The sequence below is a fragment of the Bacillus sp. AG4(2022) genome (assembly GCF_031844465.1).
Taxonomy (GTDB): domain Bacteria; phylum Bacillota; class Bacilli; order Bacillales; family Cytobacillaceae; genus Bacillus_AB; species Bacillus_AB infantis.
Map to the genome: position 1 here is coordinate 57672 of NZ_JAUZVH010000004.1, position 55851 is coordinate 113522.

Below are 55851 nucleotides of genomic sequence, written 5' to 3' on the forward strand. Positions count from 1 at the left end.
CACCTCTCAGCAGCAGCTTGCCAATGACGTAACCCTTGAGGGTAACCGGGTTTACAATATTCAAGCCCCGAGTGAAGAAAGTACTGCGGTCGCTGTGAAAAGAGAAACGGCAAATGTCTTTGTACGGGGGAATAGAATTGAGGCACCTGAGGGAGGTGCTGCCAATGTGAAGAGAGGCATCGCGACAAGCCCGGAAGTAAGAGGCCGGGTAGAAATCGCGGAAAATGCCGTTAAAGGGGCCACTGATGCCGGAATGAGGCTCGGAAGCCCGGCAGAACAAGTGGTGACAAGGAACGAGATTCTAGAAAACAGAATTGGCATCTTCGTCGAGGCTACTGCAGTGACACCGCCAGTGATTCAGCTTAACACATTCAGCGGCAATGAAGAGTGGGGGTTATTCAACGCCTCTGCTGTAACTGTCAATTCGGAAAACAATTACTGGGGACCTGCCGGGCCGAACACACCTGGCGGGGATGACATCGGAGGGCCGGGCCCGGTTGAGTTCATTCCTTTCCTGCGGGTGCCGCCTGGAGTGCCGTTCGTTACTACCGGGCCGATTGCCAACTTGCCCTCAGCAGACCGGCCGATTAGCCAGCTGTATGTTGTAATTGAGAACGTCAGTGACACGGAAGAAACGGTCAGGATCGAGGGCTATTTTCTGACTGACACCCAGAATCTCTATGTGCTGGAGCTAAACCCGCTTGCGCCGGAAAGCTCACCGGGCTCCACCATCACAAGAACCTATTATGCCAACTTTGATTTATTTGAACTCAGGTTCTTCCCTTCCAGTGACAGAGTCCTGATTTCTGTCTGGGGACTGGACCCCGATGGCCAGCTGGCCGGAAAGCTGAACCTGGTAAATAATGAATTGACCAGGTTCAGCTAAGGAAAAATTGAGCCGGGGGGACAGGTCCTCTGGCCCGTTTGGGCCAAGGGACCTGTCCCCCCGGCCTGTCACCATTTTGTGTTACCTTTTCCTCGCTCCTTCGTTTAATAAGTGAACGAATAAAAGCGAGGTGGCAGTCTATGTTAAATTACTTATGGCTGGATCACTGTTCCCCAATTCTCGGACAGCTCCCGGCACCGTTCAGGTCCTGTGCGATCCTGCTTCATCCCTTTGTCAGGATGCCTGCCGGCTGGACAGCGGCACAGCCTGATTCAGAGGACGTTTTTTTAAGTGGAGAAGAGGCCCTGGAAAAAGGCCAGCCTGTATCATGGCAAAAGGTGATGAAGGACAGCGGGCTGAATTCACTTGATGAACTGGCACTCGCCCTGCAGACGGCGATTGTGGGATTGAGGAAAGAGTATGCACGGAAGGATTTAGCCGAAGCTCTGGATAATTATATGGATCCGGACCTTTATTTGCCGCCAGAGGACCAGACATCTGTATTTCTGTTGGGGAGTCTGTTGAATGTTCTTGGTTCAAAGCAGGCGGAAAGCATTTATTATTCCAGCCCCATCCCGTTGACAGAAGGTTCCATGCCGTTAAAGGAAGCTGCTCCTTTAGGGATTCTCGGGCTTTCAAATGCGGAGCTGATCATCACCGATCAGCAGATGGATTACGCTTTTATGAGTGTAATAGATTCTTTCATCACACTGTTTCTGGCCAAAGAGACTGATATAGAGCACATCATCCGGTCCAGCAAATGGGAAGCTATCATCTGCGGCAATAATACCTGCTTGAATTGGTACCTCCAGGAAAATCATACCTGACATAGTGCCCAGGACGAAGGATTGACAGATTATTTATATAGTTGTAGACTATTAGAGAAAATTAAATAAGACCTCACTTTACCAGTGAGGTAGAGGCGCGGTGTTTAACAGTCTTTAGCGGAGCTTGAGAAGCGATGATGCTAGGGAGAAGGAAATATCGCCGAAGCGGGCACATATATCTCAGTATTGCCTGCTGGGTCTGCAGTTAAGAGCTGCAGGACTGTCTCAATGGGCTTCCCGGCTTATTGAGTTGTGCTATCTCATTTAGGGAAAAAAAGAGGACTTATGGGCATATGTATATAACGACCTAAGTTAATCTTAGGTCGTTTTTATTTTGTTCTCATCATACAAATATAGGGGGAGAAAACATGAAAAAAGCTTCATTATTTTTAGTTAGTATGCTTTCGGCAGTCCTTTTGCTGGCCGGCTGCGGATCAAGCACCAGTTCAGGTTCAGATTCAGGTTCATCAGAAAGTGATACGTTCAAAGTCGGCCTGGAGGCAGGCTATGCTCCGTTCAACTGGACGCAGAAAGATGATTCCAATGGCGGTGTGAAAATTAAAGGCTCTGCAGAATATGCGGGGGGGTATGATGTTGAAATTGCCAAGAAAATCGCTGACGGGCTTGGCAAGGAATTAGAAATCGTGAAGACAGAATGGGACGGTCTTGTGCCGGCGCTGACTTCAGGCAAGATCGATGCCATCATTGCGGGTATGTCGCCAACGGCAGAACGCAAAGAGACGATTGACTTCTCAGACAATTACTATAACTCCCAGCTGGTTATGGTTGTGAAAAAAGGCGGAAAATACGAAAACGCCACGAGCCTCAATGACTTTAACGGAGCCAAAGTCACAGCTCAATTGAATACATTCCACTATTCCGTGATCGACCAGATTGACGGTGTATCCAAAGAAACAGCGATGGACAATTTCCCTGCGATGAGGGTTGCATTGGAATCCGGAATCATTGATGGATACGTGTCTGAGCGTCCTGAAGCAGTCAGTGCTTCTGCTGCCAATGACAATTTTGCGATGGTTGATTTTGAGGAAGGATTCGAAACTTCCGAAGATGATACAGCAATCGCTGTCGGGCTTGAAAAGGGCAGTAAACTGACAGAGAAAATCAACGAGATCTTAAAAGGCATTTCAGAAGAAGATCGCACCAATATCATGGATGAAGCCATCCAGAACCAACCAGCAGCACAATAAGACAGACATAGAACCGGCTGTACGCTTACAGTCGGTTTTATGATGAATACAGAGGGGGAGAAAGATGAGCTTCGATTGGATCGTTAGAATCATCTCGGAAAACTGGCCGATGTTCCTTAGGGGAGCTGGGATCACACTGCTCATTTCTTTGATCGGAACTATCATCGGCGCCGGCATCGGCTTATTGGCAGGAGTGGTCCGGACCATCCCTGCACCAGAGCGCGGACCAAAAAAAATCATGCTGAAGGTGATCAATTTCATCCTTTCGGTATATATTGAATTTTTCCGCGGCACACCGATGATTGTCCAGGCGATGGTCATTTATTATGGTTCCGCTTTGGCATTTGGCGTTGATATCAATGTACTTGCAGCGGCCATCATTGTTGTATCCATCAATACAGGGGCCTATATGGCTGAAATCGTCCGAGGAGGAATTGTTTCCGTTGATAAAGGGCAGTTTGAAGCAGCCCAGGCCATCGGGATGAATCATTATCAGACGATGTGGAATGTCGTGCTCCCGCAGGTCATCCGCAATATCTTGCCGGCAACAGGCAACCACTTTGTCATCAATATCAAAGACACATCTGTCCTTAATGTTATATCAGTATCGGAACTATACTTTATGACCAAATCAGTAGCAGGGAATAATTTTAGATACTTTGAGTCATTCTTTGTGGCATGCGTGATTTATTTTGTCATGACATTCATTGTTACAAGAATCCTGCGTTATTTTGAACGGAAATTAGACGGTCCTGACAATTTCGATTTGCTGGGCAAAGGTGAAAATAATCTGTAAGGGAAGGGGGAGCGGCTATGGAAAAAGTCATTGAAGTTCAGCACTTAAGCAAATCCTTCGGCACAAATCTGGTATTGAAGGACATTGATTTTTCAGTCAGAAAAGGAGAGGTGGTCACGATTATCGGCTCCTCGGGATCCGGGAAATCGACCCTCCTTCGCTGCATTAACCTGCTGGAGAAGCCAAGCGGCGGCCAGATTATCTATAATGGCGAGAACATCCTCGACGATAAGCATGATATTTTTGCTTACCGCCAGAACTTAGGGATGGTGTTCCAGCAATTCAACCTCTTCAATAATCATAATGTCCTGAATAATTGTGTGGTTGGCCAGGTCAAGGTGCTGAAACGCTCTAAGGAAGAAGCGGAAAAAGTCGCCATGAAATATTTGAAAGTGGTGGGCATGGATCAATATGTCAATGCCAAGCCAAGGCAGCTGTCAGGCGGGCAAAAGCAGCGTGTCGCCATTGCGCGGGCACTGTCCATGGAGCCTGATGTGATGCTGTTCGATGAGCCGACATCGGCCCTTGACCCGGAGATGGTGGGAGAAGTCCTGAAAGTCATGAAGGAACTGGCCGGTTCCGGTCAAACGATGCTGATCGTCACCCATGAAATGGAATTCGCTAAAGAAGTATCCGACCGCGTCGTCTTTATGGACAAAGGAGTCATTGCGGAAGAAGGAAGTCCTGAACAGATCTTCAATAACCCTGATCAGGAGCGGACCAGGGAATTTTTGAAGCGGACATTGAAAGTGTAAAAGAGCCGGGGGGACAGGTCCCTTGGCCCGTTTGGGCCAAGGGACCTGTCCCCCTGGCTTCATTTCACCAGATTCTTTATCATTTCTTCGTCCATCGGCCCGATGATTTTTTTGCTGACAACCCCATTGGTGTCAATGATATAGCTGGTAGGGATTGAGAATACCTGGTACTGCACGCCGAGCTGTCCATCCTGGTCAAGGGGAATGGGGAAGGTGAGCCCATATTCCTGGACAAAGCTTTCAATGGCCTTTGTGCCGTTATCCGCATTGGTCAAATTGACGGCAAGGATTTCAACGTCCTTGTCTTTGTTTTCTTCGTAGAATTTCTGCATATGCGGCATTTCGGCTTTGCATGGCGGGCACCAGGTTGCCCAGAAATTCAATATGACCTTTTGGCCTTTATAATCGGAAAGCCGGACGGTCTCTCCTGCAAGCGTCGTCAGTTCAAAGTCAGGCGGAACCGCCCCTTCTTCAGGGGCCGATGATGCTGGCGGGCTTTCTTCTTCTTCTGTGCTGGTTTGGACCGGCTCTTCAGGCGGGCTGGACTTCCATACGTTCACAAGCACAATGGCAATCGCTATGGCCATGATGCTGGCAGCTATTATATTTTTCTTCAATTGCGGCAAACCTCCCTCTTATATGAAAAAAGAATAAAAAGTGCGATCCCTGCAAAGCTGTACAGGTCCACAGAAATGATGGTGCCGAAAATGCTGATGATCAGGACCTGCATCATTTGAAACAGGAGAAATACCTGTTTGGACTCTTTGTATCCTTCTGGTTTCCGGAGCTGCAGATAGATGATGAAGCTTAAGGTAAACAAAATCTGGGCTAATAAATGGACAGGGTCGCCCTCCAAATAGCTCATGAATGCTTCATATATAAAAAAGAACAGACTGAATAAGATTGGCAAATCAGGAAACAGGCTGTTCTTTTTGAGCTGTAAAAAAAGATAGATAATCACTGTAATGATGCCTAAAGTATGTCCTTTGATTCCTCCGCTAAAGAATAGGACAGAAAGGGGATTCTGGAGGAACAGTCCAAAATGGAAGAAGATATAGCTTCCTTTCCAGACAACGATATAAGCAAAAAAAGCGTTCCAATGCCAATCCCCGGTTTTCTTTTTCCTGATCAGCCGAAAAAGCAATGATGCTGTGATAAGCGCCACAGCAACAGAAAGCCATTCCACCTGCATGCTGAAGCTGCCGATATTAACGTAAGACAAATCTCTCACCCGATTCTATAGCGTGAGTCATGTTCTCCGGCAGGAAAGGCAATCCAGAAGGTATGATGGGTGCCGTCTGTCTCCAATCCAATCTCCCCTCCATGCGCCTCTGCAATTTTCCGGCTGATAGACAGCCCAAGCCCTGCCCCTTCGGCTTTCTTCGTGCGCGAGGACTCCAGTCTGTAGAATCTTTGAAAAATCAGCTCTTTTTCGCCGGGATCAATGAACTCGCCTTGATGGATAAACCGAATCATACAGCGGTTTTGCACCCTTTCTGATTCAATCGCAAGCAAGTGGCCTGTATCATAGTCAACAATATTCTGAAGCATATTGGTAAACACTTGCTTCAGCCCGTCCCTGTGGCCATCCATTGCAAAAGGGGTCAGATGTATGTGGACTTCATGGAACCGGTCATCCAATTTCAGCTTGAAGGCGGAAATGGTTTCTGACAGAATCTCATCAAGCCTGACTGGTTCAAAAGATTTTTCCAGGAAGACATTGCCCCGTTCCCACCTATCCAGTTCGGTGATCAGTTCGACTATCCGGGTAATGCGGAGCGATTCTTCCAGAAGGGAGCCGAATAATTCCGGATTCCCTTCGATAACCCGGCCCTGCAGTGCTTCCAGGTATCCGTTGATATTTGTCAGGGGGGTCCGGAGTTCATGGGAAATGTCCCTGAGCATGGTATCACGCTGCTGCTGGGCAGATTTCAGGGATTCTGCCATCATGTTGAAATTGCTCACAAGCTGGCCGACTTCTCCTGATGGAAGGGGGGTAATTTTATCAGGAAACTGCCCGGCATTAATCTCGACAGCAGCCTCTGAAATAGATTGGATGGGCCGGAGGATCCTTCTGACAGACAGATAGTGGACAAAGCCTGCAAGTAGGAAAGCGATGATGCTGGCAGCAATGAGAAACCTCCCCAATGTCCGGACGAATTCCTGGCCTTCCATTTCCTTCTCATTGACCAGATAGCAGGCATAATTGTTCACGGACAGGCCGGCGATCAGGATGACGATGACGATGACAAGGCTGTTGACGGCAATCAGCTTGGACATCAGGAGCTGGGCGTATTTTTTAATATGCTTCAAATTTGTATCCCATCCCCCTGACTGTGTGGATATATTCGTTCGGTGTCTTCTCTTTGATTTTTTCGCGCAGATGCTTGATGTGGACATCGATTGTCCTTTCGGTTACCGCTTTTTCCTGATGTTCATAGATGAAGTTCAGGATTTGCTCACGGGAAAGGATTTGTTCAGGATGCTTCATGAACATATGAAGCAATTTGAATTCAAAATTGGTCAGTTCAAGCGGTACGCCGTTAAAGCGGGCTTCTCCTTTTACAGGCTTGATGGTCAGGCCGGCGAAGCTAAGCTTTCCGCACCGGCTTGCTGTCCGGCGCAGCACCGCCTCAATCCTGACCATCAGCTCTGCCGGGCTGAACGGTTTTACCACATAGTCATCCGCCCCAAGCTTGAAACCTGCTATCCGCTGTTTCTCGGATGCTTTTGCCGTCAGCATGATGATCGGGACCATGCTTTTCTGGTCGGCCCTTACCCATCTGCAAAGCTCTTCCCCGCTCACCAGGGGCAGCATGAGGTCGAGAATCAGTAGACAGGGGTCATATTGCAGAATCTTGTCCTTCGCCTCTGCCCCGGTTTCTGCTTCCAGTACTTCATAGCCTTCTTTGGCCAGATAGATTTTCACCAGATTCCGGATTTTCGGATCATCTTCTACAACCAGTACGGTTTTGCCGATTAAATAGCTGTTATCCATGTGCTACCCCATTTCTAGAATTCAAATAAACTGTAGGCGGAAAGCCAGGCACTGATTTTTTGCATCTGCCCTGTTAAAATGAACAGCCCGAGAGCGATCATGATGACGCCATTAATGACGGCCAGCTTTGATAAATGCTTGTTGATCTTTCTGATGCTTTTCAGTGAATAAGAAACGAGGATGGAAATGAGCAGGAAAGGTACTGCCATTCCTATAGAGTACGCGGTCAGCAGGTAGACCCCCTGGATGAGCGTATCATGGGAACTTGCCAGAAGCAGGATCGATGATAGGGCGAGTCCGACACAAGGGGACCATCCGCTGGCAAAGGCCATTCCCAATAAGATAGAACTGAAGAGCCCTTTTGGCTTTCGGTCCGACTGCACTTTCTTCTCCTTCATCAGCAGCTTGAGGTTTATTATTCCCGCCATCTGCAATCCAAAAATGATGATCAGAAGGCCGGCCGCCTGCATGACATAAATCCGGTAATCAGCCAGCACCTGTCCCAGCAGGCTGGCAGACGCCCCCAATGTAATAAATATCAGGCTGAAGCCAATAATAAATCCGGAAGATCGGACGAAAAGCTTGCTGCGCTCGACCTGCAGTTTCGCATTCTCAATTGTCCCGCCAGTCAAATGTGTGACATAAGCGGGCAGAAGCGGAAACACACAGGGAGAAAAAAACGATAATATCCCCGCAGTCAAAGCGAACCATATACCAATATCAGCCATACTCTTTCACTCCTTTCTTACAGTATCCATGCTCTCTGTTAAGTTTTCGTTAAAAGGGTCCTTTTGTCCCGGAAAAAAATAAGAAGTTTACTGCCGGGCCGAATAAGGGCATAGTTTAATACCCCTACTAGTATTCTAGCATAGGCAAATACAAGCCAATCTAAAGTTTTATTAAAAGAAAGGAATGAAGTCCGATGAATTTTCATTACACCGTCACCACCCGCAAATCCATACAGGAAGCGTTCACTGCATTGGAGAACAATCTGAAAGAGGAGAAATTTGGAGTTCTATGGACATTTGATATCAAGGAAAAGCTCGAGGAAAAAGGATGCCATCTGGATGAAGAGTTCATCGTCCTTGAGGTTTGCAATCCGAAAGAAGCAGAGCGGGTACTGAAGGAAACTAAACTTGCAGGATACTTCCTGCCCTGCAAAATTGTTGTGTATAAAGAAGAAGGCCAAACGAAAATCGGCCTGCCCCGGCCGACATCCCTCATCAGCATGCTGGACCAAAAGCCGCTGCAGGAAATGGCGGAAGACATTGAACAGCGCCTGATCGGCTGCCTGGACAAAAGCGTATAAGAACGAGTAAGGGCATGAAGAATTTTTGCCTGAAAGGAGATCTGCATATGTCTGTAAAAACAATTTCAGTAAAAAAACTTGCAGAAAAAGTGATCAGTGGAGAAGAACTTTTCATCGTGGATGCCAGGAGTACAGATGCTTTTGATGACTGGAAGATCGAGGGGAAGAATATAGAAGTATTGAATGCCCCTTATAAGAAGGTGACAGAAGAGGGGATCGAACCTATTCTGGACAAGCTTCCAAAAAATAAGGAAATCTATGTTGTTTGTGCAAAAGGAAATTCCTCTAAAAAGGAGGCCGAGGAATTCGTTAAAGCGGGATTCACGGATGTTTATTCCATTGAGGGCGGTATGAAAGCATGGAGTGAGCATTTAGAACCGATCAAGATCGCTGATCTGAAAAGCGGAGGTTCGATCTATCAGTTTGTCCGGATTGGCAAAGGCTGTCTTTCATATTTGGTTGTTTCGAATGGAGAAGGGGCGATTGTAGATGCCAACCGTATGATTGAACAATACCAGGATTTTATCCGGGAACATGAAAGCAGTGTCATGCTTAAGTCTCTTATTGATACCCATCTTCATGCGGACCATATTTCAGGGGGAAGAAGGCTTGCCGAGGAGGCAGGCGCGGACTATTATCTCCCGCCGAAGGATGCGGAGGAGGTGGAGTTTTCCTATAAGGAACTTCAGGATGGGGATGATATTTCAATCGGCAATGTTTCAATCAAGGCAGTGTATTCACCAGGCCACACGATCGGCAGCACATCCCTGCTTGTCGATGGAGACTATCTTTTAACAGGCGATATTCTGTTCATTGATTCGATCGGCCGTCCGGATCTGGCTGGAAAAGCAGGGGGATGGGCCGATGATTTGAGAGAGACCCTGTACTCCCGCTACAAGGAGATCCATGATGATGCAGTTGTGCTCCCTGCCCACTATATGTCGATTGAAGAAATGCACGAAGACGGCAGCGTGTCAGCAAAATTAGGGGATTTATATAGCCGGAATCATGGCCTCAACATCGAAAGTAAAGAAAGCTTCCGGAAAGCAGTAACAGAGAATCTTCCTCCGCAGCCAAACTCTTATGAAAAAATCAGGAAAACCAATATGGGAAAAATGCGGCCGGAAGTGGATGAGCAGGGCGAAATGGAAACAGGGCCGAACCGGTGTGCTGTAAGGTAAGGAGATTTACAAGTTTATGGATTGGTGATTACCTAATTGAAAGGGCTGTAATGGCCCTTTTTTTGTTGGGAAAACTTCTTTTATTCTATCCGGGATTTTGGATTTACCACGCTTGACTTTATACCCGTAGGGGTATATTATTGAACCATAACATAAATATAGGGTGGTGCGTATGCTTATTTCAGTCATGATGGTAATATTCGTCGGTTTAGCAGCGAGCCTTTATAAGCGCTATGTCCCTGTTCCCCATGTCCCTTGCACCGAATCCGGCAATGATCCTGGCCTGACCGCAGTCGATATCAGGGATTATAATAACAAAGCTGTAGATATGAACTGTGATTCACTGAGGAGGAAGCCTTGATGGAATATCTAAACTATCTGCTGATCGGGCTATTAGTATTCTTACTGCTGCAGCGGATGCTGCCGGCAAAGGGAATAAGGCAGATTACAACCGCTGAACTAAAGGGCGAGTTAAAGGATAAAAAGAAACAATTTATCGATGTCCGCACCAACAGGGAATTTCAAACCAATCATATCAAGGAATTTAAAAACATCCCTCTGCATGAGCTTCATGGCAAATCAAACATGCTGGACAAAGATAAAGAAGTGGTCGTGATCTGCCAGAGCGGGATGAGAAGCAATAAAGCAGGCAAACTGCTGAAAAAGGCAGGCTTTAAACATATTACGAATGTAAAAGGCGGCATGAGCGCCTGGAGCTGAATATATGCGCAGATGCGCCCTCTAAAGACAACTAGGTAGCATACCGCCCGGCTGTCTTTTTTTGTATAGCAGGATTTCCAGCATATCGCGGTGAATATACAGAAGATGCCGGCCAGAGGAGTGCAAAGGGATGGAATACGAAATCATCAAAGCAGGAGCGGAGCATGAGGAAGCGCTCCAGAATTTATTGCAGTTTTATATTTATGACTTTTCCGAGTTTATCGATGCATATGTCGAAGAGAATGGAAGATTCAGCGAGTATCCGCTGAGCGGCTATTGGACGGAAGAGGGCCATTTCCCCTATATAATTAAGCTGGATGAGCGCTATGCCGGTTTTGTGCTGGTGACAGAAGACAGCCAGGCTCTTTCCATCAACGAGTTTTTTATTTTAAAAAAATACCGCCGGGAAGGCCTTGGGAAGCAGGTGGCGAAGGATATCTTTGGGCTGCATAAAGGCAGGTGGGAGATTTTCCAGATCGAGAAAAACAAGCCCGCCCAAGGGTTTTGGCGGTGTGTGATAGATGAATATACAAACGGGGATTTTACGGAGCGGGAGGATGAGCATAAGCGGGTCATACAAGAGTTTGTCAGCGGAACAAAGCAAAATACATAAATGCAGGGAGATATGATGATTTTTTTAAAAGAAGTAGACAGACATAATTTTTTTGATGTGATTGATTTAAAGGTAGCTGAAGAGCAAAAGTCATTTGTCGCAACGAATCTGTTCTCGCTGGCACAGGCGAAGGCATTTCCAGAGTGCAACTGCCTGGCAATCTACCATGAGGAAAAGCTGGTAGGATTTACGATGTACTGCATGGATTTTGACGATAAGGAATATTGGATCTACCGATTGATGATTGACGCCAAATATCAGTCCAAAGGCTATGGGAAAGCGGCGATGGAGAAGCTGATTGAGCTGATTAAGGAGGACAAGGACCACCAAGTGATCTATTTAAGCTTTGAGCCGGAGAACGACCGGGCGAAGGAAATGTATGAAAAGCTTGGATTTGAGGCTGACGGCCGGGTGATTGATGGGGAGATTGTTTATAGGCTGGGTTATTAAGACGGAGTTGGGCCGGGGGGACAGGTCCCTTGGCCCATTTTGGGCCAGAGGACCTGTCCCCATGGCCTTTGAAAGGTGGAGAATCAAGCATGGACAGGCGTAAGGGAATACTTCTTGTTATGACGGGCGCGATGTTTTGGGGAATTGGCGGTACAGCGGCCAAGAAGCTTTTTCAGGATTTTCAGATTGATGTGGATTGGCTGGTGACCGTCCGGCTGCTCATTGCAGGGGTTTTGCTTTTAGCCGTCCAATACTTTGCAAAAGATCGTGCCCAGATCCTTGGTGTGTGGAAAAAGAAGAGTTCGGCTCTTCGTTTGATTATTTTTGGTCTGCTCGGAATGCTTGCTGTCCAATACACCTATATGGCATCGATTGAGCATGGAAATGCTGCGGTGGCAACGCTTCTGCAGTATTTGGCCCCTGTGATGATCATCTTATACCTGGTCCTCCGCAAACAAACGGTGCTGACGCGGGGAGATTTGCTGACCATCGCTTTGGCTTTGTTCGGAAGCTTCTTCTTGCTGACGAACGGCTCCATCTCGCATTTATCTGTGCCGGTGCCAGCGGTCGTATGGGGAGTTTTGTCCGGGGCGGCTTTGGCCTTTTATACGCTGTATGCTGTGCCGCTGCTTAAGGAATACGATTCCCTTGTCATTGTCGGATGGGCAATGGTGATTGGCGGGCTCGCGCTGAGCTTTGTCCATCCTCCCTGGCGAATGGACAGTCAGAGCTTAACGGGTGAAGCTTATGTGTATTTAGCCTTTGTGGTCCTTTTTGGGACGATGATTGCATTTTGGTTTTATATAGAAAGCCTGCAAATCCTGCATCCGAAGGAAACCAGCCTTTTGGGCAGCGTCGAGCCGCTTGCGGCTGTTCTGACAACCGTATTTTGGCTGAAGGAGCCTTTTGGTGTCTTTCAGTGGGCGGGTACGGCCTGTATTATTGGGATGATTTTATTTATTGCGCTGAAAAAAGAGCCTGCTGAGGGGAAGATGCTGCCGGGTGGCAGAGAAGAGCCGCTCAGAGTAAGCTAGGGGTTCTATCTGACCCTCCAAAAGGGAGAGTCGCAAATATATAAAAAAACTCGCAAATATATCCAAAAACTCGCAAAGATAGGCTGAGGGTAGGCCGGGGGAAAAGATCATCTGGCCACCCTGATGCAAGGGACCCGACCCTCCGCTTCAAAAAACCTATAAAAACTGGTTTAACTGTTATAATATCCGGGTATAAGTAAATGTTTTTTATTCATATAGCACATAGTAGGGGGATGTAGTAATGAGTATCAAACGAATCTTGAAGGATGAGTTAGTGCAATTTATTAACAACCACGGGGAAGAGTTTGAAAACAAATTGCTGTCTGAAGCAGTGAATGTTTCTGGGAAGATCAATGAGATTTTAAATAAGGGGAATATTGACCTTCTAAAAAATGCGAGGAAGTTAATTTACTTTATTGTTGACCACAATGAAAGCGACCTTATCGCATTTGCTCAGGAAGAAGGGGTTGCCTGGGCAGGGCATTCTTTAACTCTTTCTTTGAAACTGGAATGGGTCCAGGCCATAAGAAGAACAACTTGGCACATTATCGGCAGCCTTAATGAGGAAAGAGATGAGAAGATTCCAGCTTCAGATTTTTTTGAGTTGGAAAAAGCGGTGAATGACCAGATTGACCAGTTTCTTAACAATTTCTTCTTAAGCTACTCAAAATATAAAGATACAATGCTTCTTAAACAGAGGGAAACGGTTGAACATTTATCTGTACCTATTATACCGGTCAGTGAAACGGTTTCTGTCCTGCCTCTGATTGGATCGATGGATACGTACAGAGTTGAAATAATAGAAGAGAAGGTTCTAAATGAAATTGCAGCTACAAGGATCCAGACACTTGTTATTGATCTGTCAGGCATTGCCATGATGGAAAAAGATGTGATGGATGATTTTGAAAAGGTCCTGGCAGGAGTGGGCATGATGGGTTCAAAGGCCATTCTTACCGGGCTGAGGCCGGATCTTGTCAAAAAGATGGTCCGTGCCGGTATCCGCTTTGAGAAGGGTGCTGAAACAAAGGGGACGCTTCAAGAGACGTTAAAGGCATACCTGAAATAATCGACAAAGCAAGGCCGTTGAATCGGTCTTGCTTTATTTTTTTATCAAAAATTTCACCCCTCCGCTATGATGACTTTCTAAAAAAAGGACATAATATTTGCGAGGTGATTGGATATGAATAAGGAAAATTTCAAACTGACATCTTCTGAGATCGGTTCCTTGTGGGGAGAGTACATAAACGGAACAGCGGTTGATATAGTGAATAGATATATGTATTCCATTATTGAGGATGAAGAGATTAAGAGCATTTTTAATGAAGCGATCATGATATTCGAGCGGCAAAAAGCAAAATTAAAGGCGTTTATTGAGAACGAAGGTTTTCCTGTTCCTATTGGGTTTAACCAAACCGACCTGTACCCAGGTAAGCAGAGGTTGTTTACAGACACATGCTGCCTGAATTATTTAAATATCATGACTACACATGGACTGCTGGGGCACACCACATCATTAGGCATTTCGGTAAGGAAAGACTTAAGGTTATTTTACGGCGAATGTGATGAAGATGGGAAACAAATGTATCATCAAACTGTTGATTTATTGCTTGAGAAAGGACTTTTCCAAAGGGACCCGTTATTTTATCCAGAAGGACAGCCTAAGTATGTCACAAACAAGGATTTTAAGGATGGTTTTTTCGGCAATGGCAGAACGCTTTCGGCACCGGAGGTCATCAGTATTTCTTTGAACATCAAAAAGAGCATTATGGCCAAAACTCTTTCGATTGCTTTCAGTCAAATTGCCCAGTCAGAAGAGGTAAGAAAGTTCTTAACCAGTTCTGAGAAGACTGCCGATGGCCAGATCAAATCTCTTTCTAAGATCATGCAGGCGGATAATCTGCCGGTGCCAAAGTCCTGGGAAACAGAAGTTACTGTATCAACGGAATCGCCTTTTTCCGATAAATTAATCATGTATCATATGGGATTCTTATTTCAAGCCGCCCAAAATTACCATGGTGCTGGCCTGGCTTCTGCAATGAGAACCGACCTGGTCACTACGTACGAAGCAACCATTCTGCAAAACCTGGTGGTTACAAAAAACTGGTTTGATATTATGGTGAAAAACAAGTGGCTCGAACAGCCTCCGCTGGCACCGAATAGAGCAGAAATGGCGAAGCGGAAATAGCTTAGAATGCCCTACGATCAGATAGGGCATTTTGCTGTTGAAGGCATCTTATAAAGCCTGAATGAGGGGAGGTAAGAAGTGAGCTGACGATAGCTGAGGTGAGATTCAGCGGGTTTGCCCTTTGCAATCTGCGCGGAGTATACACTGTATTTGGTGCCTGGTCCCGACTTTTTCTAAAGCTTGAAGCATTGGGGCCATACATCATTTTACTTAAATTTTAGTGATATCTAATATGATTTTGCTGACATATCACATATGGAGACACCGAGCTGGCCGGCAGCTCCAAGTATAAGCCCAATAATAGATTCTTTCGGAGAACCAGCAATTAAAATCACTGTAAAAAAATCAGATGATTGCTGAACTTATCTGTAATACCACATTAAAACCTCCTCTTTCCGGATTTTACCCTTCCGCAATTAGAAGTAAAGGCCATCATGTTTTTCTATTTGAAAAGCGCCAAGGATCAATATCTGAAGCCAATCTATTTCTATACCGCCCAATAATTTGGTAAACTTTCCGGTATGTGATAAGTGAAAAATATGCCAATTGGAGAAGGTGATTGAGATTCAACCAGAATTTACTTTAATGAGCATAGTTATTGTGATTGTACTCGGTATGTTTTCGCAGTGGCTGGCGTGGCGGATTCAGTGGCCATCCATCGTAATCATGACGGTTGCCGGGCTTTTAATTGGCCCGATATTCGGCCTTGTCAATCCGCAGGAAGGGCTGGGGGAGCTGTACAGCCCGATTATCTCTCTTGCTGTTGCACTGATCTTATTTGAGGGCAGTACGAGCCTTGATATCCGCGAGCTGAAAGGCATTTCCAAGTCTGTTTTTCGCATTGTAACACTTGGAGCACTCATTGCCTGGATCGGCGGTTCTTTAGCAGCCCACTATATTGCCGGGCTGGATCTTGAAATTTCCTTTATCATCGGCGGATTATTTGTAGTGACCGGGCCTACAGTCATCATCCCATTGCTCAGGCAGGCAAAATTGTCTGCCCGCGTCTCTTCGGTTCTGAAGTGGGAAGGAATCATTGTAGATCCAATTGGTCCTTTACTGGCCTTATTTGCTTATGAAATTATCAAAATTACCTTGGATGGACCTTTTCAGTTTAAAGATTTCATTCCGTTTTTTATCGAGGCCCTCCTGGCGACTTTAATCGGTCTTGTAATAGGGCTGCTTGTCAGCTTCCTGGTGAGCAGAGGATTGTTCCCTGAATACTTGAAATCACCGCTGATCTTTTGCTTTGTCCTGATTTGCTTCACGCTTGGCGAAGGGATCATGCATGAGACTGGGATGCTGGCTGTAACAGTCATGGGACTGACGCTTGCCCGGACGAAGAAGCATGTCCATTCAATCGGAAGCATCGGCCATTTTATGGAGAACATTTCGGTTATGCTGACGTCCACTGTCTTTATATTATTGACGGCCTCTTTGACAAGAGAGACGATTATGGACGTTTTCACGTGGCCGATCATTTTATTTGTCATCACTATGCTGTTTCTTATCAGGCCGGTGTCTATCTGGCTTTCCACAATCGGAACAGAGCTGACACTGCAGGAAAAAACACTCGTGAGCTGGATTGCGCCAAGGGGAATCGTTGCCTTGACGGTTTCAGGGTATTTTGCCGCTTTATTAATAGAAGATGGCTATTCAAATGCAACGATACTAACGCCGCTCACCTTGGCCCTTGTTTTTATTACGGTGTGCGCCCATGGCTTTTCCATCGGTCCGATTGCCCGGAAGCTGAAATTGGCAAATCCGGAGTCTTCAGGCGTCCTGATGGTGGGGGCGAGCAGTTTCGCGATTGCCTTCGCTAAGCATTTGAAGGAGATAAACGTTTCCGCCCTGATCACAGACACGTCCGCTGACCGCCTCTTCCTTGCAAAAAAGCTGGAGATTCCGACCTATCAGGGGGAGATCCTTTCCGAGCACAGCGATTTCGAAATCGACAAAAGCCCTTATAATTTCCTCCTGGCTATGAAAGGGAATGCAGCCTATAACGCGCTTGTTTGCCAAACCTATCTTCCTGAATTCGGATATAACCATACCTTCTCGCTGCCGACAGCAGAAAGGAAAACCGAGCATAAGGAAATCTCCACCGCGTTCAAAGCACATCTGCTGTTTGGAGAAGAAGCGACCTTTACTGAGCTGAACAGAATGGTCAATATCGGCTATAAACTGAAGACAATTGAAATTGACAGCAAGCAGACAGGGGAAAAAGAAGAAACGGAAACGGACAGAATTCCGCTATGCGTAAAAAGAAAGAACGGCAGCCTTGTTTTTTTCACCTTCAGCGAAAAGCCTGTACTAAATGAGGGAGATTTGCTAGTGGTGTTAGAGCAGGGGGAGAAAGAATAAATATAGGTGCCTGACCCATTCTGAGCTGTAAAGCAGCGTGGGCCAGGCACCTTTCCTATTTTTTCAGCAGCAATCAGACCAGGGTTTCAGCACATTCTCTTTTGTTCAAAGTAATCTTCCCCTTTGATAGCTTGATCGTAATGTCAGATTTCTCAGCAATATTCTGGTCATGGGTTACAACAATCACACATTTCCCTTCGTTATGAGCCAAGTCCTTCAGCAGGTTCACAATTTCGTTTGCTGTGTTTTCATCCAAATTTCCTGTCGGTTCATCGGCCACAATCAGATCAGCTTCGCAGCAGAGTGCCCGGGCAATCGAGACACGCTGCTGCTGGCCGCCGCTTAGTGTCAGCACTTTCTGCTGTGCCTGCCTGCTGGAGATGCCGACACGCTCCAGCATATTCAATGCGAATTCTTTTTTATTCTTATGGCTTGCCCCTGTGATTTCCATTGCCGTCATCACGTTTTGAAGCCCTGTCATATAGGGAAGCAGATTGTAAGATTGAAAAACAATGGATACATACTTATTGCGGAATTTCGTTAGCCCGATTTTCTTTATATCCTTCCCCTCATATACTACCGCTCCCTCTTTGGGAACATCCAGGGCGCTGGCGAGCGCAAGGAACGTCGTTTTTCCTGAACCGGATGGGCCGATGATTGTGTAAAAAGCCCCCCTCTCAAAGCTGACATTGATATTGTTAAGGATCATATGCTTTTTATTCTCTTGTTTGTACCAATAACTAATATTTTCAAATTTGAGTAAAGTCATTTTGTCTCCTCCATCCTTTAATCCTGTCTGCTCAATATCGTTTTAGGCTGAAGACGCAAAACCGTTAAGGATGGCAGCAGGGCAGACAGGGCTGCAATCAGAATGCCAATCATTGCAAGCATGGCAAGATCTTCTGCTGTGACGCTTACGTCCAATTCCTGAATGGTTTCAGCCTGCTCTGATTGAGCTTCAGGCATACCCGGCATTCCGCCGCCAAAGCGCATCCCCCCGCCGCGGAAGGATTCAGGTTCTGAGGTTACCGCAGCTGACTGCAATTCCTGATTCAATAGCTGGTCGCTCACTTCTTTGGCCACGATATTGCCGCTGAGAGTAGCAATTCCGAGGGAAAGCGCCGCAACGAGAAGAATCTCAGCGATGAACTGGCCGGCCATTTTCCAGCGCCGTTCACCAATTGCCAAAAGGACGCCCATCTCATATTTGCGTTCACGAATCGACATCATCACAATCAGCCCCAAAATGATGGCACCTGCAATAGAGACAAGATAAACAATATTATTTGAAAAGCTTGCTACGTTCTCGATTGGCCCGACCATCTGCTGGTACAGCTGATCATTTGCATCAAGTTTAAAGGTTTCAAAATCAATGCTGCTCTCCTTTTTAGCCTGTGCGACAAAGCTTTCCATATCAGCAGGATCATCAATATAGTAAGTGGCACTGTCAATGGTCCCCTCATAGCCGCTGCCTTTAAGTGCAGCAGCATTGGTATAAGGCACATAAAGCTTGTTATATGGAATCATGGCAGTAAAGTCCATGCCCTGGTCAGAGCCTGTGGAAGCTGTTTGATAGATACCTTTGATTTGGAGCTCGAGTGTGGCCGAATCATCTCTTGGATTGGCCACTGTAATGGAGTCGCCCACCTTCAGTCCGTTTTCCTCTGCAAGAGTCTGTTCAATGAGAACAACGTTTTTTCCCAGGTCGTCTTCCGTAATATGTTCACCCTCGATGATTGAAGCAGTGCCGTCCATGAATTCCGCAGTGGAATCAGTAAAGCTTACTCCCTGAAGGCTGACGTCTCCCTGGGCCATCCCGCCGCCCATCCTGCCGCCCGGAGCAGCTGATTCTGTGGTGCCTTCTTCTGTTGTTCCTGACTCATTATTTGTGATTGGTTCAAAGCTTGAAGCAAGGGCAGTAGTAGAAGAATAGAAATTATAGCCTTTGATTTGTTCATATGAGGTCAGTTCTTCTGCTGCTTCTGCAGGAATCGGGGCAGACTGGAATCGCATGCGTTCTCCGTTCGTCTGCTGGGACTGCATCTGCTCGCGCATCTTTTCCATATCGACCTGCAGGGTGACGTTGGCGCCAAGCTTCTGCCGGGCAAGATCGCCTGATTTTTTGGCGGCAGTCTGAATGGATAGGCCGGCCAGAACCAGGACGCAAATGACCGTGAAAACAAAAATTTGCAGCAGGCTTTTACCTTTCCTGGCTTTCACGCTTAAAAAAGACCTTTTTAAAAAGTTCATACATTTCTCTCCTTTAGCCAAATTGGGTACAAGGCTAATCTTAAGAGGAATTTATGGCAAAAATGTGAACGAATTATTGCCTAAAAAGGAATAAAAACAGGTGCCTGGCCCCGTATTGCATATCAGCGGGGAAGGCACCTGTTCTATTTCCGTTTCTTAAGGTAAAAAGCAATAGCGATGGCAGCTGCCAGCAATAGAAGGGTGAGGAGGACATAAGGAACCAGATCCATCCAATGAGAAGGAGCCTCATGGGCAAAGGCTGCTTTTCGCCATTCATTGTCCGCAATTTCAACAGCTATGCCCTCGTCAGTTGGCAGATCCTTTATCTCAAAATAATTTGTACCAATCTGATATTCATTGGAAGCATTCCCGTAGTATTCTCCCGTCATGTCATCAGGGCGGGTTTCTACTTCGCCAATATTCTCTCCGATTAGGCTTTCCGGCACGTTTTCATCTGTCACTTCATAAACATTTCCATCCCAGACGACGAAAGGGTAGGCCCAGCTTAATGCCTGGGCGGAAGCTGCGAAAATTATCAAAACGAATGGGAAAAGCAGCAGAGTTCTTTTCATCATCACATCTGCGGAGCTTCCATCCCCATCATGGCCCATTCCTCTTTGGCTGGGCCATAAACACCGGGAACCGTTAACCCGGCCTGGCGCATAAGGATGGTCATTTGCCCGCGATGGTGAATTTGGTGCTGGATGATGAAGAATAACAGCTGGCCGTTTGACATTCTTTGGCCGAAGAAGTCTTTTTCTTCGCTGAGAGTTTTATCTGTCCACTGCTCCTTGACTGCATGAGCGAGAGCGCTGCTCGCTTTTTGGTAGATTTCAGAAATGAATTTGGCTGATTGGGGGACCGGATAGTCTTTGGCGGGTGCCTCAAAAGCCAGGCCGGTTTGAGAGGCCATTACACCGATTGCTGTTGCCGTATGCCAGGCAATCCTTCCCAGTGCCCAGTTCTGGGCTGTGACCTCCTGGGACAGGGATTCATCTGTCAGCTGGTCGAGGACCTTCTGTGTTGTATGTACTTCATAGTTCCATAGCTTTAAAAAACCATCCAATGTCTGAAACATCTTCATTCCTCCTTGCTTCAATTCTTCACCAATATATTCCCTGTCTGAAGAGAATTACCTGTTTTTTCAAGGAAATACTTTTGGTGTAATTGAAATGCTGCTGATGATGGACTTTTTTACAGAGTTGTAAAACGGTTTGCCTGCCCTGTAAAGATAATTAGGATGATAGGTGCGAAAAGCCTGGGGATGCAAAGATCCTCCCTTTAACCTTGCTAGTTTTCCAGCAGGTTCATGAGCGAGTGGATGATAGGTCAAATTCGGCCACTCGGCTTTCAGGTATTGGTCATATCGCGGTCCTGTGAAAAATAGAACCACGTCAGGCTTCAGGATCTCCAATTCTTCCCTGATCACAGGGAATGCTTCCTTTTGAATAGCTACCAGACTCTTCTTGGGAGCGCCTTTGCTGTTTTCCTTTCCTAGCTTGATAAGATTATTCCAGACTATCTCAACACGCTTGTCCGGGTAAGCTTCTTTTATATCCCCGGTATAATCTTTTACCGTGTTCCAAAAAGGCCCTCCATAGCGGAAGCACTTCCCCTCGCCAAAAAACCTGGAGTAGGTCCCCAGCAGCTCCTCTATGGATTTAGAGCCCAGGCTGCCTTCCCATGTATTCGTTTCCTGGCCCAAGAACATTACTTTTAAGTCGGCTTTTTGATATTGTTCCTCATCGTTTATTTTCAGAAGAAGAGGGTTGCTGAGATTGTTTCCTTCAAGAGAAGAGAGCATGCCTGGATAATATTTTTCGTATAAGTTATAAAGCTGTTTGTTTATCATCATATTCCCTTTCTTTTTTATCATATATGGATGACTTTACCACAAATTAGGGGCAGATGAAGGGTTGGTTAATTATCCTGCTTGCAAGGAGCATATTCTAAAAGGAGTTATGAGGAAATCATTAGGCACTGCTCACTTCAGCTCGGGACTTGAGCAGAATATCCTAATAAAATCTTACTTTTAACAAAGGATAAAACATGCCATATGTCCTGTTTCCTGCAATTTACAATCACTTAACAGAATATCACAAGAAAATTAATACATCCTCATTATGCTGATAATTAGAAACTATCAATTAAAGGGGGATTTGAAATGAAGAATCATTTGAGGAATAAGGTTGCCGGGATTTCTGTGGCTGCGGCTGTTGCGTTTTCTTCTCTGGGATTTGCTGTAAACAATCACCTGGCTGAGGCAAAGGACAACAAGAAGAAAGAGCCTGCCAATGTCATTATGATGGTCATGGACGGGACAAGCGCAGGGGCGACTAACCTGGCGAGATGGTACAAAGGCGGGAATCTGGCGATGGATGAGATCCTCATCGGGGGGGTGCGCACCCATTCCGCAGAATCGGCAATCACGGATTCTGCACCTGCTGCAACGGCTTTAGCAACAGGCAATAAAAGCAATGACAAGGTAATCGGGCTTCTGCCTGCACTGGTGAATACACCGGGTGTCTCTCCAGTCAGCGAGAAGGATGCCCACAGACCGGTGGCCAATGTGCTCGAGGGGGCAAAGCTGGCTGGAAAGTCGACAGGAATCATTTCCACATCTGAAATTCAGCATGCAACGCCTGCAGGATTTTCATCACATGCGGCGCACCGCAGCAATTATCAGGACATTGCCGAGCAGCAGGTATACCAGGGCATTGATGTAGTCCTTGGCGGAGGCAAAGAATCTCTGGCACCAGGAACAACCAAGAATGCCCGCGTTGATGGCGAGAATCTATTGAATGTGATCAGCCAAAACGGCTACCAGTTTGTCGAGACAAAGGAAGCCCTCCTAAAATCGAAATCAAATAAAATCTGGGGCTCATTTGCGCCTTCCGCAATGGCCTATGACTTTGACCGAAAGGCTGCAAAGAGCAGCCAGCCTTCTCTGGCTGATATGACGAAAAAAGCGATCACAACGCTGGACAAGAACAAAGAAGGCTTCTTCCTGTTTGTTGAAGGAAGCAAGGTGGACTGGGCAGCGCATGCCAATGACACCGTCGGAATTCTTAGTGATGTACTGGCATTTGATGATGCAGTGAAAGAAGCACTCGATTTTGCGAAAAAAGACGGCAACACAATGGTCATCGCAGTCAGTGACCACGGAAACAGCGGAATCACAATGGGGAACGTCAACACAAACAGCAATTACCCGGAAATTCCTGTATCAGCTTATATCGACCCGCTGAAAAAAGCGTCCATGACACTTGAAGGGGCTTTAAGCCAACTGAAAGCAGACCGCTCAAACATGGAAAAAGTGGCCGGCTTGTACGGATTGGATAATCTGACAAAAGAAGAACTCGATAAATTGAAGGCGTCCGCAAACCTGCAGTCTGATATGGCCAAAATGCTCGCAAACCGCGCGAATATCGGCTTCTCGACTGGCGGGCATACCGGCGAGGATGTATTCTTGTACGCATATGGACCATCAAGGCCTTTCGGATTGATCGATAACACTGATATTGCTAAAGCAATGGCAAAGCATATGGGCTTCAGCCTGAAATCCGTTACAGACAAGCTGTTCGTCAATGCGAAAGAGTCGTTTGAGAAAAAAGGCTACAAGACCCGCATTGATGTAACAGATGCGAACAACCCGGTCTTTATCGCAGAAAAAAGCAAGACAAAGATCGAACTGCCTGTGAACAAAAATATCGCTCATATCGTACAGAACAACAGGATTGTCACGAAAAAACTCGATGGCGTCACGGTCTTTAACGGAAAAGATTTCTATGTTTCCGAAAAGGCTTTGAATCTGTCTAAATAATGGTACAAGAGGTGCTTCCCCGGGGAGGCGCCTTTTTCTTTTTGTTAGAGAAGGAAAACGGAACGGTTGACAAACGACCCGTTCGCTACTATTATATAAAAAATATTGCTGTATAATTTCATACCAAGCTATGAATGCCATGGGTCGTGCTGTGGCAGGAGCAGCTTCTGGAGAGACCGCGGGTTTCCGCGGCGCCGAAGGGTTCACCATCTCAGGCAAAAGGACAGAAGAGTATTGGATATACATTTGGCATGCTTTATGACTTGCCTTTATATTCGTTATTCTGATGATCAGGAGATTGGGGATTCCCCAGTCTCTTTTTTTATTGCAGTAAAACTTTGTGTTCAATAGTTCACATCTAAGGGGTCAGACCCCATTTTAAGAGGAGGAATCAGGAATGGCACAGCAGGAGTTAAAAAGAGATTTAGCCAATCGGCATGTACAGTTGATCGCGATTGGCGGCACGATTGGGACAGGGTTGTTCCTTGGGTCCGGAAAAGCGATCCAGCAGGCCGGCCCGTCCATCATCCTTGCATATCTGCTCGTCGGAACCGCCTTGTTTTTTGTCATGAGGGCACTTGGGGAGCTGCTCTTATCAAAAGCGGGCTATCAATCTTTCACAGATATCGCCGAAGATTATCTTGGGCCGCGGGCAGCTTTTGTGACAGGCTGGACCTATTGGTTCTGCTGGATCATGACCGCGATGGCCGATGTAATCGCAGTCGGCGTCTATGTTCAATACTGGTTCGACATCCCGCAATGGGTGCCGGCCATCATCTCCTTGATTATCCTGCTCGGATTCAACCTGCTGACGGTCAAGCTGTTCGGGGAGCTGGAGTTCTGGTTTGCCCTAATAAAAGTAATTACGATCCTTGGGCTGATCGCAGTCGGCATCTTCCTGCTGATCACCGGATTTAAGACCGATGCGGGAACCGTTTCGCTGAGCAATCTCTGGGAACATGGCGGAGCATTCCCGAACGGGGCGGCAGGATTCTTATTTTCCTTCCAGATGGTAGTCTTTGCTTTCGTTGGCGTGGAACTCGTTGGCGTTTCGGCAGCGGAAACGAGCAGCCCGCAGAAAAATATCCCGGCTGCCATCAATAAGATCCCGCTCCGCATCCTGTTTTTCTATGTAGGCGCCCTGATCGTCCTTTTGTCGATCAATCCATGGACAGACCTGAATGCAGCAGAAAGTCCCTTTGTGAAAACCTTCAGCCTCATCGGGATCCCGGTTGCAGCTGGAATCATCAATTTCGTCGTCCTGACTTCAGCTGCATCTGCCTGCAACAGCGGGCTGTTCTCAACGAGCCGGATTCTGTTCAGCCTAAGCAAAAACAATCAGGCACCGGCACGTCTGAACAGGCTGAATAAGCAGCATGTACCGGCCAACGCTCTGTGGCTGTCTGCCCTGGTCGTATCAGTGGGGGCTCTTTTAAGCAAGCTCTTGCCAGGACAGGCGTTTGCCATTGTGACCACCATCAGCGCAATCTGCTTCATCTGGGTATGGGGCGTCATCCTGATCTGCCATCTGAAGTATAAAAGAACGCGCCCTGAGCTGCATGCGGAATCTGCTTTTAAGGCGCCGTTCACTCCATTAGTGAATTATCTCGTTCTCGCATTGTTTGCGATGATCCTCCTGATCATGCTGATTGCCGAAGAAACAAGGCCGGCGCTCCTGCTGACGCCTGTGTGGTTCCTTCTGCTGTATGTAGTCTATTTTTACAGAGGGAAGAAGAAGAAGGAAGAAGTGCCTGCGGTTAAAGGAGTACATTAAGATGGCCATGATTATCTCCCTGAATTATGCTATAAAGAAAGGGCATAGAAATCAGCCAAAGGAGATTGAATGATGGAGCAAGAATTGGTTCTATGGTCAGACAGGATTTCATATTTAACGCCTGTCGGCCCGACAGACAGGCCGATCCTGATGGCTGTCTCGGGGGATAAGCATACCTTAATGATAGATGCCGGCAATTCTGCGGCACACGCAAAGCTATTTTTGGAAAAATTAAAAGAAGCGGGTAGGCCGGAGCCAACTGTGGCAGCCATTACCCATTGGCATTGGGACCATATCTTTGGGCTTGAATCCCTGGATATTCCGTCGATTGCCTCTGTTGATACAAGGGTGGAGATGGAAAAACTGGTCCCATTTAAGTGGGATGACCGATCACTGGACGAGCGGGTTGAGGAGGGAATTGAGATCCAGTTCTGTGCGGATGCGATCAAGGAAGAATTCCCGCAGCAGGAACGGCCTATCCGGATCAGCCTGCCGGACATAACATTCAAGGATGAAATGACGATCGACCTTGGCGGCATCACCTGCGTCCTGAAGCAGGTGGGCGGAGACCACGCCCCTGATTCGGTCATTATTTATATAAAAGAAGAGCGGATCGCCTTTCTGGCCGATGCGACTGCGCCGAAGATGTATGCGCCAACCTGGCGTTTTACGGCCAAGGCAACACTCGACATGCTTGATAAAATTGAGATGTTCAATGCGGATACGTATATCATCTCCCACTGGAAGCCTATTACAAAAGAAGAATACCAGGCGGAGGCGAGCCTGCTCCGGACTCTGTCCCACTTAGTGGCAGCGTACGAAGGCGATCAGGATAAGATGAAAAAAGGTCTTGAAGCGTTTTACGGCCGGCCGCTTACCAATGAAGAACAAGAAACGCTCATGTACTTTGTGAATGGTTTTATAGGATAGGGGGATGAAGATGGCGAAAAAGAGATGGCTGGTGATCCTGCTGCTTCTATTAATTGCAGCAGGCGTATTGGATATCCTATTTGAGGGGCTGTTTTTTCAAATGCTGCCCGATTCAATCCAAACTAATTTAAGGGACATGCTTTAAGCCGAAAGGATGAGAAGATGCTGAAGGAAGTGTGTGTAGAAAATCTGACACTGATTCCGGAGAAGATCAGTAAAGGCGCCCAACGCGTGGAGCTGTGCGATAATCTTTCGGTCGGAGGGACAACCGTCAGCCATGGTGTTGCCGTGAAGGCAATCGACTATTGCCGCAGGCATAATGCGGGAGTCATGGCGATGGTGAGGCCGCGGGGCGGAGATTTTGTCTACAGAGTGGAAGAAATCGAGGTTATGAAGGAAGACATTATTCATCTTAAGCAGCTCGGCGCAGATGGCGTGGTGTTCGGCTGCCTGACGGAGGATGGCTGGATTGATGAAGGGGCTATGAAGGTTTTATTGGAGCTTGCAGAAGGGCTGGAGACTGTCTTTCATATGGCGTTTGACCATATCCGGCATGACAGGCAGCTGCAGGCCATAGACTGGCTGGCGGAGCATGGTGTGAACCGGGTTCTGACGCATGGCGGGCCATCTGAGTCTGGAATCCTTGAGAATCTGCCGCGTCTTCAGGAGTATATGGAACACGCTGCAGGCCGGATTACGATCATGCCGGGCGGCGGGATTACGGATGAAAATCTTCCTGAGATTGCGGCAGAGCTGGATATTCGAGAGATTCATGGGACTAGGATTGTTGGGTAAGTGCGAATTAGTGGGAGGGAGGCCGTGCGGAACGGTCTCTTTTTTTGTGCCCGCAAGATGGGCAGGTTGCAAATATATGGTGAAAGTCGCAAGTAAAAAGGTGAAGTTTCAAATATCTTCCAGGAGTCGCAAATATCTCCCGAAACTCGCAAATAAACTCGAAAACTCGCAAATAAGCGCCTGGAAATTCCTTCTGCCAGTTAAAAAAATCCCCTCGCAAACAGATAATGCCCTAACCAAGCATTCCCTTCTGAGGAATGTTGACAAAACGTCAACACTCTCTGTAATATTGATAGAAGTGATATAGCTAGAAAGGAAAGAGAGCATGGCAGAGAATAGCAAGGAAATTGGCGGGCTTTTGAAGGGGCTGCTGAAAGAGCGGTCACTTTCTATGAGAAAGCTGGGCCAGCTGGCGGGGATCGATCCAGCGGTGATCTCGAAGATTGTCAACGGAAAGCGCAAGGCGACCCCTGAGCATTTGCAGCGGTTTGCCGAGCATTTGAACGTTCCGATCTCCAGATTATATGAGGCCGCTGGCTATCCGCTCGGCCCCGCGTCAGAGCGCAATGACTCGATTGGCCAGATTCAGGATATCCTCGAAACGGCCCACCTGATGGACGGGGAATTCCGTCTTGAAGATGTGAAGGAAGAGCTGGCAAAATATGAAGAGCTTTCACAGACAGGGGAAGGGACCGGGAGGATTCTCAGCCAGTTTGATGAGAAGGTCAAAAAAGTGGCAGGCATGGGACCCTTTATCCAGCAGCTGCAGGAAATGTACGAGAAATTCTCCTTGAAAAAAGGCACGAAGACGGAGCTTGCCCTGATGGGAGGCGCCCTCCTTTACTTCATTGCCGCTGTTGACTGCATCCCGGATTACCTCTTTCCGGTCGGATATTTAGACGATGCCGTGGTGATCCATTGGGCCATGAACGCCCTTCCGATGAAAAAAACAAAGACTATATAAAGGATTGGAGATAACATGAGCAGACTAGCACGCAATAAAAAGAAAAAACGCGGATGGAAAGTATTCACTGTTATGCTGCTGCTGATTGTGGCAGCCGGCGGCTATTTCGCCTACCAATACCAGGCGGGTGTGGACATGGCTGACCCGGTGAAGGCGAAGCAAAAAGAAGAGGATATTGAGTTCAATGGGGTGAAAAGCCTTGATGATAAGATCAATGTCCTTTTGCTTGGAGTCGATGCACGTCCGGATGAAGAAAAGTCACGCACAGACTCTATCATGGTCGCACAATATGACCCGAAGGAAGGAACGGCCAAGGTTATTTCCGTCATGAGGGATATCTACACAGAAATCCCAGGCTATAAAAATTACAAACTCAACACTGCATTTTATCTGGGCGGACCGGACCTGCTCCGCGAAACGCTGAAAAATGATTTTGACCTGGATATTGAATATTATGCCCTGATCGACTTTAAAGGGTTTGAAAAAGTGGTTGATGCTCTTGCTCCGGAAGGGATTGAAATCGATGTAGAGAAGCAGATGTCCGCTAATATCGGTGTCTCCCTCGAGCCGGGGCTCCAACGGCTGAATGGTCAGGAACTGCTTGGATATGCCCGCTTCCGCAAAGATGCCGAAGCTGATTTCGGACGGGTCCGCCGCCAGCAGCAGGTCATCAATGCCATGAAGGATCAGCTCCTGAGTGCTAATGGCGTCCTTAAACTGCCTAAGATGCTCGGCACCGTGCAGCCCTATATTCAGACAAACCTTAAGGGTGCAGACCTTCTCGGCTTAATGAAGAGCCTTGCCCTGAAGCAGCCGGAGACAGTGGAGACTCTGACCGTTCCTGTTGAAAACTCATATACCAATGAAAGATATGACGGAATCGGGCTGGCGCTCGATATCGACTTTGAACAAAATACAGAAGCCATCCAGGCGTTCCTGGATGGAGAACCAGCCAGTGTTGAAACCGGCACAACCGCTGAATAAAGAAAGAGCTGCAGCCTTCCAGGGGGGAGTGCTGCAGCTTTTTTCTATTCACTCTGAAAAAGTCCCGGCAGCATAACATGCTGATTGAGCCCAGGTTTATTTGAGATAACTTCTAGAAATTAAATGAAGATGCAGAGGGATTTTCACAGGTGAAGTAGCTTTTGGTCTACTTTTTTATTTGAATATGGGGTTTCTTCATTTTTAATTCACTGATAAATCCATCTAAGTTCTTAGGTGAAATCTGTATTGTATTATATTTTCCATAGTTGACTTCAATTCTATCTATGGAAAGCGAGGGAGCTGTAAAAGGATTATTTGTTTTTCTAATGCTTCGAATCTCACTAATGTCGATTTCCTTCTTATAATGGCCAGATTGTATTTGGAGAGAATCGTTTTTTATTGTATATCCGGTTTTGAACCAAATCCATAATAAACAGAAACCAACTGACCAGAGGACAACTATCTTTATCCATTGTTTATCAAGGAATTCAGGTGTCAGCCATACTCCGAAATCAGGGGAAAATACAGGCGGGATAATAAAAAGAAAAGCAAATAGCCAAATAAGTATGGTCAGCCAGGAGTCCTTTCGGGACGGAAAATACATACAAGCACCTCCATGTTTTATTACGAATGAAACATGATAAGGTTTCAAGAGTACTTGAGTCTTATCAATCTGCCTGTACCTGGTTAAAGGTGGATTTTTGAATATTTCATTTTAAAAGCAGCTTGGCCTGCTGCTTTTAAAATAAAAGAAACCTGGACGCAACGTCCAGGCTTTTCTCTTTTAAGCACCTTTTACAGCAGCATGGACGCCAGCAATATTTTGCTTATGCGCCATCCTCCGATAAACCAGCGCCACAATCAGCGAAGGCACCGTACACACCAGCATCCCGAGGAAGGCATATCTTGGCTCAATCTCATACAGGTATCCGCCAAAGATGGTGAATACTGCCGTGCTCCAGCTGAGGGCGAGCGCAGAGTAGATGCCCTGGGCGATCGGGACATCCTTCGGCGGGATGTACTGAATCATGTATTTCATGAATGCATAATGCCCCATGGCGAAGGAGAGAGCGTGCAGCAGCTGCGACACCGAGAACATCGCTACATTCGGGAAGGCGAACACAAGGATCCAGCGAACGGTGCTGCCGAGAGCCGCTAGTGCCAGCAGGGAACCGGGTGAAACATTGCGGAAGACGCGGTCGGCGACAAGGAAGAACAGGATTTCTGCGACGACCCCAATATTCAGGATCGCTCCGATCATGTATTTCGGCGCGTCGATTTCCTGCAGAAAAATGTAGCCATAGTTGTAATAAGAGGCATGTGCCGCCTGCAGCAGGATGACGATCACGAGCACAATCCCGAAGTGCTGGGCCTTGAATGGCCTCAGCAGCGAGCCTCTGCTCCTGGCGTCCGCCTTTGGCTTCTGGGACAGCACATCAGGAGCCTGCATCATCCCCAGGCAGGTTAGCATAAATACACCGAATAGCAGCCCCCAAAGAATGAAGCCGTCCCCGAACCGGCCAGTGAACATCGTCAGGATCAGACCGCTGATAATGAACCCCAGAGATCCCCATGAGCGGCTCTTCCCGTAATTCTTCAGCTGCTTATGCTGCACAAGCACACCGGCAGCCGTGTCCATCGCCGGCATCAGGGTCGGATAAAAGAAGTGCAGAAAAAGAACTGCAGCAAGCAAAGTCGAATACGAATCAGCCGGGATGCAAAGCAGCAGGATAACGAAAGTCCCGATGCCCATTCCATTGATCAATACCTTGCTGCTGAATTTCCCTGACAGATAGGGGAAGGCAAACAGTGTTGACAAGCCGCGCACTACAAGCCCCAGGCTCATAATCAGGCTAGCCTGGCCAACCGTCATTCCCTTTGTATGGATCATCCATCCGGTCCAATAGGGAAGAAAGATCCCCCAGGTAAAAAAGAAACTAAAAAATTGTCTACTCATCCAGCGTTGTGAATTCATCGTTCATTCCTCCAATGATTGCATCATACCAAGAGGAAAAGTAAAATAATATGAGATATCTCATACTTTGAGGTTGTTTTGAGAGAAAAAGGAAGCGGGGATGCAAAATGAAAAAAGTTCAGAAGAAAGAAAAGCAGCGTCACCTTGAGAAGCACAGCATTGCCCATCTTTTCTCATTTCCTATCGAAGAAGGCATCGAAGTCCACGAATACCAGCGCGACGAATGGATCATACGCGAAGGTATGCGCCCTGATTACCTCTTTTATGTTATCGAAGGAAAAGCCAAAATTTACATCACCTATCAAAACGGCAAAGTCTCTCTCATCAATTTCATTAACACTCATGACTATATCGGCGAGATGGAGCTTTTGCATGAGGTCTACTACACAAAAGGCATCCAGGCCTCCACCCGCACCATCTGCTTTGCCATTCCCCTAAACCAATACCGTAATCAAATGCTCGAGGACACGCTATTCCTGCGTGAACTCACCAAATTCCTCAGCCTCAAAGCCACCAATATGGCTGCTAAATACTCCCAAAGCCTCGCCTTCCCGCTCGAAAACCGCCTTGCAGACTTCATCCTGCAAACAGCGGACGGGGATTTGTATAAAGAGAAGCATGTAACCGTCTGCGACTTCCTCGGAGTTTCCTATCGGCATCTGCTGCATGTACTCGCCCAGTTCTGTGAACAGGGATACCTGCGGAAAGAAGGAATGCGATATCTAGTTGAATCCCGGGGAAGACTGGAGGAATTGGCTGGGGTTTTGAGGAACCAGGGGGACGGGTCCCTTGGCTCTTTTTAAGAATGGGCCAGGGGGTCTGTCCCCCTGGTTTTTATGTTCCATGTGAAACAATCCTGCTGGGCAATTTTGGTGGTAAGAGCAACTTTGCAACGAGAAGTCCTTTTGCAATCAGTAACTGGATTTTTTCCTCTTATCTGGATACCTTATAAAGATAGGAACCGCTCAGGGTGAGGTGAAGTTCATTTATGTTATCGAGGCGGCATGTGGTATTTAATTTATCGATCATTATGATTCCTTGGTTTTCGCTGCTGTTTATCGGTAAGCGCAGCTTCAAGCGATATGGAATTGCAGGCGCGATCATCAGTATATTTGAGATAACGAACCATCTTTATGGACGTCATAAAAAGTGGTGGAAATTTTATGATCAGCCTAAATCATTTATAAGGGATGAATTGCCATTTGATATAGGTCCTTATATGCCAGTTTCTCTGTGGATCCTTAAATATTCATACGGCAATTTTAAAAAATTCATCCTGCTAAATGCTCTTTTTCATGTGGTTTTCGCATGGGTTTTCCTGCCATTTCTCAAGAAGGTAAAGATTGTCCGCCTAACTCGTATCAGCTATTTCCAGTTCTTTCTCTATATCCACTATAAAGCGTATTTATTGTATGCTTTACAACATTTAATTGAGAAGATGCGTTTTAGCCGGTAGAATCTTGAAAGCTGGCGCGGCACTGCCTTAAGAGGAGGTTATCCGTTTGTCTTTATCACACTGCTAAAAGCCTGTTACCAATGAGGGGAACAGGCTTTTTTTTATATGGTAAGAGAAAGTACTTTCCACTAAATGGTATAATGATGTTAAAAAAACAGGGGTGCGGAATGGGACATAATCTCATCAACGTAAAGGAACGGATGGATTATTATCAGGTAAAGGGGCTGAGTCTGGCGCTGATTGAAAATGGCCAGATCAGCAGGCTGGAGCAATATGGGCTGTTGGAAGCGGGAACTGACAATGCTGTGCAGGAAGAATCTATATTCAATGCCTGCTCAATAAGCAAGTTCCTGACAGGAATGCTGGTGATGGTGTTAGCGGAACGAGGGGTTCTTCATTTGGATGAGGATATCAATCACAGGCTGCAAAGCTGGAAGGTTCCTGATAATAGGGTCACTGTGGAAAAAAAGGTCACCCTGCGCCAGCTGCTCAGCCATCAATCAGGAGTGGTGGATCCGGCGGGAAGTTTTATGGAGTTGGATTTTAGAAACGAAGCATCCTCAATGGCTGAGCTGCTGGAAGGAAAAACAGCATATTGCAGTGTCCCCATAGAGGCGGCATATGGGCCAGGGAGTGAATTTCATTACTCAGATGCCGGCTATTGCATTGTGCAGCTGCTGATTGAAGATGTGACTGGAAGATCATTTGAGGAGCTCGCATATGAGTTGATTTTTGAGCCATTAAAAATGGAGAACAGCTCTTTTCCAAGGATGATTTCGGGTAAGAATTATGCTTGCGGACATGACAAAAATGGACAGTTGATTGAGGAAAAGTACTCTGTTTATCCATATCCAGCGGCATCTGGGCTATGGACAGCCCCTGCTGAATTAGCCGGGCTGGTTATTGAGTTGATGAATGCAATAAATGGTGAGAGCAAAATAGGTCTCTCTGCAGAGAAAGCAAAGGAAATAATCCAGCAGCAAGGCAAAGACTGGGCAGGTCTAGGTGTGTTTTTAGACGGATCGGATAAAGAGCTTGAACTCTCCTCTCTTGGATGGGGAGTCGGCTTTCAATGTATGATAGCTGCTTATCCATATAAGGGGGCCGGCCTTGTCATCATGATGAATACGGACTCGGGGGTTCATCAGATGAAGGGGATTATTGGGGAGATTTATCGATCTTTATTTTGAATCAGTAGGCTGCTTACGGCCTTTACATACTTAAAAAAGGTGCCTGTACCCAAATTGGGGACAGGTTCTTTTCATTCACCGGCTCCAAGAAGGAAATCCACCTCTCCCTGCCGAAATAGAGCTTTAAGCGGAAAATGAAAGTGAGGATGACAATGCTTGAAGTCTATAATCGCTTAGACGAATTCACCAAAATGCATGATGAATTTATTCGCGGCTGGAGCCATGCTATGAACTCAGGGGATACATCCCTGGCAGAAAAGATGGCCGATGATTATTATGTGGCCTTTTTCAATGGCGGGAATGAAAAACCAGTCTTTTTCACTAAGCAAGAAGCGGTAGACGGCATGGGACAATCGATCAGGTATTTTCTTGGGGCGGAGAAGAGGTTTGAAAACAGGGTCATCAGACTAAGAAATAACGAAAATGCAGTCGTGTTTTATGAACAGTTGATTGTGAAGGATGGGGAGATACTGGCAAGGTTGTTTACCATTGAAAATTGGGGCCTGATTAACGAGAGATGGATGGTTACAAGGGAGATAGAAGAAGCAGTTAATTAGCCAACATCATTTTATGTTTGAGAGGGGAAATCATTTTGAAGCAGACATTATTGGTGATTGATGCCCAGCAGGCATTGATTGACGGAAGTCATGGTGAGAGCAGTCCGGTTTTTAATAAAGAGCAGCTGATCCGAAATATCAATCTGGTTATTGGCAAAGCAAGGGAAAAGGATATTCCGGCTGTTTTTGTCAGAGACCTTGATATTGCAGGAGGGGAAGGAGAAGGATTTCAAGTCCATAACGGGATTCAGGTTCCTGAGGATGCGGTGATTTTCAATAAGACGGCCACTAACTCCTTTCATGGGACAGGGCTCTTAGAGCATTTGCGTGCCCAAGAGATTGAACATCTTGTGATTATGGGCTGTGCCACACAGTACTGCATTGACACTGCGGTCAGAACGGCGACAGTCAGCGGCTTTGATGTCACTTTAGTAGGTGATGGCCATTCAACAGCGGACAGTGACGTGCTGCCGGCCGAACAGATCATCAAGCATCATAACAAGACCTTGCATGGCCATTACAATGTGGAGCATTTCTCCGTTGTCAGGAATGCCGAGGAGGATCTGTTCAGTCCTATTCATGATTCACATAGGTAAGAGCCAGGGGGACAGGTCCCTTGGCTCTTTTTGAGGTTGGGTCTAGGGACCTGTCCCCTTGGCTCAAGTCAGGCCATGGGACCTGACCCCCTGGCTCACAACAGCTTCGAGCGCTCAGAAGGAATTGCAGATGGATAGTGGAGGTTAAAGAATGGGTGTTAGCTATTTGCAAAACTGTAAGAAATGCCATGCTCCATTCAACTGGCGGAAAAAATATCGTATTTTATGGAGAGAAGTAAACCAGCCAGTAATATGTGACAACTGTGGCTCTGAACACTATGTAACATTGGGGGGAAGGCTGGTAAATACTTTTTTTGTAATAGGGCCATTGACTATTTTTGCCGGTATCATAGCTCCCTTTGACAACATTTATTTAGACCTCGGCGGTGGAATTCTGCTGGCCTTTTTAGGTTCACTGCTGGTTCCTTATTTTACAATATTAAAAGTTGAAGGTGAAAGTTTGTATTCAGACTAAAGGGGATGCTATAGGTTTTTCTGTATAAATAAAGGCAACGTATCGTTAAAGGGGTGGTTGTTTGGCCAAAAAGCTTAGCGTTTTGTTCATTTTACTGGTTTTCGTATTATCTGCGTGTTCTAGCTTCAAGAATGCAGTCGGCGGATGTCCGGATGCAGAGATATCCTGGGTAGATGTAGTGATGATAAATGGCATTAAATACGAGGGTGAAGATGAAGGGTTATCGGAAGGAGAAGCTCCGGAAAAAGGGCAAAAAATAGGCGAAGTCAGGTATATGTTAGCAGACAACGCCTGTTCCAATCATAAGCTGAGAAATGGTGATGCTGCATTTCTTCCTGTTGGGACAGAAATTTTTGAAATTGCCGGGTACAGATCTGATTTCAGAGTGCTTGCGGGCAATAAAGTTTATCAAGTCAGTGAAAACAAGAAAGCGAAGACAATCTCAGAACTATTAGATATAGAAGGCAAGGTGAAGAAGATGAGCCTTGAAAGCGACTATGATGGGAGTCATGTATCTGATTTTACAGAGCAGGAAACAGTTGATTTCGTTGAAGAATTCCTTTCACTGAAATATGCAGGTTATGATAAAGCTCACAAGAAAATTAACAGTGATAATAGAGTGTTTTTGAGGATCCACCTTATGGATGGTTCGTCTTTTAACTTCGTTTATTGGCCGGATGAAAATGTATTGAATTTGGGTGCTTTTGGGACAGAGGAAATGAAAGAAATTGTGCTTGGCAGAAAAGGGATTGAGGAATAGCGGGAAAGCTTTGAGCCATGGGGACAGGTCCCTTGGCTCTTTTTGAAACTGGGCCAAGGGACCTGTCCCTGTGGCTCTTTAAGGAGGCGGGTATATAGTGAGTAATCCGAATCGAATTAAGATTAAAAATTAATCTAAGTTCCTATTGTTTCTTATCGTAGTCGTCGGCCTCTCATATCTGTTAGTTTATAATTGCCGAATCGATTTGACCTTATATTTCACCAGAAAGATAGTATCACCATAAAGTCGTTTAATCTATTTGGAGTTGCAAAGGACATTTCAACTGTATCATTTCCTGAAGAAGAGGTATGGAAACTCCAGGAGATCGCTTACGAAATAAATGACAAAAAGAATTCCTATGGTTTCCAGAGATGAGCCAAGGGACCTGTCCCCCTGGCTCACCGAATCAACCCCCCGCTCCTGGCCTTCTTCACCCATTCCGGATACTCCTGCATCAGCAAGTCATAAAGCTCTTCTTCCGCTATCGCCTTCGGGTCTTCGACGCTGAAGAAGTCGGCATTGTCGAGGTAGCGCCCGTCCATGTTGTCCAGTTCTTCGAGGAAGGTGAAATCAGATTGGAACATGGCCTTGAAGAATCCGCGCCGGCCTTTCTTTTTGCTTGCGTCGCGGTTGGACTTGCCGATGGCCATGAATTGCCAGAAAACCGGTTCGTAGGAAGAGTTCTGGATGTGATTCCGCGTTTCACGTTCATCAAAGGTGGCGCCATCGGTTACAAACATGACGTATACCGGCATATTACGGGCTTCCGGACTGGAGCGTTTTCCCGCAGATCCAAAATAATGCTGGCGAAGTTCTTTCATTACCTTCCCATAATAAGTGCCGCCTTCGAGCGGATAAGCCTGGTTCAGCCTGTTTACAAATCCATCAAAATTATCAATGGTCAGCTCATCAGCATGATGGGCATTTTGGCCGAAAAGGAAGATATCAATCGAACCATCGTCGTCGAACCTTGTGCCAAGTGCCAGAATCCGCTCGGCAAATTCCTGGATCTTTCCGGAACGGTACAGGCTTGACATAGATCCGGAAATATCAAGGCATAATGCCACCTTGGCGCTATGGTCCTGAAGGCCTGCCTTTTCGAGGGACACCTTCACTTTTTTCGAAAGGTCGAGAATTTTTGGCGCCTTCTGCTCCATCTTCTTTTCCAGCATGACTTTTTTGCTGTTGGCCGGCTGCTGTGTCGGAGCAGGCTGGGTTTGCGCTGTTTGTTGTAATTGGGGCTGGGCTGGTGCTATTCCTGGAGCAGACTGCTGTGCCGGGCCGCTTTCGTCTTGGGCCACTTCTCCGCCAAAATGCTGAAGGAGTGCTGCCAGGCCTCCATCAAAGCCTTTTCCCACCGAGGCTATCCGCCAAATATCCTTCAAGTATAACTCGCCAATTATGATTGCTTTTTCATTTTGAAAATCGCTGCCTGTGAAGCTGTACTGCAAAATGGGCTGTCCGCCTGCTTTCACAGTGAGGGTACCGGATGAAACCATTGACATGGTACCTTCCCCGTCAATTGCCGCCGTAAATACTAGGTTCTTTACGGACGGATGCAGCTTGTCCAAATCGATTTCATATGTACCAGCGCCGCTGCTGTGGGCTTTCATGCTGATTTCCCCGGCAGGTGACTGAAGCTGATTATAAAAGATCATATATCTATCATCTGAAAGCTTTTTATCTCCATCCAGGCCGAAGCATGTAACATCAACCTCCATCCCGGACTGAACCTCAACTGCAACCTCCAGCTGTTTAGAAGAACTAAAGTCATCAAGCATTGCTCTCTCACCGCGCACTAAAAGTCTCATAGAAAAACTCCTTTTAATCTCTTTTTCTGTATTTTACACATTGTGGCAATTCATTTCCATTGTGAGCCAGGGGGACAGGTCCCTTGGCTTTTTTTGAGAGTGGGCCAAGGGGTCTGTCCCCCTGGCGCACTTAAAAATAAAGGGAATTTCAGACAGCATCGAGAATAAATCAGGTTAAGCCTTATAAAGGGGGAATACATATGTATCAATATTTCAATGGATTGGTAATTCGGGAAGGTACTGAGGGTGTTCCAGCTGATGGAGTTGAAGCTCTCTTTGAAGATGCCGGATGGGCAAGGAATACGCCATCCTGGCAGAAAGAGAAGTTTACTTTGATATTCCAAAACTCAACCTGGGCATTTACAGTTTGGGATCAGAACAGAATAATTGCAATGGTACGAGTGATTTCTGACCAGATCATGGTTGCAAATATAATGGATTTGGCTGTTCTATCAGAATATCGCGGAAGGGGCATAGGAAAAAAACTTGTTGAACTATGTGTACAGAAGCTTCCTCATGGAGATTGGTTTGCACATACTTCAGCAAACAATTTCAAATTCTATGAGACCTGCGGTTTTGAAGTGAAAGACTTATCCCAGAATGGCACCTGTGGTTATTATGGATATATACAGGCGCGTAAAGAGGGGCATAGGTAAGAACCGAGGGGCCTGTTCAAACCCGCCCTAAGAGTGCATATATCTCCGAACAGCTGCGAAATCCCAAGTGGCTTTTCTTAAACAACAATAGGGCTGGTTACCTTTAGAAAATCAATGAAAGGTAGAGAAATATGGATATACAAATTCGAAATGCCAATCAAAGTGATTATGAGTCATTGCTGCCTTTATTTAGACAGGTTCATGAATTCCATGTTGATGTAAGACCCGATTTGTACAAAGAAAATTTGGCTCCAGTCGAAAGGGGTTTTTTTCAAAGCCAATTAATCGATGGAAAACACCATATTTTTGTGGCTGTGATATCTAATAAAATTGTCGGTGTTACAGTGGCAAAGGAAGAAGAAGTAAAGGAAAATACTTTTGTTAAGGCGAGGAAGATATTGTATATAAAGAGTTTATGTGTTGCTGAAGCACAAAGAAAGAAAGGTATCGGAAAAAAACTTACTGAATACATTTTCGATCTTGGGAGAAGCCTCCAAGTTGATAGTATTGAACTGGGAGTATCTGAGGAAAATGCATCTGCCATTGAATTTTACAGGTCTATTGGGATGACAACGAAGAGCAGAAAAATGGAGTTTATATTGTAATAGCTGCTGGGTAAGAACCAGGGGGACAGGCCCCTTGGCTCATTTTGAAGTTGAGCCAAGGGGCCTGTCCCCACGGTATCTGCGGACTCAAACAAACTGAAGGGGAAGAGTTTTAATGGAAATTATACCTTTACTTATTGGGGTAGTTTTTTATTTTATCCCTAGCATCATAGCCAAGAGAAAAAATAAGTCTAACAGAGTAGTAATATACTTCATAAATATATTCTTAGGGTGGAGTTTGATAGGTTGGTTTGCAGCTTTATTTTTAGCCGTCAGGAAGGATCAGCGGAATGTATTGGGAAGATAGGACGAAGAGCCAAGGGGTCTGACCCCCCGGCCTTTTTAACCAACCATGCCTACAATCAATAAAATATAAATAATAAGCAATATGAATGGAGCAAGGGCAAAGAACCAGACCGTAGATGCTTTCCAATTCTTCATTCTTTCAGAAACCCAATCAATGAACCATATACTAAGAATAGCGATCAGTGGACCGCGGAATAGCAAGATTAAAAGAATGCCTGCTATAATCAAGACAATCTTGTACTTTTCCCAATTATTAAGTATTTTCTGCCGTAGCTGGTACTTGTTCCAGAGAAACTGCTTAAGGGAAACAAGGACTATGTAAATTAAAACAAGGATGATATAGGCAGCCAGCAGCAGCAGGCTAAATGTTATGGCTCCTTTTTCATCTGAGTCTGTGGACATAACAGTTAAGAATAGGACCAAAAAGATGGTAAGTGGCAAAGAAATGAAAAACAGTATGCCTGTTGCTGAGATTATTCTCCCAATCAGCGATTTAATATTAGATTCCTCCCCGCTCTCAATCTATCTTTTATTTTAATCAATTGGAGTCTCGTAATCACCAATTTTTTACAGAAAAAGAGCTAAGGGGCCAGACCCCCTGGCTCTTTTTGAGACTGGGCCAAGGGGTCTGACCCCCCGGCCCCACATCTTCAAAACTTCATCTGATACCTCTTAAGCTCCCAGTCGTGCACTGTGTTCCGGTATTCCTTCCACTCAGCTCTTTTTAGAGAAATGAACTTCCTGAAAATGTGATCGCCGAGAATTTTTCTTGCGAGAGGGCTGTCTGCCAATAAATCGAGTGCTGTTTCCAGATTGTCCGGTAAGTGGCTGATCCGGAGTAATTCTCTTTTGGATTCGGGCATGCTGTATATGTCTTCATTAATGGGATCGGCAGGCCTTTGCTTTAATCGGATTCCTTCCAGCCCTGCTTCTGCAATCACCGAAAAAGCCAGGTAAGGGTTTGCACATTGATCGGGATGGCGTGCTTCCACTCTGGTTGCGGCTCCCCGTGATGAGGGAATTCTGATCAGGGTCGACCGGTTGCATGTGGACCAGGCCATATAGCAAGGCGCTTCAAACCCCGGGACAAGCCTCTTATAGGAATTGACTGTCGGATTGGTGATGGCTGTAAGAGTCGCAATGTTTTTCATCAGGCCGTTTATGAAATAATAAGTATCTTCCGAGAGTCCGTTTGGATCATTTTCGTTAAAAAATACATTCTGCCCGTCTTTAAACAGTGAAATATTCACATGCATGCCGGAACCGTTCAATCCCTGGACTGGCTTCGGCATGAAGGAGGCGTGCAGGTTGAAGTTTTTGGCGAAATTTTTCACGATCCATTTATATGTGATGGCATTGTCGGCTGATGCCAGGGCATCCATGAACTTAAAGTTAATTTCATGCTGGCCCATTGCGACCTCATGGTGGGAGGCCTCAATCTTGAATCCCATGGCCTTTAAGGTCCGGTAGATTTCCAGGCGGACTTTTTCACCCAGGTCATGGGCCGGTTCGAAATATCCTCCGCTATCCTGAGGAACTGTCGTAGGATTGCCACTCTCATCCATCCCAAATAAAAAGAATTCCAGTTCCGGACCGATGCTGATTGAATAATCATAGCTTGCCGCTTTCTCGACCGTCCTCTTCAGTACATTGCGGGGGTCACCCTCGAATGGGGTGCCATCAGGATTGGCCACGCTGCACAAAAGCCTGGCTTCACTATATCCTTCTTCTATCGACCATGGAATGACGGAAAAAGTGTTTATGTCCGGCTTAAGGTATAAGTCTGATTGGTTGATAGGGCTGAAACCTTGTATGGAGGAGCCATCGAACATGATTTTCCCCTCTAAGGCATCGTCCAGCTGATCAAAGGTAATGGTCACATGCTTAAGGACTCCTTCTAAATCAACAAATTGAAGATGAAGAAGTTCTATATGATATTTTTTCTGGGCTTCTTTTATTTTAATATAATTTTTGTTTTGCTCTGATACCTGAGTCATCGGCACGATCCCCTTTTACTAAAATTAAAAAAGCTGCGGAGAGTATTCTCCGCAGCTTAGGCACAGGTAAACAAACGTGTGCTTGTATGGCATGCCCTTGAAATTTTCAACAAAACAACAGCCTTCGGAAGTATAAAAATTTCTCCAAAAGAGAAAAGGGAGTTTATTGCTGAGTTAAAAAAGCGATGTCCCGGCATCACCATACAAGATTGAAGGAGCCAGGGGGACAGGTCCCTTGACTCACTTTTTGAAGTAGGGCCAGGGGACCTGACCCCTTGGCACTTTCCCCATACCCCAACGTTAGGAAGGTGCATAGTGAATTATTATAGAGTGACAAAATATGATCCTCAAAAAAGGGATGCATACGGCAATTATCTCGATGACAGCGAATGGACTAGCTTTTCAGAGGTAGGCACCAAGGTCGGTGAAGAGGAATACTTGCGTACTGAAACAAACTACATTCAAGCCATCACTGCTTTTATGGATGAGGCGGGCGTGGACAGACTTTATGTTAATGCTCTTGAGATGTGGACGGAAGCGGCAGCGCTCCAGGAGAAACTGCTTTTACTCTCAGATATCTGGATAGGGAAAGCCGTCCGGAAAGAAGAAATCACGGAAATGGCGAGGTTAACCTTGAGGGAAGCTGTCTGGTGTAAATTAAGCTTCAGAAAAGAGTTTTTTGTTCATTTTGGTTATGACTATTATATGTTTATTGGTACGAATAAGGATTGCCCCCAAGCCCGGAGGAATGTCCTGGAGGCGGGGCTGTTTGTTGAGGAGTTTCGATCTCCGTATTTAGCTTGAAGAGTAATTTTATAAAAAGGTGCCTGGTCCCTCTTTGAAGTATGAGGGGCCAGGCGCCTTTTTTGTAAACAAAAGTTGATATTGAATTTATATTAGAAATTTATAATGGGGAGCAAATAATAAAAAGGAGGCTATGTAATGAAAAGATGGCTGACCCCTATTACAGACTGGGTATCAACAAAACGGGGGATGTGGATCACAATCATAGTCTGGCTGGTACTGATGATAGCTTTAAGTGCCGGGCCAAAGCTGGGCGACTATAAAGTGAGTAATTTTCAATCACTCCCTGATGAGGCGGCATCGATAATTGCTGAGAATAAGATAGAGGAGTTATTTCCAAATGAGCAGGGAACCCCAGGAATCCTTGTTTTTCATAATAAATCCGGTGATATTCAATTAGATGAAGTCAATGAGATTGTGAAAGGAATTCTTGCAGAAGATATTAAAGGGATTGATCGAATCGTTGATATCAGCAAGCTTCCTCCCCAGGCATTGGAAGGGTTCATTTCCGTAGATGAATCAACGGTAATTGTCCCGATGGAATTGGAAAAAGGTCTTGGAAGCAAGGATTATTCAGAAATTAACGATAGAGCATCAAAAATCGGCAATGAAATTGCGGATACATTAGAAAGCACAAAATTCTATACTACAGGGCCAGCGGGAATTGCAGGAGATGCGACGAAGCTGTTTGAACAGGCAGATGTCGTGTTGCTGCTAGCAACGATTGTGATTGTATTGGTGCTGCTGATTGTCATTTATCGTTCGCCGCTGCTTGCGTTCATCCCGCTTCTGGCTACGATCATCGTCTACCAGGTGGTAAATCAGAGTGTTGCACTGATGGGGGCTGCCGGGCTGGAAATCAATAACTCGACGACTTCCATTATGAGCATCCTGCTCTTCGCGGCTGTTATTGATTATTCTTTATTTGTGTTTTCCCGTTATCGTGAAGGGCTTAATGAAGTGGAGAGTAAATATACGGCGATGAAAAATGCCATGCGCGCTACGGGTGAGCCAGTCTTTTTCGCGGGCGGTACAGTAATGGCCGCCATGCTGGTCTTATTTTTCGCTAATTTCCGTGATTATCAGAACTTTGCCCCGGTATTCGGGCTGGCCATGTTCTTTATTATGCTTGCTTCCATTACGCTTGTACCTGCGTTATTTACCCTATTTGGACGTAAGGCGTTTTGGCCGAAGGTGCCGAAATATGGGGATAAAGAGGGTCTGAAACACACGTTTTGGAAATCGATTGCAAGGCTGGTGGTCAGAAAACCATGGATTAGCGGCGGTTTGACAGGGATTTTCCTGGTTGTGACAGCAATCAATGTGATGAACATTGAGTTTGAATTCGATACAGTGAAGAAGTTCCCTGAAGATTTGCCGTCCCGAGTCGGATATGAAATTGTGGAGTCCCAGTTTGATAAGGGAGAGCTTGCTCCTTCTACTTTGCTCATTGAAAGCAGTGAGTCCCTGTCGAAGGAAAAGACGGACGAAATCAAAGCAGAATTGGAAAGTCTGGACGGCATCGCATCAGTCCGGAAGGATGGACAAACTGAGGATGGCAATGCTTTAAAGTTGAGTGTGGCTTTATCGATGAATCCCTATTCAAGAGAGGCAATTGATTTTATGGAGAATCTCCAGGAGTCATCACCAGAAATGCTCCGGAATCTTTCTATTGACGGGGAAGCGTATTATGGAGGAGTTACGGCAAAGCTGGTTGATGAGAGAAATGTAAATAATAAAGATATTGTGATGATCATGATCCTTGAAACGGTCTTAATTCTGGGTCTCCTAATAGCCCTTACCCGTTCTATTAAAATGCCTATTTATATGGTGGGGACTATCCTGCTGTCATATGTTTCTGCATTGGGTCTTGGAAGCTTCCTGGTAGATGTTCTGTTCGGTTTCGATGCGATAAGCACCCGCGTGCCTGTTTATGCCTTTATCTTCCTGGTGGCATTGGGAGTGGATTATAATATCATTCTTGTTTCCCGTTTTATGGAGGAGAGAAAGGCCCATGGTGTAAAAAAGGCCCTGGAAATTGCCATGACCAATACGGGCGGAGTGATTTCATCTGCTGGTATTATCCTGGCTGCCACCTTTGCGGCCCTGACAACGATGCCGATTGCTGATTTATTCGTATTTGGCTTTATGGTCGCAGTCGGTATCCTGATGGATACTTTCCTGGTTCGGGGAGTGCTGCTGCCAGCTTTGATATTAGCATTTGAGAAAGATCATCAGACCTCTCATAATAATCAATAGCACAATGGCGAAGGCAGTCCGCCGTATTCGCCAATAGGAGGTCCGTTCATGAAAATCATGGTTGTAGATGATGATGTCCATATTCAAAAGCTTGTTTCCATCCATTTGAGCCGGAAAGGGTACCAGGTAGTCAAAGCGAATGATGGAGAAGAAGCTTTGAAGATATTAGAAGGGATGAACGTTGATTTAGCGGTGGTCGATGTGATGATGCCGGGAATGGACGGGTTCGGACTGACGAAGATTTTGTCAGAGGATTATGATATACCTGTGATTCTTTTGACGGCAAAGGGACAGCTGGATGATAAGGAGCGGGGCTTCTTGTCCGGATCAGAAGATTATATTGTTAAGCCCTTCGAGGTGAAGGAGCTGTTGTATCGTGTAGCTGTTGTCCTGCGGAGGATGGAGCGGGCAATGGAAACAGTGATCAAGGCGGGGAATATGGTGCTGGATCGCAAGAACTTTGAGGTGATGATCAATCAGGAGACGATTCTTTTTCCGCTGAAAGAATTTGAATTGCTGAGCATTCTTGCTTCCCGCATTCCAAAGATTGCCCCGCGGGCCTTATTGATTGAGCAGGTATGGGGAATTGATTATGAAGGAAGCGAACAAACACTGAATACCCATATCAACCGGATCCGGGATCGCCTCAGGAAACATGGGGCGACGGTTGAGATTCAAACCGTGAGAGGGATTGGCTATAAGCTGGAGGCTATCGGATGAGGACGCTGTACCGGAAGTTTGTCGCTGCTGCCCTCTCGATCCTGGCTATCAGTATTATCACCGGTTTCTTCCTGGCAAACTGGGTATACACGGCCACGACCAAGCAGAAGATCGACAGCCAGAATGTCGAGATTGCAGAGGAGATCGTCTCGAGCATCGAAGGAATGCCAGGCCACCAAACTGCCCTGATATCCTATTTGGAATCGGTAGGGAAGCTGGGATATCAAGTGCTCGTGTTGAATGAGGAAGGGGAAAAACAGTTTTTTGGAGAGGCGTTTTCGAAGACAGATCTTCCAGGGGAAGCCCGGAAAGTATTGGATAAAAAAGAGATTTATCACGGGATGAGTGACGATTCCAGCCAATCCTTTATGATGGGCCACTTTTCTAATGAGGTAGGGAATACGGTCGGGGTGCCGTTTACTTCTGATGGCCAGCAGTTCGCATTGTTTATCCGCCCAAATAACAAACTGCTTTTCTCTGATATCCATATGATTCTTGCCTGGTTCATTCTGGCTGTTTCGGTCGTCAGCATCATCGGAATGATTTGGTTTGCCAAGCATCTGATCCAGCCGATTACACAGCTGACAGAGGCGGTCAAAGAGTTGACCCGTGAAAACTTCCATTATGACCTGACGATCAATCGCCGGGATGAAATTGGCCAGCTTGCACAAAGCTTCACCACCATGCAGAGGCAATTACAGCATAATGATGAAGCCCGGAAATCCTTCATCAGCAATGTATCCCATGATTTCCAGTCACCGCTTATGAATATTCAGGGATATGCCGAACTTTTGAAGTCAGATGTGAATGAGACTGAACGGGTACAGTATTTGGAGATCATCAATGATGAATCAAAGCGGCTTTCTCATTTGACCAAACAATTATTGATTATGACCTCTTTGGATCAAAACGCGTACCCTATGAAGGTATCAGAGGTGCGGGCAGATAAGCAGATTAAACAGGCAATCCGCAGGTATCAATGGCTGATAGAGGAAAAAGAAATAGAAGTCTCGTATAATCTCGAACATTGTGTATTCAAATATGATGCCGAGCTGATGACGAATGTATGGGATAATCTCATGACCAATGCCATCAAGTACAGCAGTCCGGGAGACAGCATGTGGATTGGTTTGGAGAAAAGAGAAACAGACCTTGTGATTACATTTAAAGACACGGGGGCAGGGATGTCGGAGAAAGAGATGGATCAGATCTTTGACCGTTTTTATCGTGTTGATTCAGCGAGGAAGAAAGGAGGGACCGGCCTCGGTCTCTCGATCGTCAAGCAGATCATCGACCTGCATCATGGGAAAATCAGTGTTGCGAGCAAGCCTGGTGAGGGGACGGTTTTCACAATCACCCTTCCAGTTATATAAAAAAGCATAGTGGGGGAGAGGAAAATGGAACAAATCTGGAGTCTGCGGTTAATTCGATTTGCCGCCATCTTTGGCGTCATTGGCACTTATTTGGGGTCTCATATGGCAGGTCAGATGGATTATGCCCTCAGGCCGGTCCATGCGCACATTCTGCTGGTCGGCTGGCTTTCCGTATTCGCATGGGGAATATTCTATAAAGCTTATAAGATTAAATATAAAAAGCTGGTAGCCATCCATAGTATGCTGGGAATGGCGGGAGCATTGGGATTGACCGCAGGCATGTGGATGTACAACTTAAATCCCTTTCAGCTGAATGAAACATTTGTCATGGTCTTTTTCATCGTGGGCGGCACACTGCTCCTGCTGGCATTTTTATTATTTGTCGTTATTACCTTTATGGTGGAGAACCACGGGGACAGACCCCATGGCTCTTTTTGAAGCTTGGCCACGGGACTGTCCCCGTGGCCTTTGTTTTAATCGTAAATAACAGCTTTTCCTTGTTCACGCAGCTTTTTTAAAGAGGCTAGCATATGATTTATTTCTTCGTCGGAATGTCTTTCCCATGTGCTTAGTTCTGCTGTTATTTTCAAAGGGGATTTAGACCTGTAAGAGCGAGTCGGATTGCCGGGAAATCTTTTGTCAGTTAAGTTTGGATCATTTTCAAACTCACCTAATGGTTCTACAATATAAATTCTTTCTTTTGAAGAGGATGCTGCTAATTCAGCGCCCCATTTGGCAGCATCCAATGTTGCAGTAAAGTATATATAATTTGATTTTTTATCCTGGTAATTTGATATGTGCTGCGGTTCTAATAAATCTCCAATTTTTAAGGCTGCTTTCGTGCCATGAAAAAAAGGTCCGTGATCTAAGACAGCTTTTTTGTCACTCATACGGATACACCTCTTATTTTAGATTTGTGATAACAGTATATTACTTGAACACCAAAATAAGAAGAGCCAGGGGGACAGGTCCCTTGGCTCTTTTTGAGGATGGGCCAAGGGACCTGTCCCCTTGGCTCCACCGCGGCCTTTCCTTTATGCTATAGTATTCTGGTATTCTAAAGGAACGGAGTGATCGTATGAACTCGACAGCAAAAGAAATTATCTTGATTATTATCGGATCCCTGTTCTTTGCACTTGGGGTGAATCTGTTCGCAATCCCAAATGAGCTGGGCGAGGGCGGCGTGACGGGGATCTCCATGACCCTCTTTTATGTATTGGACTGGTCCCCGGGCTACACGAACTTTGTGATGAACGGGATTCTGCTTGCCATCGGCTATAAAGTGCTTAATAAGCGGGTGACGTGGTACACCTTGCTTGCCATCTTCTTTACATCTGTATTCCTGCACTTCACAGAAGATATGGGGCGCTCGCTGGATATCATGCTGGGTACGGTATTCGCTGGTGTATTCATTGGCATCGGCCTTGGAATCGTGCTCCGATCCGGCGGTACGACGGGCGGGTCGACCATTGTTGCCCGCATGCTCAACCAGCGATTCGGCTGGGCCGTGAGCACGACCATGTTCGTGTTCGACATTCTCGTTGTTCTCGGATCGGCCTTTGTCATTGGGATTGAAAATACCATGTACACCGGGATCTCCATCTACATCAGCACCAAAATTCTTGATTATCTAATCGACGGCTTTGACACCCGGAAAGCCGTCACCATCATCTCCCCCTATACTGAGAGCATTGCTGAAAGAGTCAGCGCCGAAATGGACCGGGGAGCCACCATCATTAATGCACGGGGCCACTACTCCAAAGAATCCAAGGACATACTCTACGTGGTCATAAACAAGCAGGAGCTCTTCCTTCTCAAGAAGATGATCCAGCAGATCGATGAAAAAGCCTTCGTCGTGGTGCATGATGTGCGGGATGTGTTCGGTGAAGGATTTACATTTCCTAAAACATGAGCCAAGGGGACAGGTCCCTTGGCTCTTTTTTCATTTGAGCCGCGGGACCTGTCCCTGTGGCCCTGTTGTTTCCGTGAGGATGAATTTAAGGTCAATCAGATTGAACTGAATTTTGGTCCATATTATTCGGCATACAATGAGGTGCTAATCCGGCATACTAAACCATCTGGCGACTTATCGGTTATGTATCAAGCGATAAACATATACTCAGAAATGCTGAACGTGACAATGCAGTAGTAAAGTATTTTATAAACATAAAGATCTATCAACAAAAGAATTGCTAATAAGGCTGGTTGAACTTTTCCCAACCGCAGGCTACGGAGATTTACAATCTATAGAGTTAATAAAAAACCAGGGGGACAGGTCCCTTGGCCCTTTGTGAAGCTGGGCCATGGGACCTGTCCCCCTGGCTCATTCAACAATGCTTTTTTCAATGACAAGATACGTACTATCTGCTATCTGCTGATAAGTAGTGTCATTCGGATGGAAGACATCGCTGGACAGGTCGCGTTTGGCATCAATGACGAGATTGAAGGTATCGACGACTTGAATGCCGTATTTCAAGCCTAGTGTGCGGGCTGATTCATTCCATTTTTGTATGATAGAATCGAATGATTCTCCGTCTGGTGATTGCTTGAATGGATTATACAGCCCCGTATAGAGGGTGACGGCATCCGGATTGATTTCGCGAATGTTTTTAAAGACTTTTTCCAGGTTGGGGATTTCGGTTTCCAGGATGCCGAGCGCGGTCTCTTCTGAATAATTGCTGAAGATTTCCCCGCTGTTAAACAGGTTGTTTCCCCCGATTGTAATAGTAATGATTTTGGCCTCTTTAAGCGTTCTCTGGACTTCCTTTTGTTCCAGCTGCTCCAGCAGGTCCTCGATTCTGGCGCCTCTTATGCCAAGGTTCTGATAGCGTTCAACGAGGTTATTCTCTTTGAGCTGATTCCCGGTCAGCGAGACAAAGCCTTCACCTTTTGATGAGCCTACACCTCTTGTTAATGAATCTCCGAGTGCGATATAAGTGTCGCCCGGGGTAGCAGGCGCTTCTTCTGATTTTGCCAATGTCTGCGCCTGGGGTGGATTGGTAATATCCATATAGGCGCTGACAAGGCCGTAGCCAAACAGAACTGTCAAGCCAAGGGATAGTGTGATAAACAGCGGCCATTTCCATTTTTTCATCGTTTGACCTCTCCTTCTATCGTGATTGTATCAATCTTTTCCTTTATTGAGTATTCAAAAGAGTCACTGCCTGATTTTTTCGCTAAAATAGAACTTAGGGTGATGCTATGAGCGTAAAACCAACTGTTAGATTGGAAAATGTAACGAAAATCATAGGAAAGAAGACGATTATTGATCAAATATCATTTGAGATTTATCCGGGGGAAGTATTTGGGTTCCTGGGTCCAAATGGCGCCGGAAAAACGACTACCATCCGGATGCTTGTCGGACTCATCAAGCCAACGTCCGGGAAGGTTGAGATCTGCGGATTTGATGTCGGAAAGCAATTTGTGAAGGCGATGCAGCGCCTCGGTTCCATCGTCGAAAATCCAGAACTGTATAAGTATTTAAGCGGCCGCGAAAACCTGCAGATCTTTGCGCGGATGCTGCCTGGAGTCGATGAAGAACGGATACAGGAAGTCATTGACCTGGTTGATCTGACAGCAAGGGTTGATGATCAGGTGCGGACCTATTCGCTGGGTATGCGGCAGCGCCTGGGAATTGCACAAGCCCTGTTAGGCCGTCCTGATGTGCTTATACTGGATGAGCCTACAAATGGCTTGGACCCTATGGGAATAAAAGATCTTCGCACATTCATCAGGAAGCTGGTCGATGAAACAGGTCTTTCCGTTCTTGTATCGAGTCATATTTTAAGTGAGATTGAACTGCTGGCCGATCGTGTCGCGATAATGAGCCACGGGAAGATTGTAAAGACCGGCAGCGTAAGCGATCTGGTCAATTCCCTGTCATCAGGTGTGGACTGGAGAGTCAGTGATTCTTTCCGGGCGCTCGCCATTTTGAATGAGTCTCCCCATGTCCAGGCTGCAGAGCTGTACGATGACCATACAATCCACACGCTTATGGACGAAAGTAAAACTTTCATTCTGAATGAAGCCTTATTGAAAGCTGGTATTGAGGTATGGACAATCGAAAGAAAAGTGCAGACATTGGAAGACCTATTTATTAGTTTGACAGGAGGCGATCATATTGTCTAATCCGAATATGGCGGGCCTGGTCCGCAATGAAGTAATGAAAATCGCCTCCAAAAAACGCTTGCCGGTTGTCATACTTATTTTGATCATTCTGGTCTCCATGTTTACATACGCACAATACCGGGAGATACAGGAGAAAATTGAAAAGCAGGGCACTCTGGACTGGAGGGTGGACCTGCAGCAGGAGATTGTCGACCGGCAAAACCGGCTGGCATCAAGCGGAATCCAGGACGAGTTCAGGCAGTTCCTGGAATTTGACCTCAAGCAAAAGCAATATTATCTCGACAATGATATCAACCCGAACTATCCCGGGGCCCCTACGTTTATACGAATCTTCTTCTCACAGGGACTTACACTTGTCCTGCCATTATTCATTATTATCATCATGGCTGATATCGTGAGCGGGGAGTACAATGACGGCACCATCAAAACCTTGCTGTCCCGGCCTGTCAGACGGTGGAAAATCCTGATGGCCAAATGGCTGACCGTTTTGCTGTATACATCACTGCTTATGGCGGCAACGGTGATTGTCTGTTATGCCGTGTCAGGACTCATACTTGGCTATGACGGATGGACAGCCCCAATTTTAACCGGATTCCAGGTTTCGGCCACTGGGGAATTTTCAACAGAATTCATCCATACCCTGCCGATGTGAGAGTACTTGCTCATGTCAGTCGGGCTTGCCTGGGTGGTAACTGCTGTGGTTGGAACCATCAGCCTCATGATCTCTGTGCTCGTGAAAAACACAGCGACTGGAATAGGCGCGATGATGGCGGTGTTAATCGCCGGCACCCTGTTGAGTTCCATCGGATCGAGCTGGACAAGCTCCAAGTATCTGGTGAGCCTGAACTTTGATCTGATCAACTATCTGGAAGGCCAGGCACCGCCGATAGAAGGAATGACACTGCCATTTTCATTGATCATCCTTGCCGTATGGACGGCTGCCTGCCTGGCTGTGGCATTCTGGAACTTTACTCAGAAGGATATGTATTAATGAGCCAAGGGGACAGGTCCCTTGGCTCTTTTTGAGACTGGGCCGGGGGGTCTGTCCCCTTGGCTCCCCTTGGCTCCTAAGCTCAGAAAGATTAACTGGCATTCTGAACCAAGGGGACAGGTCCCGTGGCCCATTTTGCTGAGAACCGAGAAACCCCTATCCATGTGGCATCAAGTCTAAAGAAGGGAGAGAAATTTATTGAGTGATAAACTTTACACTCTCAAAAAAGTAATTTGTTTGGCAGTTATCGCCTAATCCAGTGTAATGATTGCGTTGGAGCTTATGAATATTAGACAGATCCTGCATTCGATTGGCCATTAGGTCCCAACAGGTTTACGGGCGAGTGTATAAGCTGGTTAGCAGAGATAATGCTGTAGAAATCGGGGTAGCTGTTGCTATTGGCCTGTTTGGTAATCAAGGAAGAACTATGGGTGACGATTGCAATTATGATAGCGAAAAAAGGTGAAATTACGGGTTGTCCATTTGCTGCCAGCAAGGCGGCTTTTTTTTATACCGAAAAATAAATGACCCAAAAATTGGAAACCTTTAGAGCTTGTGTCCGTATAAATTAGTCAAAAGAAAAAGGCGGGTGGTTTTTTTGGAAGTTATACAAACAAAAGATTTAAAGCCGAAGTATTTTGCTCTTGGCCTGATATTAGCCGTCAGTTGTTTGCCAATCAGTGTTTTAGGCGTTAATGCAATTCAGAAGTTTTATTTTCAGCCTGATTATCATCTGTTTTTCAGTACACCTAAGACAGCATATCTCCTGTTTATCATCGGATATTCCATCCTCTTTGTTATTCTGGCTTTACTTTTAAGTATAGCCGATTCAAAGTTTAAGCCTCTGCTGATTCTATCCAATATCCTCTTATCTGCGATTGCAGTCTTCTTCCTTTGGCAGTCCTTTCAAACCCATTCTTATCTGACCGAGGAGGGGTTAAAGGTAAAGGCGCCTTTTGCCCGCGAACAGAACTTTGAATGGGACAGCATTCAAAAAGTCACACAAATAAGCAAACACGGAGTTCCCTACAGATTAGAGTTTCATATAAAAGATGCCGGGACATACAAATTTGACCTGCAAAGTGAATTTATTGTGAAGAGAAGCGCCTTTTATTCGCTGCTTGCTGAACAGAATGTTGAAATTGAAAGCAGGCAGCCGGATTAAGAAGCAGCCTTAAGGTTCATGGCTGCTGCTGGGCCAAAAGGTGATCACAATTTTATGCCGGCCGGGGTGCCGGATGGTCAGCTTAGGGAGAAATAAAGAACAAAAGAGAGGGGATTTCCATGGAAAAAATCTTAGTGAAAACAGGAATCTATTCATTTATTATTCCATTTTTTATATTGGTGGCTTTTATGAAAAGGGTAGATGAAAGAACCAATTTGGAGGGATACACTTCAACTATCGAAACGCCATACGCAGAATACTTCTTTACTATATTCCGCTATTCTGTGATTGTTTCCCTTATTGCGGTAGGGGTGACATTTGCTTACTTGATGTCAGAAAAGAAAAAAGAAAATGAAGAGGAGCAAGGGAAGTGACCTTTCGCCTTGTCTGCTGTTTAAGCAGGACTTATTAACGTTTTGGTGAAATTCTATACTGAATCAGCCATTAAAAGGAGGACAGGAATGAACCGAACTGAATTTCTGTTAAGGATGCTTGATACTACCTTCAACAAGGAGAACTGGTATGCGCCATTGAAGCCTGCCATAGAAGGGCTATCCGCTGAACAGGCCAGCTGGAAGCCGGAAGGGGCTGCGGTAAAATCCATATGGGAGAATGTAAACCATCTTATCTATTACAAAGAGAGACTTGCGGCGAATCTAGCGGGACGGGAGTGGACTCGAAATCTTGATGGTGATGAAACTTTTTCTCTCACCGGCCAAGTAAATGATGAAAAGGATGGAAAGCAGTCATAGAACGGGCAGAACTGGCCCATCACAGCGTAAGGAAAGCAATCATCCGGATTACGCCTGAAAGGCTTGAACAAAATGACCTTGAAGAAAAACTCTTAGACATCATGCTGCACGATGCTTACCATACCGGGCAGATTATTCAATTAAGGAAGATGCAAGGAACCTGGCCTTCTCAGCGCTAACAGTGGGCCAAGGGGACAGGTCCCTTGGCTCTCTCCTTAAAAATGGGCCAAGGTACCTGTCCCCATGGCTCAAAAAAAAATCTTTTAAATAGTTGTTGACTTCCATTCCCAATATATGATAAATTTATCTCGAATTAAAGATAATTTATTTCGGAATAAACATCGCAGCTTATTTTTTTGACAACATGTCTCGAATTCGAGATAAATAATAATTATATTTTGGAGGAGATTTTAAATGGCAAAGTGGACAGTAGATCAATCGCATTCAGCAGTAGGTTTTGAAGTGAAGCACATGATGGTTTCAAAGGTGAAGGGTTCTTTTGATTCTTATACAGCAGATGTGGAAGCAGCAGATTTGACAGATCTGACAACAGCTTCAATCGCATTCACATTCGATGTTGCAAGCATTAATACACGCAGCGAGGACCGTGAGAACCACCTGAAGTCAGCTGATTTCTTTGATGTTGAAAACTACCCGACGATTGATTTCAAATCAACAAACATCGTAAAAGACGGCGATGATTTTAAAGTAACAGGCGATTTAACCATCAAGGGCGTGACAAAGCCGGTCACTTTTGATGTAGAATACGGCGGCAAAGGAACAAATCCTTGGGGTGTTGAAGTATACGGCTTTGAAGCTGAAGCAAAAATCAACCGTGAAGAATTCGGCCTGACTTGGAACGCAGCACTTGAAACTGGAGGCGTACTTGTAGGCAAGGATATTAAAATCAAAGTGGAACTAGAAGTAAATCCAGCAGCATAATTAAGAGTTGAAATGGAGAGCTGCCGGTTAAAGGAGAAAAACGTATGAATGATAAGTTGAAAGCTGTAACGGTCATACTACGTGCTTCCCAAGCCATTCAAGAAGCGATTCGCAAAGATGCAGCCAACTACGACTTGAATCCTACGGAATTCTCTGTTCTTGAGCTCTTATACCATAAGGGTGATCAGCCTATTCAGATGATTGGCAGGAAAGTTTTGATCTCGAGCAGCAGCATTACCTATGTGGTGGATAAATTAGAGCAGAAAAATTATGTGAGGCGCCAGGGGTGCCCAGAAGACCGCCGGGTCATATATGCGGTGCTGACAGCTGAGGGGAAGGCTTTGATGGATCATGTCTTTCCCCGGCATGAAAGCAAAATGGGTGAAGTGTTCGATGAGTTAAGTGCGGATGAAGTCAATCAAACGATTGATTTAATGAAAAAAATCGGCTGCAGGGCAGAACGCATTTAATTTTTTTTGAAAACATATCTCGAATTCGAGATATGTTGAGCCAAGGGGACAGACATATTGGCCCAAATGAGCCGAGGTACCTGTCCCCCAGGCTCTGGAGATATGTTGGAAGGGGAGCTATTCTATGGGTTTTCTAAATAAACTATTTGGAACAAAAAAAGAGGAGGAAGAAACAATGACAAAATTAAACATTGGTATCATTCTAGGTTCTACACGTGAAGGACGGGTAAGCCCGCAAGTAGGTGCGTGGGTGAAAGAAGTAGCTGACAAGCGCGGTGACGCGAACTATACCATCATTGATATCGCTGACTACAAGCTTCCATTGCTTGGCGAAGCGGGCGCAGATGCTTCTGGGGCTGCTGCATGGTCAGAAATCGTTGCTGCCCAGGACGGATTCATTTTCATTGTGCAGGAATACAACCACTCTATCACAGGCGCACTGAAAAATGCACTGGATTACCTGCGTGTTGAGTGGAACAATAAAGCAGCCGGAATCGTTTCTTACGGTTCAGTAGGCGGGGCGCGAGCTGCAGAACACTTGCGCGGCATTCTGGGTGAATTGTCAGTAGCTGACGTCCGCGTACATCCGGCACTGTCTTTATTCACAGACTTTGAAAATGGCAATCAGTTCAAACCAAAAGAAGTACAAGAGGATTCAGTCAATCAAATGCTGGATCAACTGATCCCTTGGTCAACAGCTCTTTCCACAATCCGCTAAGCGGCGGCAGAGTCTATTATATACAGGTGCAGCTTCATGCACCTGTATATATCCTAAATATAAAAAAGGGGTATAAAGGTTGAGCAGATCCTGATCAAGTTAATTGATCGATGTGCTCAGAAGTTATACGGCGCAAAGGGGAGCCAAGGGGACAGGTTCCATGGCCCAAGTGGGCCGAGGGACCTGTCCCCCTGGCTCAAACTGAAAGGAGAATATATATGAAAAAAGAGACAATGGGTATTCATCATATTACGGCGATTGTAGGGCATCCGCAGGAGAATATAGATTTTTACGCAGGG

At 45.9% G+C, this 55851-nt stretch carries 62 protein-coding genes, 3 pseudogenes and 2 riboswitches (2 of these 67 running past the window's edge); of the genes and pseudogenes, 49 read left to right on the forward strand and 16 right to left on the reverse strand.

The features are described from left to right. From Q9R36_RS11835 to Q9R36_RS11855, 5 genes are all read left to right on the forward strand, one after another. Positions 1–886, forward strand: partial view of a right-handed parallel beta-helix repeat-containing protein gene (locus Q9R36_RS11835; protein WP_311225165.1) — the 3' portion only. Its footprint begins 521 nt before the window's first position; the window shows 886 of its 1407 coding nt (coding positions 522–1407); its start codon lies off the left edge, out of view; its stop codon occupies positions 884–886. Positions 887–1026: 140 nt separating this feature from the next. Then, positions 1027–1713, forward strand: a complete 687-nt coding sequence (locus Q9R36_RS11840) for a DUF2711 domain-containing protein (protein ID WP_311225166.1) — start codon at positions 1027–1029, stop codon at positions 1711–1713. 82 nt (positions 1714–1795) lie between these two features. Then, positions 1796–1979, forward strand: a riboswitch (Lysine riboswitch). A 102-nt stretch (positions 1980–2081) separates the two neighbouring features. Continuing rightward, positions 2082–2921, forward strand: a complete 840-nt coding sequence (locus tag Q9R36_RS11845) for a transporter substrate-binding domain-containing protein (protein WP_257992985.1) — start codon at positions 2082–2084, stop codon at positions 2919–2921. 64 nt (positions 2922–2985) lie between these two features. Further along, positions 2986–3717: an amino acid ABC transporter permease gene (locus Q9R36_RS11850; protein ID WP_311225167.1), complete on the forward strand. Its 732-nt coding sequence runs from the start codon at positions 2986–2988 to the stop codon at positions 3715–3717. 17 nt (positions 3718–3734) lie between these two features. Further along, positions 3735–4472, forward strand: coding sequence for an amino acid ABC transporter ATP-binding protein (locus Q9R36_RS11855; RefSeq protein ID WP_009794661.1), 738 nt, complete (start codon positions 3735–3737; stop codon positions 4470–4472). A gap of 59 nt (positions 4473–4531) precedes the next feature. Here Q9R36_RS11855 and Q9R36_RS11860 read toward each other — a convergent pair whose 3' ends face one another. The 5 genes from Q9R36_RS11860 to Q9R36_RS11880 are packed head-to-tail and all read right to left on the reverse strand — an operon-like array spanning position 4532 to position 8198. After that, positions 4532–5089, reverse strand: a complete 558-nt coding sequence (locus Q9R36_RS11860) for a peroxiredoxin family protein (protein ID WP_311225168.1) — start codon at positions 5087–5089, stop codon at positions 4532–4534. Then, positions 5086–5694, reverse strand: coding sequence for a hypothetical protein (locus tag Q9R36_RS11865; protein ID WP_311225169.1), 609 nt, complete (start codon positions 5692–5694; stop codon positions 5086–5088). The genes Q9R36_RS11860 and Q9R36_RS11865 overlap by 4 nt, the downstream gene beginning before the upstream one ends. Positions 5695–5699: 5 nt before the next feature. Next, positions 5700–6785: a sensor histidine kinase gene (locus Q9R36_RS11870; RefSeq protein ID WP_311225170.1), complete on the reverse strand. Its 1086-nt coding sequence runs from the start codon at positions 6783–6785 to the stop codon at positions 5700–5702. After that, the gene (locus Q9R36_RS11875; RefSeq protein ID WP_253618967.1) at positions 6772–7470 is read right to left on the reverse strand and encodes a response regulator transcription factor; all 699 of its coding nucleotides are present in this window, start codon (positions 7468–7470) and stop codon (positions 6772–6774) included. Before Q9R36_RS11875 ends, Q9R36_RS11870 begins: the two co-directional genes overlap by 14 nt. Positions 7471–7484: 14 nt before the next feature. Beyond that, complete coding sequence (locus Q9R36_RS11880; protein WP_129613089.1) at positions 7485–8198, reverse strand: cytochrome c biogenesis CcdA family protein; 714 nt, start codon at positions 8196–8198, stop codon at positions 7485–7487. A 194-nt stretch (positions 8199–8392) separates the two neighbouring features. Here Q9R36_RS11880 and Q9R36_RS11885 point away from each other — a divergent pair, with 194 nt between their 5' ends. From Q9R36_RS11885 to Q9R36_RS11930, 10 genes are all read left to right on the forward strand, one after another. Continuing rightward, positions 8393–8779 carry a DUF302 domain-containing protein gene (locus Q9R36_RS11885; RefSeq protein ID WP_101548540.1) on the forward strand — a complete coding sequence of 129 codons (387 nt, stop codon included), beginning with the start codon at positions 8393–8395 and terminating at the stop codon, positions 8777–8779. A gap of 47 nt (positions 8780–8826) precedes the next feature. Beyond that, the gene (locus Q9R36_RS11890) at positions 8827–9960 is read left to right on the forward strand and encodes an MBL fold metallo-hydrolase (RefSeq protein ID WP_311225171.1); all 1134 of its coding nucleotides are present in this window, start codon (positions 8827–8829) and stop codon (positions 9958–9960) included. A 172-nt stretch (positions 9961–10132) separates the two neighbouring features. Beyond that, positions 10133–10321, forward strand: a complete 189-nt coding sequence (locus Q9R36_RS11895) for a hypothetical protein (protein ID WP_311225172.1) — start codon at positions 10133–10135, stop codon at positions 10319–10321. Then, positions 10321–10680, forward strand: a complete 360-nt coding sequence (locus tag Q9R36_RS11900; protein WP_311225173.1) for a rhodanese-like domain-containing protein — start codon at positions 10321–10323, stop codon at positions 10678–10680. Before Q9R36_RS11895 ends, Q9R36_RS11900 begins: the two co-directional genes overlap by 1 nt. Positions 10681–10810: 130 nt before the next feature. Then, entirely contained in the window at positions 10811–11293 is a 483-nt protein-coding gene (locus tag Q9R36_RS11905; protein WP_009794660.1) for a GNAT family N-acetyltransferase, read from the forward strand. Between the two features lie 12 nt (positions 11294–11305). Then, positions 11306–11743 carry a GNAT family N-acetyltransferase gene (locus Q9R36_RS11910; RefSeq protein WP_232217706.1) on the forward strand — a complete coding sequence of 146 codons (438 nt, stop codon included), beginning with the start codon at positions 11306–11308 and terminating at the stop codon, positions 11741–11743. An 89-nt stretch (positions 11744–11832) separates the two neighbouring features. Then, complete coding sequence (locus tag Q9R36_RS11915; RefSeq protein ID WP_224948560.1) at positions 11833–12777, forward strand: DMT family transporter; 945 nt, start codon at positions 11833–11835, stop codon at positions 12775–12777. Positions 12778–13018: 241 nt separating this feature from the next. Beyond that, on the forward strand, positions 13019–13843 hold the full coding sequence (locus Q9R36_RS11920; RefSeq protein ID WP_180827270.1) for an STAS domain-containing protein: 825 nt from the start codon (positions 13019–13021) through the stop codon (positions 13841–13843). A 114-nt stretch (positions 13844–13957) separates the two neighbouring features. Continuing rightward, positions 13958–14962: a DUF3231 family protein gene (locus Q9R36_RS11925; RefSeq protein ID WP_311225174.1), complete on the forward strand. Its 1005-nt coding sequence runs from the start codon at positions 13958–13960 to the stop codon at positions 14960–14962. 585 nt (positions 14963–15547) lie between these two features. Further along, positions 15548–17326, forward strand: coding sequence for a cation:proton antiporter (locus tag Q9R36_RS11930; RefSeq protein ID WP_311225175.1), 1779 nt, complete (start codon positions 15548–15550; stop codon positions 17324–17326). Between the two features lie 73 nt (positions 17327–17399). On the opposite strand, the gene Q9R36_RS11935 is transcribed toward Q9R36_RS11930, so the two are convergent. From Q9R36_RS11935 to Q9R36_RS11955, 5 genes are all read right to left on the reverse strand, one after another. Further along, the gene (locus Q9R36_RS11935) at positions 17400–18095 is read right to left on the reverse strand and encodes an ABC transporter ATP-binding protein (RefSeq protein WP_094767823.1); all 696 of its coding nucleotides are present in this window, start codon (positions 18093–18095) and stop codon (positions 17400–17402) included. A 17-nt stretch (positions 18096–18112) separates the two neighbouring features. Continuing rightward, the gene (locus Q9R36_RS11940; protein ID WP_101548552.1) at positions 18113–19576 is read right to left on the reverse strand and encodes an ABC transporter permease; all 1464 of its coding nucleotides are present in this window, start codon (positions 19574–19576) and stop codon (positions 18113–18115) included. 143 nt (positions 19577–19719) lie between these two features. Beyond that, positions 19720–20151 carry a hypothetical protein gene (locus Q9R36_RS11945; RefSeq protein ID WP_311225176.1) on the reverse strand — a complete coding sequence of 144 codons (432 nt, stop codon included), beginning with the start codon at positions 20149–20151 and terminating at the stop codon, positions 19720–19722. Further along, positions 20151–20654 carry a DinB family protein gene (locus tag Q9R36_RS11950; protein ID WP_311225177.1) on the reverse strand — a complete coding sequence of 168 codons (504 nt, stop codon included), beginning with the start codon at positions 20652–20654 and terminating at the stop codon, positions 20151–20153. The genes Q9R36_RS11945 and Q9R36_RS11950 overlap by 1 nt, the downstream gene beginning before the upstream one ends. Before the next feature lie 66 nt (positions 20655–20720). Continuing rightward, positions 20721–21431 carry a uracil-DNA glycosylase family protein gene (locus Q9R36_RS11955; RefSeq protein WP_129613098.1) on the reverse strand — a complete coding sequence of 237 codons (711 nt, stop codon included), beginning with the start codon at positions 21429–21431 and terminating at the stop codon, positions 20721–20723. A gap of 309 nt (positions 21432–21740) precedes the next feature. Between Q9R36_RS11955 and Q9R36_RS11960 the strand changes: the two genes are divergently transcribed. The 7 genes from Q9R36_RS11960 to Q9R36_RS11990 all read left to right on the forward strand — a co-directional run bounded on the left by Q9R36_RS11960 (position 21741) and on the right by Q9R36_RS11990 (position 28846). Next, positions 21741–23399, forward strand: a complete 1659-nt coding sequence (locus tag Q9R36_RS11960) for an alkaline phosphatase (protein ID WP_129613099.1) — start codon at positions 21741–21743, stop codon at positions 23397–23399. Between the two features lie 157 nt (positions 23400–23556). Next, positions 23557–23636: riboswitch (glycine riboswitch) on the forward strand. 160 nt (positions 23637–23796) lie between these two features. Then, entirely contained in the window at positions 23797–25173 is a 1377-nt protein-coding gene (locus Q9R36_RS11965) for an amino acid permease (protein WP_129613100.1), read from the forward strand. A gap of 69 nt (positions 25174–25242) precedes the next feature. Further along, positions 25243–26103 carry an MBL fold metallo-hydrolase gene (locus Q9R36_RS11970; protein ID WP_094767828.1) on the forward strand — a complete coding sequence of 287 codons (861 nt, stop codon included), beginning with the start codon at positions 25243–25245 and terminating at the stop codon, positions 26101–26103. A gap of 10 nt (positions 26104–26113) precedes the next feature. Beyond that, complete coding sequence (locus tag Q9R36_RS11975; protein WP_009794643.1) at positions 26114–26248, forward strand: hypothetical protein; 135 nt, start codon at positions 26114–26116, stop codon at positions 26246–26248. Between the two features lie 17 nt (positions 26249–26265). After that, complete coding sequence (locus tag Q9R36_RS11980; RefSeq protein WP_009794642.1) at positions 26266–26898, forward strand: copper homeostasis protein CutC; 633 nt, start codon at positions 26266–26268, stop codon at positions 26896–26898. Between the two features lie 325 nt (positions 26899–27223). After that, a complete protein-coding gene (locus tag Q9R36_RS11985; RefSeq protein WP_311225178.1) occupies positions 27224–27862 on the forward strand; it encodes a helix-turn-helix domain-containing protein in 639 nt (212 codons plus the stop codon). 15 nt (positions 27863–27877) lie between these two features. Beyond that, the gene (locus tag Q9R36_RS11990) at positions 27878–28846 is read left to right on the forward strand and encodes an LCP family protein (protein ID WP_311225179.1); all 969 of its coding nucleotides are present in this window, start codon (positions 27878–27880) and stop codon (positions 28844–28846) included. Between the two features lie 166 nt (positions 28847–29012). Here the strand turns inward: Q9R36_RS11990 and Q9R36_RS11995 are convergent, their stop codons facing one another. Beyond that, positions 29013–29450 carry a PH domain-containing protein gene (locus tag Q9R36_RS11995; RefSeq protein WP_311225180.1) on the reverse strand — a complete coding sequence of 146 codons (438 nt, stop codon included), beginning with the start codon at positions 29448–29450 and terminating at the stop codon, positions 29013–29015. Positions 29451–29630: 180 nt separating this feature from the next. Next, positions 29631–30821 (reverse strand): MFS transporter, encoded by a 1191-nt coding sequence (locus Q9R36_RS12000; protein WP_101548566.1) that lies wholly within the window; start codon positions 30819–30821, stop codon positions 29631–29633. A gap of 107 nt (positions 30822–30928) precedes the next feature. Between Q9R36_RS12000 and yeiL the strand changes: the two genes are divergently transcribed. The 7 genes from yeiL to Q9R36_RS12035 all read left to right on the forward strand — a co-directional run bounded on the left by yeiL (position 30929) and on the right by Q9R36_RS12035 (position 35855). Further along, on the forward strand, positions 30929–31624 hold the full coding sequence (yeiL, locus tag Q9R36_RS12005) for a transcriptional regulator YeiL (protein ID WP_311225181.1): 696 nt from the start codon (positions 30929–30931) through the stop codon (positions 31622–31624). Positions 31625–31809: 185 nt separating this feature from the next. Next, positions 31810–32277 (forward strand): hypothetical protein, encoded by a 468-nt coding sequence (locus tag Q9R36_RS12010; RefSeq protein WP_022544611.1) that lies wholly within the window; start codon positions 31810–31812, stop codon positions 32275–32277. A gap of 167 nt (positions 32278–32444) precedes the next feature. Continuing rightward, positions 32445–33467, forward strand: a complete 1023-nt coding sequence (locus Q9R36_RS12015; protein ID WP_311225182.1) for a serine hydrolase domain-containing protein — start codon at positions 32445–32447, stop codon at positions 33465–33467. Between the two features lie 152 nt (positions 33468–33619). Next, positions 33620–34024 (forward strand): hypothetical protein, encoded by a 405-nt coding sequence (locus Q9R36_RS12020; protein WP_311225183.1) that lies wholly within the window; start codon positions 33620–33622, stop codon positions 34022–34024. A 35-nt stretch (positions 34025–34059) separates the two neighbouring features. Further along, complete coding sequence (locus Q9R36_RS12025; RefSeq protein WP_311225184.1) at positions 34060–34620, forward strand: cysteine hydrolase family protein; 561 nt, start codon at positions 34060–34062, stop codon at positions 34618–34620. A 151-nt stretch (positions 34621–34771) separates the two neighbouring features. Further along, positions 34772–35095, forward strand: coding sequence for a TIGR04104 family putative zinc finger protein (locus Q9R36_RS12030; protein WP_311225185.1), 324 nt, complete (start codon positions 34772–34774; stop codon positions 35093–35095). 61 nt (positions 35096–35156) lie between these two features. Beyond that, positions 35157–35855, forward strand: a complete 699-nt coding sequence (locus Q9R36_RS12035; protein WP_009794626.1) for a hypothetical protein — start codon at positions 35157–35159, stop codon at positions 35853–35855. A gap of 398 nt (positions 35856–36253) precedes the next feature. Here the strand turns inward: Q9R36_RS12035 and Q9R36_RS12040 are convergent, their stop codons facing one another. Then, a complete protein-coding gene (locus Q9R36_RS12040) occupies positions 36254–37666 on the reverse strand; it encodes a VWA domain-containing protein (protein WP_311225186.1) in 1413 nt (470 codons plus the stop codon). Positions 37667–37866: 200 nt separating this feature from the next. On the opposite strand from Q9R36_RS12040, the gene Q9R36_RS12045 reads away from it, so the two are divergent. The 3 genes from Q9R36_RS12045 to Q9R36_RS12055 all read left to right on the forward strand — a co-directional run bounded on the left by Q9R36_RS12045 (position 37867) and on the right by Q9R36_RS12055 (position 39234). Then, a complete protein-coding gene (locus tag Q9R36_RS12045; protein WP_009794624.1) occupies positions 37867–38322 on the forward strand; it encodes a GNAT family N-acetyltransferase in 456 nt (151 codons plus the stop codon). A gap of 131 nt (positions 38323–38453) precedes the next feature. Then, on the forward strand, positions 38454–38927 hold the full coding sequence (locus tag Q9R36_RS12050) for a GNAT family N-acetyltransferase (protein WP_009794623.1): 474 nt from the start codon (positions 38454–38456) through the stop codon (positions 38925–38927). 115 nt (positions 38928–39042) lie between these two features. Next, complete coding sequence (locus Q9R36_RS12055) at positions 39043–39234, forward strand: superinfection immunity protein (RefSeq protein ID WP_009794622.1); 192 nt, start codon at positions 39043–39045, stop codon at positions 39232–39234. 649 nt (positions 39235–39883) lie between these two features. On the opposite strand, the gene glnA is transcribed toward Q9R36_RS12055, so the two are convergent. Next, on the reverse strand, positions 39884–41230 hold the full coding sequence (glnA, locus tag Q9R36_RS12060; protein WP_311225187.1) for a type I glutamate--ammonia ligase: 1347 nt from the start codon (positions 41228–41230) through the stop codon (positions 39884–39886). Positions 41231–41308: 78 nt separating this feature from the next. Here glnA and Q9R36_RS12065 point away from each other — a divergent pair, with 78 nt between their 5' ends. From Q9R36_RS12065 to Q9R36_RS12090, 6 genes are all read left to right on the forward strand, one after another. Beyond that, positions 41309–41443, forward strand: a complete 135-nt coding sequence (locus tag Q9R36_RS12065; protein ID WP_311225188.1) for a PH domain-containing protein — start codon at positions 41309–41311, stop codon at positions 41441–41443. A gap of 102 nt (positions 41444–41545) precedes the next feature. Continuing rightward, complete coding sequence (locus Q9R36_RS12070) at positions 41546–42034, forward strand: hypothetical protein (protein ID WP_148949996.1); 489 nt, start codon at positions 41546–41548, stop codon at positions 42032–42034. Positions 42035–42172: 138 nt separating this feature from the next. After that, a complete protein-coding gene (locus Q9R36_RS12075) occupies positions 42173–44293 on the forward strand; it encodes an MMPL family transporter (RefSeq protein WP_148949995.1) in 2121 nt (706 codons plus the stop codon). Between the two features lie 48 nt (positions 44294–44341). After that, complete coding sequence (locus tag Q9R36_RS12080) at positions 44342–45013, forward strand: response regulator transcription factor (RefSeq protein ID WP_148949994.1); 672 nt, start codon at positions 44342–44344, stop codon at positions 45011–45013. Then, entirely contained in the window at positions 45010–46386 is a 1377-nt protein-coding gene (locus tag Q9R36_RS12085) for a sensor histidine kinase (RefSeq protein ID WP_311225189.1), read from the forward strand. Before Q9R36_RS12080 ends, Q9R36_RS12085 begins: the two co-directional genes overlap by 4 nt. A gap of 24 nt (positions 46387–46410) precedes the next feature. After that, entirely contained in the window at positions 46411–46824 is a 414-nt protein-coding gene (locus Q9R36_RS12090; RefSeq protein WP_022544600.1) for a hypothetical protein, read from the forward strand. A gap of 35 nt (positions 46825–46859) precedes the next feature. On the opposite strand, the gene arr is transcribed toward Q9R36_RS12090, so the two are convergent. Beyond that, positions 46860–47276, reverse strand: coding sequence for an NAD(+)--rifampin ADP-ribosyltransferase (gene arr, locus Q9R36_RS12095; protein ID WP_009794603.1), 417 nt, complete (start codon positions 47274–47276; stop codon positions 46860–46862). 188 nt (positions 47277–47464) lie between these two features. Here arr and Q9R36_RS12100 point away from each other — a divergent pair, with 188 nt between their 5' ends. Then, complete coding sequence (locus Q9R36_RS12100) at positions 47465–48298, forward strand: YitT family protein (protein WP_009794602.1); 834 nt, start codon at positions 47465–47467, stop codon at positions 48296–48298. A 69-nt stretch (positions 48299–48367) separates the two neighbouring features. After that, positions 48368–48680: pseudogene (locus tag Q9R36_RS12105) on the forward strand (hypothetical protein); the annotation flags it as partial. Between the two features lie 29 nt (positions 48681–48709). Here Q9R36_RS12105 and Q9R36_RS12110 read toward each other — a convergent pair. Continuing rightward, positions 48710–49480, reverse strand: a complete 771-nt coding sequence (locus tag Q9R36_RS12110) for an SGNH/GDSL hydrolase family protein (protein ID WP_248138062.1) — start codon at positions 49478–49480, stop codon at positions 48710–48712. Between the two features lie 107 nt (positions 49481–49587). On the opposite strand from Q9R36_RS12110, the gene Q9R36_RS12115 reads away from it, so the two are divergent. The 9 genes and pseudogenes from Q9R36_RS12115 to Q9R36_RS12155 all read left to right on the forward strand — a co-directional run. Further along, a complete protein-coding gene (locus Q9R36_RS12115) occupies positions 49588–50514 on the forward strand; it encodes an ABC transporter ATP-binding protein (RefSeq protein WP_022544598.1) in 927 nt (308 codons plus the stop codon). A 7-nt stretch (positions 50515–50521) separates the two neighbouring features. Then, positions 50522–51505: pseudogene (locus tag Q9R36_RS12120) on the forward strand (ABC transporter permease). A 598-nt stretch (positions 51506–52103) separates the two neighbouring features. Next, complete coding sequence (locus Q9R36_RS12125) at positions 52104–52670, forward strand: hypothetical protein (RefSeq protein ID WP_148949990.1); 567 nt, start codon at positions 52104–52106, stop codon at positions 52668–52670. A gap of 119 nt (positions 52671–52789) precedes the next feature. Then, the gene (locus Q9R36_RS12130; protein ID WP_094767857.1) at positions 52790–53044 is read left to right on the forward strand and encodes a hypothetical protein; all 255 of its coding nucleotides are present in this window, start codon (positions 52790–52792) and stop codon (positions 53042–53044) included. Positions 53045–53131: 87 nt separating this feature from the next. Continuing rightward, positions 53132–53601: pseudogene (locus Q9R36_RS12135) on the forward strand (DinB family protein). Between the two features lie 235 nt (positions 53602–53836). Continuing rightward, positions 53837–54364, forward strand: coding sequence for a YceI family protein (locus tag Q9R36_RS12140; protein ID WP_253618916.1), 528 nt, complete (start codon positions 53837–53839; stop codon positions 54362–54364). Positions 54365–54408: 44 nt separating this feature from the next. Further along, positions 54409–54834, forward strand: a complete 426-nt coding sequence (locus Q9R36_RS12145) for a MarR family winged helix-turn-helix transcriptional regulator (protein WP_009794592.1) — start codon at positions 54409–54411, stop codon at positions 54832–54834. 124 nt (positions 54835–54958) lie between these two features. Beyond that, on the forward strand, positions 54959–55552 hold the full coding sequence (locus Q9R36_RS12150) for an NADPH-dependent FMN reductase (RefSeq protein WP_009794591.1): 594 nt from the start codon (positions 54959–54961) through the stop codon (positions 55550–55552). A 218-nt stretch (positions 55553–55770) separates the two neighbouring features. Next, positions 55771–55851: the 5' portion of a ring-cleaving dioxygenase gene (locus Q9R36_RS12155; RefSeq protein ID WP_148949989.1), read on the forward strand. 858 nt of this gene lie beyond the right edge of the window; only the first 81 of its 939 coding nucleotides appear in the window; its start codon is at positions 55771–55773; the stop codon falls past the right edge of the window.

Excerpts from the sequence above, each read along its gene's own strand:
- Q9R36_RS11905 (WP_009794660.1), top strand. The coding sequence starts at position 10,811 with ATGGAATACGAAATCATCAAAGCAGGAGCGGAGCATGAGGAAGCGCTC.
- Q9R36_RS12090 (WP_022544600.1), top strand. The coding sequence starts at position 46,411 with ATGGAACAAATCTGGAGTCTGCGGTTAATTCGATTTGCCGCCATCTTT.
- Q9R36_RS11960 (WP_129613099.1), top strand. The coding sequence starts at position 21,741 with ATGAAGAATCATTTGAGGAATAAGGTTGCCGGGATTTCTGTGGCTGCG.
- Q9R36_RS12000 (WP_101548566.1), bottom strand. The coding sequence starts at position 30,821 with ATGAATTCACAACGCTGGATGAGTAGACAATTTTTTAGTTTCTTTTTT.
- Q9R36_RS11995 (WP_311225180.1), bottom strand. The coding sequence starts at position 29,450 with ATGTATTTTCCGTCCCGAAAGGACTCCTGGCTGACCATACTTATTTGG.
- Q9R36_RS12100 (WP_009794602.1), top strand. The coding sequence starts at position 47,465 with ATGAACTCGACAGCAAAAGAAATTATCTTGATTATTATCGGATCCCTG.
- Q9R36_RS11875 (WP_253618967.1), bottom strand. The coding sequence starts at position 7,470 with ATGGATAACAGCTATTTAATCGGCAAAACCGTACTGGTTGTAGAAGAT.
- Q9R36_RS11965 (WP_129613100.1), top strand. The coding sequence starts at position 23,797 with ATGGCACAGCAGGAGTTAAAAAGAGATTTAGCCAATCGGCATGTACAG.
- Q9R36_RS12115 (WP_022544598.1), top strand. The coding sequence starts at position 49,588 with ATGAGCGTAAAACCAACTGTTAGATTGGAAAATGTAACGAAAATCATA.
- Q9R36_RS11900 (WP_311225173.1), top strand. The coding sequence starts at position 10,321 with ATGGAATATCTAAACTATCTGCTGATCGGGCTATTAGTATTCTTACTG.
- Q9R36_RS11990 (WP_311225179.1), top strand. The coding sequence starts at position 27,878 with ATGAGCAGACTAGCACGCAATAAAAAGAAAAAACGCGGATGGAAAGTA.
- Q9R36_RS11845 (WP_257992985.1), top strand. The coding sequence starts at position 2,082 with ATGAAAAAAGCTTCATTATTTTTAGTTAGTATGCTTTCGGCAGTCCTT.
- Q9R36_RS11850 (WP_311225167.1), top strand. The coding sequence starts at position 2,986 with ATGAGCTTCGATTGGATCGTTAGAATCATCTCGGAAAACTGGCCGATG.
- Q9R36_RS11840 (WP_311225166.1), top strand. The coding sequence starts at position 1,027 with ATGTTAAATTACTTATGGCTGGATCACTGTTCCCCAATTCTCGGACAG.
- Q9R36_RS11940 (WP_101548552.1), bottom strand. The coding sequence starts at position 19,576 with ATGAACTTTTTAAAAAGGTCTTTTTTAAGCGTGAAAGCCAGGAAAGGT.
- Q9R36_RS11980 (WP_009794642.1), top strand. The coding sequence starts at position 26,266 with ATGCTGAAGGAAGTGTGTGTAGAAAATCTGACACTGATTCCGGAGAAG.
- Q9R36_RS11950 (WP_311225177.1), bottom strand. The coding sequence starts at position 20,654 with ATGTTTCAGACATTGGATGGTTTTTTAAAGCTATGGAACTATGAAGTA.
- Q9R36_RS11985 (WP_311225178.1), top strand. The coding sequence starts at position 27,224 with ATGGCAGAGAATAGCAAGGAAATTGGCGGGCTTTTGAAGGGGCTGCTG.
- Q9R36_RS11880 (WP_129613089.1), bottom strand. The coding sequence starts at position 8,198 with ATGGCTGATATTGGTATATGGTTCGCTTTGACTGCGGGGATATTATCG.
- arr (WP_009794603.1), bottom strand. The coding sequence starts at position 47,276 with ATGAGTGACAAAAAAGCTGTCTTAGATCACGGACCTTTTTTTCATGGC.
- Q9R36_RS12130 (WP_094767857.1), top strand. The coding sequence starts at position 52,790 with ATGGAAAAAATCTTAGTGAAAACAGGAATCTATTCATTTATTATTCCA.
- Q9R36_RS12085 (WP_311225189.1), top strand. The coding sequence starts at position 45,010 with ATGAGGACGCTGTACCGGAAGTTTGTCGCTGCTGCCCTCTCGATCCTG.
- Q9R36_RS11970 (WP_094767828.1), top strand. The coding sequence starts at position 25,243 with ATGATGGAGCAAGAATTGGTTCTATGGTCAGACAGGATTTCATATTTA.
- Q9R36_RS12050 (WP_009794623.1), top strand. The coding sequence starts at position 38,454 with ATGGATATACAAATTCGAAATGCCAATCAAAGTGATTATGAGTCATTG.
- Q9R36_RS11915 (WP_224948560.1), top strand. The coding sequence starts at position 11,833 with ATGGACAGGCGTAAGGGAATACTTCTTGTTATGACGGGCGCGATGTTT.
- Q9R36_RS11955 (WP_129613098.1), bottom strand. The coding sequence starts at position 21,431 with ATGATGATAAACAAACAGCTTTATAACTTATACGAAAAATATTATCCA.
- Q9R36_RS12055 (WP_009794622.1), top strand. The coding sequence starts at position 39,043 with ATGGAAATTATACCTTTACTTATTGGGGTAGTTTTTTATTTTATCCCT.
- Q9R36_RS11930 (WP_311225175.1), top strand. The coding sequence starts at position 15,548 with ATGAGCATAGTTATTGTGATTGTACTCGGTATGTTTTCGCAGTGGCTG.
- Q9R36_RS12010 (WP_022544611.1), top strand. The coding sequence starts at position 31,810 with ATGTTATCGAGGCGGCATGTGGTATTTAATTTATCGATCATTATGATT.
- Q9R36_RS11890 (WP_311225171.1), top strand. The coding sequence starts at position 8,827 with ATGTCTGTAAAAACAATTTCAGTAAAAAAACTTGCAGAAAAAGTGATC.
- glnA (WP_311225187.1), bottom strand. The coding sequence starts at position 41,230 with ATGACTCAGGTATCAGAGCAAAACAAAAATTATATTAAAATAAAAGAA.
- Q9R36_RS11920 (WP_180827270.1), top strand. The coding sequence starts at position 13,019 with ATGAGTATCAAACGAATCTTGAAGGATGAGTTAGTGCAATTTATTAAC.
- Q9R36_RS11895 (WP_311225172.1), top strand. The coding sequence starts at position 10,133 with ATGCTTATTTCAGTCATGATGGTAATATTCGTCGGTTTAGCAGCGAGC.
- Q9R36_RS11910 (WP_232217706.1), top strand. The coding sequence starts at position 11,306 with ATGATGATTTTTTTAAAAGAAGTAGACAGACATAATTTTTTTGATGTG.
- yeiL (WP_311225181.1), top strand. The coding sequence starts at position 30,929 with ATGAAAAAAGTTCAGAAGAAAGAAAAGCAGCGTCACCTTGAGAAGCAC.
- Q9R36_RS12075 (WP_148949995.1), top strand. The coding sequence starts at position 42,173 with ATGAAAAGATGGCTGACCCCTATTACAGACTGGGTATCAACAAAACGG.
- Q9R36_RS11885 (WP_101548540.1), top strand. The coding sequence starts at position 8,393 with ATGAATTTTCATTACACCGTCACCACCCGCAAATCCATACAGGAAGCG.
- Q9R36_RS11925 (WP_311225174.1), top strand. The coding sequence starts at position 13,958 with ATGAATAAGGAAAATTTCAAACTGACATCTTCTGAGATCGGTTCCTTG.
- Q9R36_RS12110 (WP_248138062.1), bottom strand. The coding sequence starts at position 49,480 with ATGAAAAAATGGAAATGGCCGCTGTTTATCACACTATCCCTTGGCTTG.
- Q9R36_RS11975 (WP_009794643.1), top strand. The coding sequence starts at position 26,114 with ATGGCGAAAAAGAGATGGCTGGTGATCCTGCTGCTTCTATTAATTGCA.
- Q9R36_RS12015 (WP_311225182.1), top strand. The coding sequence starts at position 32,445 with ATGGGACATAATCTCATCAACGTAAAGGAACGGATGGATTATTATCAG.
- Q9R36_RS12020 (WP_311225183.1), top strand. The coding sequence starts at position 33,620 with ATGCTTGAAGTCTATAATCGCTTAGACGAATTCACCAAAATGCATGAT.
- Q9R36_RS12140 (WP_253618916.1), top strand. The coding sequence starts at position 53,837 with ATGGCAAAGTGGACAGTAGATCAATCGCATTCAGCAGTAGGTTTTGAA.
- Q9R36_RS12045 (WP_009794624.1), top strand. The coding sequence starts at position 37,867 with ATGTATCAATATTTCAATGGATTGGTAATTCGGGAAGGTACTGAGGGT.
- Q9R36_RS12150 (WP_009794591.1), top strand. The coding sequence starts at position 54,959 with ATGGGTTTTCTAAATAAACTATTTGGAACAAAAAAAGAGGAGGAAGAA.
- Q9R36_RS11945 (WP_311225176.1), bottom strand. The coding sequence starts at position 20,151 with ATGATGAAAAGAACTCTGCTGCTTTTCCCATTCGTTTTGATAATTTTC.
- Q9R36_RS12040 (WP_311225186.1), bottom strand. The coding sequence starts at position 37,666 with ATGAGACTTTTAGTGCGCGGTGAGAGAGCAATGCTTGATGACTTTAGT.
- Q9R36_RS12080 (WP_148949994.1), top strand. The coding sequence starts at position 44,342 with ATGAAAATCATGGTTGTAGATGATGATGTCCATATTCAAAAGCTTGTT.
- Q9R36_RS11855 (WP_009794661.1), top strand. The coding sequence starts at position 3,735 with ATGGAAAAAGTCATTGAAGTTCAGCACTTAAGCAAATCCTTCGGCACA.
- Q9R36_RS11935 (WP_094767823.1), bottom strand. The coding sequence starts at position 18,095 with ATGACTTTACTCAAATTTGAAAATATTAGTTATTGGTACAAACAAGAG.
- Q9R36_RS12145 (WP_009794592.1), top strand. The coding sequence starts at position 54,409 with ATGAATGATAAGTTGAAAGCTGTAACGGTCATACTACGTGCTTCCCAA.
- Q9R36_RS12030 (WP_311225185.1), top strand. The coding sequence starts at position 34,772 with ATGGGTGTTAGCTATTTGCAAAACTGTAAGAAATGCCATGCTCCATTC.